The organism is Vagococcus salmoninarum (genome assembly GCF_003987495.1).
In the GTDB taxonomy this organism is placed as follows: domain Bacteria; phylum Bacillota; class Bacilli; order Lactobacillales; family Vagococcaceae; genus Vagococcus_D; species Vagococcus_D salmoninarum.
On the sequence record NZ_NGJU01000004.1, the window covers coordinates 57,672 to 115,342 of the forward strand.

The window sequence follows — 57,671 nt, forward strand, 5'->3', positions numbered from 1 at the left end:
GAATTTTTAGATTATTAGCTTGACCTTAACCTTACGTCACCCTTTATGCTATAGTTACTAATAAAGAAAGGATGAGTCAGATGACTTACACGATTAAGGAATTAGCCAATCTAGCTGGGGTCACACCGCGAACCTTAAGACATTATCATCAACTGGGATTACTATTACCCGCTTATCTTACTGAAGCAGGCTACCGGATTTATACTCAAGTAGAAATTGATAAACTCCAACATATTCTTTTTTACCGTGAATTAGCAGTCCCCCTTGAACAGATTAAAGACTTATTAACCGCACCGACCACTGACTCTTTGACTTTATTAGCAGAACACCGGCAAGCCTTGCTCAAAAAGCAAAAACATTTAACTCACTTAATTGCAACAATTGATCAAACGATTGCCAGTGAAAAAGGAGAAGAGACAATGACAAATGAAGAAAAATTCACAGCTTTCAAAACCGATTTAATTCAAAAAAATGACGCACAATACGGCCAAGTCACTCGGGAAGCCTATGGTGAAGAAGCCGTTAAGACTAGTCAAGCAGCCTTATTAAAGATGACTGAAAGTGACTATCAAAAGCTACAAAGTGAGGAGCAAACCTTACTGACCTTGTTAGCTACTAACTTGCAGCTAACAGTGCCTTCAGACGTTGCGGAAAAGATCTTTCAGTTACATAAAAACTGGGTCAGTCAACATTGGGGAAGCTACAATGCTAAGGCTTATCGCGGGTTAGGGCAGATGTACTTAGACAGTCCCGAATTCACCGCCTATTACGATGATAAAGCTGGCACTGGTGCAACCGTACTATTAAACACAATCATCCAATATTACGCTTAAAGTAAGAACAATTCTTTGTCAGACAGACATTTTTTCGCTATACTAAGAAGTGAGATTAGTCGAGAGGATGTTTTATCAATGATTGAAGTAAAGTATTTTGTGACAACTGGACCTGCCCAAGAAAATTGTTATTTAGTTTACAATGAGGAAAATCTATTAATCGTCGACCCTGGTAACGACGGCCCTTTAATTAAACAATATATCAAAGACTTAAATCGCAAACCTGTGGCGATTTTATTAACCCATACCCATTATGATCATATTGGTGCTGTTGAGGAGATTCGCCAAGCTTATAATATTCCTGTTTACGTTAGCCCTCACGAACAAGCTTGGTTAGGCGATCCCCAACTTAACTTGTCAGGCCTAGGTCGTCACGATGATATGGCTGATATTATTGTTAAGCCAGCTGAATTTGAATTTGAAATGACTGATTATACTTTAGGCGGAATGACTTTTACTGTTGTGCCTACGCCAGGTCATTCGATTGGTGGTGTCAGTTTTATTTTCCACAGCGATGAGTTTGTGATTACTGGTGACGCCCTCTTCGGTGGTAGTATTGGTCGAACTGATTTATTTACCGGTAATTTAGAGCAATTGCTAAGTGGTATTAGAACTCACTTATTTACTTTACCAGAAAATTACGTTGCTTATCCTGGCCACCGTGGCCCAACGACAATTGGTAAAGAAAAAGCCACGAATCCTTTCTTTAATTAAAGTAGGAGACTTGCTTAGTCCACTGATAATAGCTAAAAAGCCTCACTGAAAGAATTAGACTTTCAGTGAGGCTTTTCTTGATTCATTTATTTTTTCTTACTATGGCGTGGACGGTATCTTTTTTTAAAGCCAACCATTCCTAGACCTAGGACCATCATGCCTAATAATGAAGTACTTTTATTTAAAGTTTCTCCTGTTTGAGGCAACGTTGGTGGCGTTGGTTTTGGATCTGGTTTTGGATCTGGTTTTGGTGTTGGATCCGGCGTTGGATCTGGTTTCGGTTCTGGTTCTGGACTTTCATTAAGTACAGGTTTAACTGGTTCATTAGGTTTAGTTAAATCACCGGTCGTCCCTGGTGCTTCTGGTCCTTTACCAATTTCAACATCTTCAACATCACTTGGTCCCGTTGGTTGTTCCGGTTCTGGTAAATCAGTTTCCCAGTTTTCAACATCTTCTGGATCCGTAATCTCACTTTCCCCGACTTCTCCTGGCTCAGGTAATATTTCTGAAGGTTCATCCACATCACTGGGTCCTCCAACTTCACCTGGTCCAGTTGGGCCTTCTGGTTCAGGAACAACGGTTATATCATCATTTGGATCTAATGGTGTTTCGATCTCTCCTGGTCCTTCAACGCCACCAGGTTCTTCGATTGATGGTCTCTCATAATCAAGATGTTCAGGGGCAACTGGCCCTGTAACGGTTTCTGGTGCGGTTAAAGCATCTTCTAAGACTGGTAAATCAGGTTCTGATGGTAGTTGAACTTCACCGACACTTAATTCTGTTTTAACTGGCAACGCTGGTTCTTCTGGTAAGTCTTCGATTGTTGGAATTGTGACTTTACGAGCAAGAGGTTGATTCACATCAATTACGGCTGCTTTTAAGAACTCAATCTCATCGTATTCTACTTCTGGTTCGATGACGACACCTCCTGAGTAGCTCAAGATTGTAACTGTAATCTGTTTAGTATCAAAACGAGTTACCTTTTCAATAAACATATACTGATAGATCTGATCTTCTACAGTCACTATATTTGGTTCTCTAGCAGGATCATGATTTTCTTCTGCAATAGCCTCACTTAAGAGCGCTAACAGCGTTTCTTGAGACGTTTCTTCCTCAGTCAAAGCCGTTTCTTTATACTGATTGTACATTTTTAAATTTTTAGAAGCGATAAGCTCTACTTCTTCCATTAATGTTCCCATGACATAGTTGCCATCACTGTCTTTTTCAGTGTTTAAATCCAAGTCAATCATATTTGCTAGTTTTTTGGCGAAGGAGGTTAATGGATTTTTAGGTGCTTTCGGGTCTAGTGATAACTCTTCTAAGTCAAGTTCAGGATCTAATTCCTTAATTTCTTGTAATTTTTCATTAAAGGCTTTGATCTGTTCTTCCAGTAGAGCCTTTTCAGCTGTCGCTTGAGCATAAAGTTCTGATAAGACCTCAACGTGGTAAGCTTCAGTTGTTTCAAGAGCTCCTTCTATTCCATTAATGATTGTTGACACTTCTTCGGCACTTTTTTCGAAGAAATTGTGTCCATAATTTTCTGCTACAAAATCAATAGCAATTGCTTGATGCTTATTTACTTTTTCTGTTGCTTCAAAGGAAAACTCATTTAACAGAGTTGCAGATACTTTTAGCTGCTCATCTAAGTCTTTCGAAATTTCAACTAACTCATTGTATTTAATAGTCTTTTGGCGATTTTTTTCATAAGTCTGACTTGCTGTTTCAAACCATTCTTGACTTTTCGTAACGAACTCAGTGATTTCTGCTTCATAGTTTTCGTTGGTTGTTGCAAATTCTGGTGAGTTTACATGAGCGCTGCCACTAGTTTTAAACTCATCAAAGGCGCTGTGATACTCTTCCACTGCTTTAGTGATGTCTTCTTTAGCAGTTTTCGCTGCGGCAAATTTTGCTGGGAAATCGGCATCAAAGGCATCTTTCAATGGCGTATCTTCTAAACCTAAAACACTTTCATCAATTGGGTAGTCTTTCATAAAGGCTTCAAAATCGATGATTGCCTGTTGTTGACTAGCGATCACGGCTTCCGCTTTTTCGAAAGCCTCATTGACTTTATCAAAATCAGCTTTTACTTGAGCAGCCTCTTTTTCAGCTTCCTCAATTTCAGCTAATTCTTGATCGTGTTTTTCTTTTAGTTTTAGATACTCTTCCATAACAGCGTCGTAAGCAAACCCTACTTCTTGATACTTTTTCTCTGCTTCAGCAATTTCATTTTGAAGACTAGCGACATCTTTATTCGCCTCTTGCCATTTAATCGTCAGCTCAGTGTATTTTTTTAACGTCTCATCATAAGCTAGTTTAACTGTTTGATAAGCTGTTTCCATCTCTTGCCAATGACCATTGGCTTCCTCGTAGTCTGCTAATAAATCAAGATACTCTTGATTTATAATGACAAAGGCTTGATTGACTTCTTTATAAAGAGTTAAGGTTTGTTGATACTCTCCTTCTAATTCCTGGTAACGATCATCAGCTTCGTTTAATTTGCCACTTACAAGGTCATGTTCCTTTTTAACCTCTTCATAAGCGTCGTTAGTTTGCTCATATTCAACTAAAACAGAGGCTTTTTCAAGGTTTAAGGCTACTTGTTTTTCTTTTAAGGCTGCGACTTTTTCTTTTAGTTTCTCAGCCGAAGCAGCAACTTCTTTCGCTGCTTCTTTCGCTGCTTGGAACTTTTCTTCAATAATTAAAAACTCAGCTTTAACTTGATCGTATTCCCCTTGCACACTAGCTTTTTCAACAAGTAGCTCGTCACATAGTTTTTGTAAAGCAGCTTGTTCTGCTTTTAACGTGACAACTTCTTCTGATAATTTATCAAAAATAAGTTGTAGCTCGTCATGTTCCTCTTGAATCTCAGCTCGTTCTGCTTTTAGTAACTCCGCCTCCGCCTGGATTGGTGCATATTCAGCTCGCAACTTATCTGCTGCTTCTTTAGTAGTTAGATAATTATTGTGGGCTGATTCGTAACTTTTTTGTAACTCTTCATAACTTACTTTCGCTTTTTCAAGCTCTACTAGAACTAATTCATAGTGACCGGTCAATTCATTAAATTCTTTAGTTAATTTTTCATAAGTGACTTTGGCTTCTTCGTAACTTTGACGAGCTGTTTCATATTGTGCCAATAATGGTTGGTACTCTGCGTCCAACTTACCATAGTCCCCTTGAAGAACAGCTAAATCATCACGTAACGTTATGATTTCTGCTTGGGTTTCTTGATACTTAACAAGTAAATCTTCATAGGCTTTTTTCGTTTCTGTGTATTCTGCTAACACTTTTTTATACTCTTCAGTATCGGTTTGGCCATTAGCCTCAAATTCCGCCAGTTGTTTTTCATAATTAGTTAATTTTACATCATACTTATTTTTTTCTTCTTCATAATCACTAGCTTCAAGCTCTAAATCTGCTAGTTTTTCTTTGTAATCAACTAAACTCACTTGGTACTCTGCTAATTTTTTCTCATATGGCGCCTTAGCTGCTTCAAAATCAGCTACGATTTTTTGATGCTCGACAACACTTGCTTCGTGTTTTGTCAGTTCGGCTTGATAACTTGGAAGTTTTTCTTGGTATTCAGCTAAAAATGCTTGATAATCCGCAATTTGAGCTTTGGTTTCAGCAAGTTCGACTTGATAAGCTGCTTTCTGTTCTTCATACTTAGCTAATTCTTCATTATAAACCAGTATTTTTTGATCGAATTCTGCCAATTTAACATCATAATCAGCTAACTTTTCATCATAGGCTGTTAACTTAACTTCATACTCCGCTAATTGCTCCTCATAGTTTACTAAAGTTGGCTGATATTCCGCTAACTTTTCTTCAAACTCTGCTAACTTTGGATTATATTCCGCTAATTTTTGCATAAAAACAGTTAATTTTTCATTATAAGCTGCTAAAGTTCCTTCGTACTCCTGTTGAGCTTTTAAATACTCAACGACTGTTGTGTTTTCGTACTCTGCTAACTCTTCCTCAAATTTAGCTAGTTCTTCGTTGTATTTCTCTAATTCTTCGTTATAACTCAACACTTTACTATCATAACTCGCCAAAATTTCTTCATAAGCTACTTTGGCTAGTTGATAATCTGCCATCATGCCTTCGTATTTTTCCAACAACTCTTGATACTCAGCTGAATCTTCTTTAAACTCGGCTAATAGCACTTGATAACCTGCTAACATGCCTTCGTAATTTGTTAATTGACCTTGATAAATTTTGCGTTTATCTTGGAAATCGGCTAACTTTAGTTCGTAGTCTTTGACATACTCAAGGTACACATCAGAAGCTTCTAAGTGTTCTGCTAACTGGATTTGATAATCCGCTAAATCACCTTCGTAGTTTTCTTTTAAAAGAGTGTAGTCCGCCTGAACGCCTTCAACTGTTGTCAACTTGTCTTTCAAGTCATTTATTAACGTTTGGTATTCTTCTTGTAATTTTGTGTATTCAGCTAATTTTTCTTCATATTCCGCTAAATCAAATGCTTCAATTTCGGCTTTTTTAGCTGATAGCTCTGCTAGTCGTTGCTCCATGCCTTTTTCTTCTGCCGCAAAAGCCGGTAGAATAGGTAAGACACTACTCCCAATTGTCAGAGCTGCCATACTTCCTGTCAGCCATTTTTTTGGTTTTTTCCACGTGTGTTTTCGCCTATTTTTTCTGTCCATTTTATATCTCCTTTTTGAATATAAGTTTTCACAAAGAAACTTCTAATTTAAAATCATAATAACACAGGCTTGCCATTTTTGTCCATATTTGTTATTTAATTTCTTTCTTTTTTTCAAAAATCACATATTTTATGTTTCCGAAAATAATAAAAGTGTTCATTTAACTTGATTTAACGGTAAAAAAGAACAATAAAGACGGTTTAACGAAATAATCAATTTTATTTGAATGAAAAAGAATAAACTAACCACGTTATTTAATTATTGTTCTCACTTTTCAAAAAACAAACTTTTTTGTAAAAAGAAAGATAAATCACCATTTTTATAAAAGTAATAATAATCCCCCTCTTTTTCATTAATCCTTTTATTATGAATGATAATTTATTCAACAAAAAAACAACGAGCTAAGATGCCACTCGTTGTTTTTGATTGTAACTTCTTTGAGGTTAAATCTTAGCTTGTTTTTGATAATACCAACTACCAGCTAAACAAAATAAACCACAAATAACAATAAAACTCAGAACATACATAGGATTAGAGATAATCCCTCCTAAGACAATAATCAGACTGCCAACTATCCCGATAATTGGCGCTATTACACCTTTAAACCAACTTTTTATTTCTCCTTGTAATGTTAGCTTAATAATTTTTAGATACAGCAGTGGATAACAGATATAGCCAAAAACAATCGCAATTTCACTAATATCCCCACCAGCTAGGATGCCAGTCTTTTGAGTTAGATAATGAACTAGCATCCAAAATAAAGCCGAGCCATAAGACAACCAAAAAGAACCAAAGGACAACTGTTTTTTTTGATCTATTTTAGCAATTTTCTCCGAATAAGGCAGCATGCCTTTAGCTGCTAAGGCTTGAGGCATCCGTAAGTTGCCTAAAGTCACGCCGTTACAAACCCCTAGCACGGAGACTATTACAAACAAAGTAATGATTGTGCCACCTTGTTTGCCTAACAACCACTGACCAACAGCGTAGACTGATTGATCACCAGCTGCCAAGATGTATTCAGGCCCTAATATTTGATTCATGCCTAAAAAGTAAGTCACATAGACAATCAAGACTACTAAAGGACCAATTGTTAAGGCTAAGGGCATTGTCCGTTTAGGATTTTTTATTTCATTAGTGATACTAATAGCAATTGGCCAGCCATCATAAGAAAAGGCTACTGGTGCTAAGGCAGCTAGCCAGCCCCAACCGACATTCGTTTTTGGTACTGAAACCATTTCAGGTGGGATGCTGGGCACTTCTTTTGTCCAAAAGAAACCGACTAAGGCAATGCCAATCAAAGGTACTAACTTAACGTAGGTTGAAATGACTTGAAAACGGCCACCTAAAATTAATGATAGGTAGTTCATACCATAAATACCACTTAAGTAAGCCAAGCCGATTAAAATTTGCCATTCTAACGTATTAGGTAACCCTAAGATAATTAATGTGTAAATTCCCGCAGCCCAGGCAACGACGACATTAATCGTAGGATAGTATAAAAAGGTTTGAAACCAGCCAAAGCCATTGGCTGCTTTTGGTGAAATAAATTCTTCAAAATAACCGACTAAGCCACCACTTTTATTCGTTCTAACTGACAATTCTGTTAAGCTAATACTGCCAAAAATAATACTTAAAGCGCCAATTCCAAGAACTAAGACGCCTAACCAGACATTCCCACCGGTAAATTGTAAAATATTATCAGCTTTAAAAAATATGCCTGAGCCGATACAAATCCCGACAATCATCGTAATGGCTGTCATTAACCCATAGTGCTGCTCTTCTTTTTTCATCTAATTATCTTCCTTTTATATACATCATTATACTCTCTTAATCAACGATAAATTATATCACACTCTCTCAAAGAAAACCGTTTTATATTCGAATTTTAATCAAAAAAGACATTACTAATAAACTGGCTGTTTACTAGTAATGTCTGACTATTAGTTGCTTAGTAGTTTTTGTTAAAGCCTTCAATAATCGCTGCGGTCTCTTCGACTGCCTTATCATCAACTTTTACGACGTGGGCATTTAAGCGCTTAAACAAGTCTTCTGCATACAATACTTCTTCTTGAATTCGCTCAATATTAGCATACTTAGAATCGCCATTTAAACCTAAGCCGTTTAAACGTGATTGTCTAATTTTTAAAATACGTTCTGGATCAGCTGTTAAGCCAATAATTTTTTCTGCGGGAATGTCAAATAGTTCTTCTGGTAATGGCACTTCCGGAATTAATGGTAAGTTAGACACTTTGTAAGATTTGTTAGCTAAGTACATGCTTAAAGGTGTTTTTGAAGTTCTAGAGACTCCTAAAATCACAAAATCAGATTGTTTAAAGCCACGAGAATCTTTACCATCGTCATACTTAATCGCAAACTCAATGGCTGCTACGCGATTAAAGTATTCTTGGTTTAACTTATGTAAAGCACCTGGCTCCTCTTTAGCAATAATTCCCGTTTTCCCTTGAATTAACTGCGTTAAGGGTGTCATAAAGTCAACATAATCAAGGCCTGTTTTTTGAGAAAATTCGGTTAAAACAGCAACTAATTCTTGATTAACTAATGTCGCTACAACGACTGCTCGTTCGTTTAATGCATCAGCTAAAATTTTCTTTAAGTCCGCTTCATTATTAATAAATGGAAAACGGCGAATATCGGTAGCTTCAATATCTGGAAATTGGGCCATCACTGCGGAAATAACTTTTTGAGCAGTTTCGCCAACTGAATCTGATACAATAAATAAGTTTGCTTTTGTCATATTTTTCATTCCTCTTTATTCTTCTTTATTTTTTTCGACTTCATAACCTGCGGCAATAAAGTGACTTAATAATTTACTTTTAGAAATTTTTCCGATAACTTTTTTACTGTTTTCTGGATCAATGACTGGTAGTGAATCGACTTGTTGATGAATAATCAAGTAACCGGCATCAATAATTCGCTCCTTAGGGGTGACCGTCACGATATTTGGCATTCGTGTCATAATCATTCCAACGGGAACAGCACTAATATTTGGGTTATTGACGGTCGCTCTTAATAAATCTTTCCGTGAGACTAAGCCGACAAAATCGCCCTCTTCATCAATGACATAGAGACTACCCGTATCGTGCATAAACAAGTCAGTAATGCCATCTTGGATTGAAGTCGTTTGTTTAATAAAGACTGGTGGAACCATAATATCTTGTAACTTTAAATGAAACAATTCTTCGTACAGGAGTGGTTCAATTGTTTGTCCTGAATAGATGTAACCGACTTTTGGACGAGCATCTAGGATGCCAGTCATTGTCAACAAAGACAAATCATTACGTAAGGTCGGTTTCGTCAAGCCAAGTTGTTGCGCAATTTTATCTCCACTAATTGGTTCTTGACTCTTGACTATCTTGATAATTGTTTTTTGTCGTTCTGATAGCTCCATAGTTTATCCCTCATCTTATTGGTTAGTCAAATCCATTATATAAGACGTCTTAATTAAATACAATAGGTTTCAATTAACTTTATTTTTTTATTTTTGTGTTTCAATAGCAGCTTGAGCCACTGCTAAACGAGCAATTGGCACTCTGAAGGGCGAACAAGAGACATAATCAAGCCCTAATTTTTGGAAAAAGGCAATTGATTTAGGATCGCCACCGACTTCCCCACAGACCCCAATTTTGAAATCAGGCTTAACGTCACGCGCCGTTTCGACGGCAATTTTCATTAATTCGCCAACTCCTTCAACATCGACAGTTTGGAAAGGATCTGCTGGTAAGACATTCTCTTGTTGGTATTTAGTAATAAATTTACCGGCATCGTCTCGAGAATAGCCATAAGTCATTTGAGTCAGATCGTTCGTTCCAAAACTAAAGAACTCCGCTTCTTCCGCAAGTTGGTCGGCAATTAGACAGGCTCTTGGCAACTCAATCATCGTCCCGATGGTGTAATTCACAATCGTTTTTTCAGCTTTCATGACTTCTTGAATGACTTGGGTTAATAGCTCTTTTAAGAGAACTAATTCCTGTTTCAACCCAACTAATGGAATCATGATTTCCGGCGACACTTGGATGCCTTCTCGAGCTAATTGGCAGGCACTTTTGATGATGGCTGCGACTTGCATTTCATAAATTTCTGGGAAAGTCACGCCGAGACGACAGCCACGATGGCCTAGCATCGGATTTGTTTCATGTAATTCGTTGATTCGGCTTTGGAGACTCTCTAAGTCTTGACCTAATTCCGTCGCTAATGCGACTTCTTCTTTTAAACTATGAGGTAAAAATTCATGTAAGGGTGGATCTAACAACCGAATCACAATCTCTTTGGATTTAGTTTTCTTAAAGATTTGCGTGAAATCTTCTGTTTGCATATGAAGTAAGGCAGCTAAAGGATTTGCCCGTTTGCCTTGACTTTCAGCTAAGATTAAACGGCGCATTTCCCGTAAACGGGGGCCTTCGAAAAACATATGCTCGGTTCTAGCTAAACCGATCCCTACCGCTCCAAAATGGAAGGCTTGGGCAATGTCTTGAGGGGTTTCAGCATTGGCTCTGACTTTCATCGTTGCTAACTCATCAGCCCAAGTCATTAATTCTCTAAAGACTTCAGTTTCTTCATTTTTTTCAGTTGGTAACTCACCTAAGTAAACTTTTCCGTGACTGCCATCAACAGAGATCACATCCCCTGCTTGTAAAACCCCACCTTGGTAACGAACGGTTCTAACAGTTTCATTGATTTCTAAATCATTACAACCAGCCACACAACAAGTCCCCATTCCCCGGGCGACAACAGCAGCATGGGAAGTCATTCCGCCACGACTCGTGACGATTGCTTCACTAATACTCATAGCTTCCACATCTTCTGGCGACGTTTCTTGACGAACTAAGATGACTTTATGGCCTTTCGCTACTTGTGCTTTGGCTTCATTTGTATCAAAGACAATAATCCCCGTGGCGGCTCCAGGACTTGCCGGTAAACCAGAACCGACTTTTTCAGCTGATTTTAAACCGGCTAACGTAAAGACTGGGTGCAGTAATTGATCAATCATCTCTGGCTCAATCCGCATAATGCCTTCCGCTTTCGTTAAAACACCTTCAGTAACTAAATCATGGGCTACTTGGAAAGCCGAACGGGCAGTCCGCTTGCCATTACGAGTTTGTAAGAAGTAAAGTTTGCCTTCTTCAATTGTAAATTCAATGTCTTGCATGTCCCGATAATGTTCTTCTAGCAGCTTCGCTGTAGTAATAAATTCTTGATGAATCTCTGGCATAATTTCAGCTAGTTTAGCTAATGGTTCTGGGGTACGAATCCCTGCTACCACATCTTCCCCTTGGGCATTCACTAAAAACTCACCGAAAATCGCTTTATCGCCAGTCGCTGGATTACGTGTAAAAGCCACGCCGGTTCCACTATTTTCGCCACTATTGCCAAAGACCATCGTTTGAATGTTTACTGCTGTGCCTAAATTATGATCAATGTCATTTAAATTACGATAAACTTTCGCCCGGTGGTTGTTCCACGAACGAAAAACCGCTTCAATCGCTAAAAATAATTGGTCCATCGGTTCTTGAGGGAAGCTCTTATGAATGGTCTCCTCATAAATATCTTGATACGCTTTAACGACTTGTTGTAAGTCTTCTGCTGTTAATTCTGTGTCCGATTGGTAATCGTATTGATCTTTTAAATAATCTAAGTATTGTTCAAAGCGGTTTTTATCAATGCCGTAAACGACATCACCAAACATTTGTAATAGACGACGGTAACAATCGTAAGCAAACCGACGATCGCCAGTTTTTTCGGCTAAGACTTCCACCGTTTTATCATTTAAACCTAAGTTTAAAATCGTATCCATCATTCCTGGCATTGAAAAGACTGAACCACTGCGAACAGATAACAGTAAAGGATCTTGGTTGTCATTAAATTTCTTACCATGTTGTTCTTCCAGTTTGCCTAAGGCCGCCAAGATTTCTTGTTTCAAATCATTCCCTAGTTCTTCTTGATTTGCTAAATAAGACATACAAGCTCCTGTACTGATCGTAAAGCCTGGGGGAACTGGTAAACCTAAGTTAACCATCTCGGCTAAATTAGCGCCTTTGCCTCCTAAAATACTCTTCATTTCTGCATTACCTTCATAAAATTGAAAGACATTTTGATTCATTAACTATTTCCCACTTTCTAATAAGACGTATTATTGACTACACTTATAATATATAGTACGTCACATTGAAAAGCAATAGCACATTCACTTTTTTATTTTATTTCCCTTTTTTGAGTTTATTAACAATCAAGCTTTTTTATTCTAATAGTTCCTTATGTTATAATGAACTTGTACTAACTATGATAAAAGTGAGGGAATTGAATGTCAGAAAAAACAGTATTGTATATTGCCAGACATGGACAAACCTATTTTAATCGTTCACAGCGAGTTCAAGGTTGGTCTGATACACCATTAACACCTGAAGGAGCTCAAAATATTACTTATTTAGGTAAAGGCTTAAAAGACATCCCTTTTAAAAACGCCTACTCAAGTGATGCTGGTCGCGCCCGCGAAACGGCTCAATTAGTTTTAGCCGAGCATCATGATCAAGGGATCGCTCATCAAATCGAACCACGGATCAGAGAATGGGGATTTGGTAGTTACGAAGGAGAATTAGAAAGTAACTGGATGACAGAACTAGCTAAAATCGGTGGTTACGCCTCTGCTGCGGAACTCCGCTCCCAAGATATAGCTTTTGAAGACATGGCGAATGCTATTCACCAACTAGATAATGAAGGCTGGGCTGAGAACTACGAGATGCTTGTTTCCCGTATTATGGCTGGCTATCGTCAGATCGCTGAAGAAACAGCCGCACAAGGTGGCGGTAACGTCTTTGCCGTTTCCCATGGTTTAACGATTGCTTTATTTTTGTCTTTAATCGATAAAGATTTAAAACTTCGTGGCTTAGAAAATGGTAGCATCTCTAAAATTATTTTCGAAGATGGGCAATTTACGATCGCTGAAGCTAATAACATGAGCTATATGGACAATGGCCGCTAAGTTAAGTAGTACTAAAAACTTGTTACCCATAACAAATAAGCGACTTCCTCAGATTCTTTACAGAATTTGCAGTGAAGTCGCTTATTTTTATTGTCTATTAATAAAAGAAATGCTAATAAATTAATGTTAAGTCTAAAATAAACAACAAAAATTAATTCTATTACTTGCGAAAGTATCACTTTTCCTTTAAAGGCCATTTAGAACCTTTCGCTCCTCCTCTTTATGGTAAGCTCTCGCCTTTTTCAATATAACTAGTCTCCCCAATACTTTCTACCCTTAAAGCACCATCTTTGTAAATAACTTTTGAAACACTAGCATTAGGTAAATGACGATCTGTATTCTCTTCTGTTAGGTCAGATAATAAACTACTAATAGCCATACCATGAGAGACGACTAAAATATTTTCTTGATTCTTTTCTAGAGAAGTTTGGCCAATTTCTTTCAGCTCTTTTTGGAACCTTGCTCGAACAGCTTCATACCTTTCAAAAGTACCTGTTTCATCATTAGCTGCCATGGCATTTGTGATGGCTTCTAATCCAACTTCTTCAAGTTCTGGCATCAAAGCCTCACGATTTTTGAAACCTAATTTTTCAGCGGCTGGGTTCCACATTTCTTCATCTAATTCCCCCTCGAACTTACCAAAATTCATTTCTCTAAAATTAGCTTCTTCATTGATTTCTAAGTCAGTTTGTCCTTGGGCAGCCATAACAATTTTCGCCGTTTCTCTGGCTCGACCTGAGTCACTAGTATAGACGCTATCAAACTTAATATCTTTTAACCCTTTGCCTAAAAACTCCGCTACTTCAATCCCCTCTGCCGTTAAAGGCGTATCGGACCACCCTTGAACTTTACCCATAGTATTAAAAATAGTCTTGCCATGTCTGGTAACATAAAATGTGACTTCTGTAGTTTCTGTTGCTGGCTTAACAGCAGCTTTTTTCTCAGGCTGAGACGAGCAAGCCACTAGAAACAAACTACTTAAACCAATCACTATTAATTTTAAAACTTTTTTCATCTAAAAAATCTCCTTTTCTAGTAAACCATTTCTTAATAAGCTGTTAGCAATCCCATTTTCTTCAGCAATCGCCGTAATTTCATCGACTAACGCTTTTAGTTCTGGTGTGCCATTTGTCATGGCCACTTTATAATTCACAGCTTGGAACATGGCAATATCATTATTCCCATCACCGTAAGCCATTGTTTGGCCTTGGGGATGCTTTGTTAAAGCTAGCACTTTATTAATCGCTGTTTGCTTATTAATGCCTTTAACTGCAATTTCCCCACTTTGACTACCAAATTGCGGAACGGTGGTCCGGTACATTTGAAAGTCATCGCCGAAGGTCTCCGCCACTTCTATGAAAGGATGGCCATTACTAATAAAAGATATTTTATTCACATTCCCGTAATCAAGTTCTATTCCTTTAGTTTCTTTAAGTAAATCGTAAAACCAATCAAACTCCCTAATTGCTTCTTGGTAAGCTGGCGACTCTTCGACTAAGCCTGCCGTTACTTGATTAATAATCGACGGCACGCAATTCTCGCTACCAAAAAGACCATCATTTGATTCTAAGTAATAGCCAATATTATGTTGCTGAAAATAAGCAATAATTTCTAAGACGGCCAGTTTCGGTAAACGTAAATGTTCAACAACTTCACCAGCAATTTCGATATAGCCACCACCAGCTCCGATGATCCCTTGAAAACCAATCTCTAAAATACTCGGAATTAATTCCGGCTTGGAACGGCCTGTACAAATGTAAAAGTCATGGCCTTGGCTTTTGGCTTGTTGAATGGCTCTGTTGGCGGAAAGGGGAACTTCCCCGGCGGTATCACATAAAGTCCCATCAATGTCCATAAAGATTAATTGTTTCATCATCTGCTCTCCTTTTAAAAAAGCAAGCTAACTGAACTACCATTAGCTTGCCTCCTTGATTTATCCTTCTAAGTTTTCACCATTTGTGGCAATGACTTCTTTATACCAATAAAATGAATCTTTAGGTGTCCGTGCTAACGTTCCTTTACCTTCGTCGTCTTGGTCCACATAGATAAAGCCATAACGCTTAGTCATTTGGGATGTCCCGCAACTTACTAAATCAATACAGCCCCAAGTTGTGTACCCCATTAAGTCAACCCCATCTTTAATGGCTTCTTTCATTTGTTCAACGTGTTTTTTAATGTAGTCAATCCGGTAATCATCGTGGATTTGACCATCGGCTGTCATGACGTCTTTTGCCCCTAAGCCGTTTTCACAAACGAATAATGGCAACTCGTAACGGTCGTATAATTTCATTAACGAAATTCGCAAACCGATTGGATCGATTGGCCAATCCCATTGTGATAATTCTAAATGCTCATTTTTGATTGGACTATCAAATGAACCAGCTAATTTACTAGCATCGGGACGGGCTTCTGTGACGTGAGTCATGTAGTAACTAATCGCTACATAATCGACTACCCCCGCTTTCAGTATTTCTGCATCTCCTTCAGCCATTTCAATTGTGAGATTATTATCAGCAAAGTAACGGGTCATATAACTTGGGTATTCGCCCCGGGCTTGAACGTCTGGGTAAAACATATTTAATTGATTTGATTTTAAAGCTTGCAGTTGGTCTTCTGGTTTTGTCGTTTTCGCGTAAGATTCAATTTGGTTAATCATACACCCAATTTGAGCTTCTGGCATAATTTCATGAGCTAACTTAACAGCTATCGCACTAGCTAAAAATTGATGATGAGACGCTTGGTAAGTTGCTTGTAACACATTGTCAACTAAGTCAACGTGGGCCCCTGCCCCAGTATACAAACTATTTAAGTTCATGTTCATTTCATTAAATGTGATCCAATACTTAACTTTTTTAGCATACCGTTCAAAAATCGCTCGGGCATAGTTTTCAAATAACGGAATCAACTCACGACTAACCCAACCATTGTAACGACGTGTTAATTCGATTGGCATTTCATAGTGAGACATCGTAACTAAAGGTTCAATTCCATATTTAGCACACTCGTCAAAAACCTTATCGTAAAATGCTAAACCGGCTTCATTCGGTTCTGTTTCTAAACCTGTAGGGAAAATTCTAGCCCAAGAAATCGAAATTCTAAAGGTTTTAAAACCCATTTCAGCAAACAAAGCAATATCCTCGGCGTAACGATTATAAAAATCAATGCCCCAGCGTTTTGGAAATAAGTATTTTTCAGGGTTTTCAGTGTACTCAGCTAACTCTTGGGAGCTAACATTAAAAGTAAAGTTATCGACTGCCCCACTAGCATAAGGGTCTTTATAGGCTGCGAAGTCACTAGTTGACAGCCCTTTGCCACCTTGGTCAAAAGCCCCTTCAATTTGATTGGCAGCTGTTGCGCCACCCCATAAAAAGCCTTTTGGAAATCCTGTTTGTAAGTTGTTCATCATGATAAATTCCTCCTATAGTCTTCATTTATTTTAAAGTTGTCTGCCTCGGTAGGCAGACTAACTGTCTTACCTTAATTAATTAACATTAATAATTTACTTTCACCAGCTGTAGCGACTAAATTGGCAGTGTGAATCACATCTAAATACTGAGACGAGTTAGTTACAATGACTGGTGAAATCAGATTGATTCCAGCTTCTCGCAGACTTTCTAAATCAAATTCTAAGATAGCTTGACCTGGGGTTATGGCTTCCCCTTCAGTGACTAACAGTTTAAAGCCTTTACCGGCTAGCTCAACTGTTTCTAGTCCGATGTGAATCAATAACTCCACTCCCTCTTCAGATGTCAAACCGATGGCATGATTCGTTGGGGTTAGCATCGTCACATGACCGGCGAATGGGGCTTTAATCACCCCTTCTTGAGGCATAATCGCTACTCCTTGCCCGACAATCCCATTGGCAAAAGTCGCATCTGGGACACTTTCTAAAGGTAAAACATCGCCACTTAATGGACTTAAAATATCAATTGGCAAGTCTTGATTTCTTTGAGCTAAGTTAGTCTCCCCGGCTGAGGGCGACTCTTTTGGTCCCACTTCGTCGAAGGTCAGCATTAAAGTCAAAATGAAGGAGACACTGAAACTTAGGCCAATTCCTAAGACTGCTAACATAAAGTTATTCGTGCCTTTTTCAAGATAAGAAGGCAATGACATAATTCCCGGAACAGCGAAGGCAAAACTCTTAACTGTGAACAAGCCGAAGATGGCCCCACCGACAGCCCCACCAGCTAAACTTGCATAGAAAGGCTTTTTCAGTTTCATCGTCACGCCGTAAATCGCTGGTTCGGTAATTCCGAAGATAGCTGGAATCAACGTCGAGAGTGACAGTTGTTTCATTTTTTTATCTTTCGTTTTCACAAATACCCCTAAGACGGCTCCGGCTTGAGCTAAGTTAGCAACAAAGTTCATTGGTAATAACATGATGTCATAGCCAACTTTGCCGAAACTAGCAAAAGTTCCTGGGAAGAAAGCGTAGTGCATACCAGTAATGACAATTAAAGGCATTAATCCTCCCATTAACATTCCAGCTAAAGGCCCTGCAACAGCAAACATAGTGGCAAAGAAGCGTTCTAAGTAAACGCCGATGTAATTACCTAAAGGCGCGATGACCATTAGTAGAATCGGCGCTGTAATTAATAAAGTTAACAAGGGTGAAAAAATAATTTTTAATGATTTTGGAACTAATTGGTTGATGTATTTATGGACATAACTTAATAATAAGACACCTAAAATAATTGGTAAGACCGATGAGGCGTAGCTATTCATCGGAATACTCATGCCGAGAAATTTCAGATGACTGACTTCCCCACCTGCTGCATAATTCATAATCGTCGGATACATTAAAATTCCCGCTAAAGTCACCGCTAATGATTGATCGGTTTTAAAGCGTTTAGCTGCCGAAAAAGCAATTAGAAATGGCAGGAAATAGAATGGCGCATCAGAAATCATATTTAAAATTTCATAACTTGAACTTGTTTCCGATAACAGTTTCATAGCAACTAATAACGCCATGACTCCTTTTAGTAATCCCCCACCTGTAATCGCTGGTAACAAGGGTGTGAAAATCCCTGATATCGTGTCTAAAACGACTTCGATCGGGTTGCCTCGATTACTGCTTTCATTATTTTCCGTAAGTTTGCCATCTAGTAACTGACTGATTTCAGCATAAACACTAGTGACTTCATTGCCGATAATAATTTGAAATTGACCGCTTTGAAACTGGGCCCCTAAGACCCCTTCTAAGTTACGAATCCTTTCTAAATTAATACTCTCTTTGTTTTTAAAATTAAAACGTAGACGGGTAATACAATGCCAACTTTGATTAATGTTGCCGGCGCCCCCTAATTCTTCAATAATGGCTTGGGCTAGTTCTTTCTTATTCATGTTCAGTCCTCTTTTCTATGAATTTTTCTATCAAAAAAACCTAAACAAAAATCTGCAGACTTAATCATATAAATTAAGCTTTGCACATTTTTGTTTAGGTTAATGCCTAGTTTTAGTAACACACCACTACAAAATGTTATTTAGTTTTTATCCTCTTTAATAATTCGTTCAATATGAATCACTAAGTAAACAATTTCATCTTCTGAGACTTGCCAGCTATAATCTTTTTCAAGCATTTCTTTAATCATTAGGCCACAAGCATAGCTTTTAATGTAACGTTCCCGAATAATTGCTTTTAAGTCATTGTCCATTGCCACCGTTTTAGCTTCTGTTGATTCTTGACGGGCAATAAAATAGCGTAAGTGAGTGATAAACCGTGAGTAAGTCATCGTCGTTTTATCTAAAGTAACATCGAAAAGCCCTTGAATGATTTTAACAATGTCCTTAGTCAAAGTCGTCATACGAATCGTTTGATTCATTGACTGATTATCCGTTTGGGCATTCACAAAATGCAAGGCAATAAAAGATGCCTCAGTTTGGGGTAATTCCAGATTTAATTCTGTTTTAATCAAGTTTAAAGCTGCTTTACCAATTTCGTATTCCTGATAGTATAAATGGGGGATTTCCCACTGAAAGGGGGCATCAATATCAACTTCATGAGCTTTTCTTTCAACTGCAAACTTTAAATGATCGGCTAAAGTAAAAAACAAAGATGGGTTGATGGCCAAGTTTAAAGCTTGCTCGCCTAAGGTAATAATTTTTTCAGTGACACTTAATATTTCGGGTGGCAAACTTTCTAGTAATAAGCTAGCCTGACTATTTAAACCTGTTTGAAAAATTTTTGTCGCTTCTGCTAGATCAACTAGCTGACCTTTTTTTCGTTTAAAGCCAATGCCGGTCCCAAATGCCACTAGTTCGCTGCCTTCTTCAGTTACAGCTAAAATGATATTATTATTTAATGACTTGACTACGGTTAACATTGGGCTCCCTCCTCTAAAACCACATAAAAAAACACCAATATCGCTAATAACATTCATCCTGAAATGAAACGGGTTCCCCCTTTGTTATCGTTGACTTGGTGGTGCCTGATCGGATCAGTAACACTCCTGTATCTAACTTATACATCTACTTTAGCATTAAAAGAAAACGTTGTCAAACATTATTCTTAAGAGTAGTAAAGTTGTCAGCGATTGTTTAAGAGTTTCCCTTCTAGCAGCTGATGATCTCTTACGACGTGTTAACTTTGATACAACTGAGTTAACTCACCAATTTTTCTTTTCAATTCTTCTCGGACCTCGATAGGTTCTAAACACTCACACTTATTACCAAAACTTAGCACTACGTTGTAATAATAGTCAGTAGCAACGAAAGGAAAATCAACGAGATAGTAGTCATCCTTTTCTGCAGAAAAAGCCTCTAAGGAACAATAATCAAGGACCCGATCCATGACTGATTGATGGACTCGCAGTTTAATTGTCGTATGAATCGTCTCCCAAATCTCAGTAAAATCAAAGACCGGTTGTTCAAAGCTTCGCGGCTCAAAACTAGTTACCTCAACTGTTAAGTTGGACATACGTCCCAGTTTAAACAACCGAAAAGCTTGTCTTTGATGACAGTAACTGTAGCAATACCATTGATTACCTTTTAAGACAATTTGATAAGGCTCAACTTTCCGCTCCGTTTGCTGTCCTCGGGGATTAGTATAACTAAAAGCAATCAGCTGATTGTTTTTTAACGCTTTTTTGATGCTTTTTAGATCACTTTGAACATTGCGATCAGTTTGCCACTGACTTAAATCAATTTGAATTTGATTGGTTTTCAATGAAATATCAGCTTCCCGTTCCACTGGAATAAAACTTTTGACTTTGACAAGGGTATTAATCAACTCTTGACTCTCCACCATATTTGTAAGCCCTGAAAGGCCGATTAAAATAGTTGAAAGGTCGGTTGCGGAAAAAACATTGTTCGTAATTTTGTAGTTTTGCATAATTTCAAAGCCGCCACCAACTCCTGGTGTTGCATGAACCGGAATTCCAGCCAAATTAATCGCATCAATGTCCCGATAAATTGTCCGAAGAGAGACTTCAAACAATTCTGCAAGTTCTTGCGCGCTGATTCGCTTTTTATCTAATAGTATCGTAATAATACTGACAATCCTGCTTATTTTCATTGGCCACTTTCCTTTCATTCTTACTAATTGCCTTTATTTTAAATTGTTGACAGATAGTTGTCAACAATCCCTAAGTATACTAAAGAAGTAATTAATAATTATTGGAGGAATGATGATGAAAACAATTTATTTATACGTCCTTGAGACACTCGCTGACTGGGAAATCGGTTACTTGACTGCGGAGCTACATTCCAGACGCTTCTTTAAACAAGATGGGCCACAACTAACCTTGAAAACCGTCAATTACTCCCGAGAACCAATTACAACAATGGGTGGAATGACACTCACGCCTGACTGTTTAGTTAGCGAGATTCCCTTAAGTGAAACTGTTATGCTTATCTTACCGGGAGCGGACACTTGGAATCTCCCTGAACATGTTGCTATTCTTGAGAAAACAAAGGATTTACTAGCAGTTGGCGCCACAGTTGCCGGCATTTGTGGAGCCACAGTAGCTTTAGCTAATCATGGATTACTTGACGATGTCCTCCATACTAGTAACGGCCCAGGTTTCCTTGAAATGTTTTCACCGACTTATCTCGGACAAGACAACTATCGCAATCAACCCGTTGTCGTAGCTAACAATTTGATTACTGCTAATTCAACTGCTGGCTTGCTTTGGACTAAAGAAATCATTAAAGAACTAGCGGTTTTCCAACCAGCTACTTTAACGGCTTGGACTAATTATTTTTCCTCTGGCGATGCCAATTATTTTTATGAACTACTGGAAACTTTACCAGCTAGTCCGCAAGTTTAAAATCCCCTTAGCTACAGACCATTCAAAAAGGCTAGCAACTGGCGCTGTATTAGCCCTTTGCTAGCCTTTTTTGTAAGTCCTTTTGTTAGCTTTCAGCAAACTAAAAATGTTAGTTGCTCAAATTTAAGCCATAGTTATTTTTTCTTGTTTAAGACCGGCCTCAAAAATTCTTTCGATGAGTAATAAAACCTCTCGCACTTCCGGATTTTTAACAATTGGCTGGGCATCTTCACGAACCACTCGGTAAAAATTATCGTAAAAAGGTTCTAAATCAGTTGGTGCTGCAGGTAATGCTTTTCTTTCCGTCATCTCTTCTGAGGGCGGAGCCATCGTTTTAGTTAAGCCTTGGCCAGCTTGAATTGGGGTTGGTTCATATTTCTCCGTTGTTTCTCGTTGGAGGACTAACTCACCAGTTAAGTCCCAGTCATGAATAATCCCTGTTCCTCTGTAGCCTTTAACATACCAACGTGGCAACTTAATAAAGTTACTTGTACCAACTTCGATTTGAGCTCTAAACCCATTTTCAAAAATCAGTTGGCTGACAAAACCGTCATCAACTTCATCCCCTAACACATAGCTTAAATCGGCATAAACACTTTTCACTGGGCTATCAACCATGAATAGCAGCTGATCTAACAAATGAACGCCCCAGTCTAAAAGCATGCCGCCACCTTGAGCTTTCAAATGACGCCAGTCACCTGGTATGCCATTAGCTCCATGAACTCGGGATTCGATTTGGAAAAGTTCCCCTAGTTGTTGACTTTGATACAAGTCTCGCATAATTAAAAAATCTTCGTCCCAACGACGATTTTGATGAGTCATAAAGACTTTTTGATTTTTTTCTGCCACAGCCACAACGTCATCAAAGTCACTGACTGATAACATCACTGGTTTTTCGCAAACCACATGTTTACCAGCCTCTAAAGCGGCAATGGCTAATTTTTTATGAGAATCATTTGGTGTGGCGATTAAGACCCCTTCGACTGCCTTATCATTTAAGACTGATGCGAAAGTTGGATAGACTTTAAAGCCTTCATTTTGAGCTTCTGCCCTTTTCATCTCAGCAATATCATAAATACCATACGTTGTTAAATAGTCGTTTTTGCCAACTAAGTCCCGGGCATGATAACTACCCATGCCACCAAAACCAACAACTACCATCTTAATTTTTGTCATTTGACTTCCTCCTCTAGTGACTTAAGCCCACCACATATCTGTCGGCATCTCTTTAATCATAATACTTTCTAAATTAGTAACTGCTCGTTGGAAGCCTTCATCGATTGACATGATTGGGTCTTCATGTTCAATACTTAAAACATAATCGTAACCGTACATTCTTAAAGCACTAATCATGTCTGACCACTCTTGTAAACTGTGACCACAGCCTACTGATCTAAAGGTCCAAGCACGACTTTGAACATTGCCATAAGGTTGCATGTCAGTTAAACCATACATGTTAATGTTATCTTGATCTAAATACGTATCTTTGGCGTGGAAATGATGTATCGCCCCAGCTTTACCTAAGATTTTAATCGCTGCCACTGGGTCAATTCCTTGCCACCATAAATGTGAAGGGTCTAAGTTACAACCAATCGCCGGGCCTGTTGCTTCACGTAACTTCAACATCGTGTACGGCGTATGACATAAGAAGCCACCATGTAACTCGATTCCGATTTTAACATCGGCTGCTACAGCTACGTCATTGATTTCTCGCCAATAAGGGATTAATTTTTCTTCCCACTGGTACTCAAAACTATCATTATACTCTGTGGGCCAAGGTAAAACAGGCCAGTTAACTGCCGTATCTGTCGCATTCCCACCTGCCACACCTGAGAAACAGTTGACTACGGGGACATTCATCAGAGAAGCTAGCTCGATTGTTTTCCGTAGTAACTGATCGGCTTCTTGAGCGACTAAAGGGTCTGGTGAAATCGGGTTATGATGGCAACTAAAGGCACTAATCGCCAGACCTTTTGCCTTCAGCTTAGCTTGATAAGCTTCCCGGGCAGTTGGATTAGCTAGTAAGTCATCAATGTCACAATGGGCCTTACCTGGTGACCCCCCTGTACCGATTTCGACCATTTGCAAGCCTGCTTCTGCGACTTTCTCAAGCATTTCTTCAAAATTCAAGTTATTAAATAGTGGTGTAAAGACGCCTAATTTCATAATAATTGCTCCTTTTATTTTGCTTTTATTTGTTCTAACGCTTGGTGATTACCATATTTCGGATAAGGATTACTCGTTGGCTTTGCCCAATTGACGGCATTTTTCAAGACTTTTTGAATATCTTTATGATAGTACGTTGGGTACGTTTCATGACCAGGTTGGAAATAGAAAATCTTACCATTGCCCCGACGATACGTACAACCGCCACGAAAGACTTCCCCACCTTCATACCAATTAATAAAAATTAATTCATCTGGGGCTGGGATATCAAAGTGTTCGCCGTACATTTCTTCTTGTTCTAACTCAATGTATTCCCCAAGACCAGCCGTAATTGGGTGACTCGGATTGACGGACCAAATTCGACATTTTTCATTGGCTTCACGCCACTTCAAATCACAGCTTGTGCCCATTAATTTAATAAATATTTTTGACATATGGCCTGAGTGTAAAACGATCAAGCCCATGCCTTCAAGGACACGTTGATGAACTCGTTCAACAATCTCTTCAGCGACTTCATGATGGGCGACATGTCCCCACCACACTAACACATCCGTTGCTGCTAAGACTTCTGCTGTTAAGCCATGTTCTGGCTCATCTAATGTGGCCGTTCTAACATTAAAGTCCTCAGCTAAGACTTTTTTTAATTGGCCGTGAATCCCTTCAGGATAAACGGATTGAACGTCTTGATCGCTTAACTCATGACGGTATTCATTCCAAATAGTGACATTAATCATCTTTGTAAACCTCCTCTAATAGTTCCTTGATTGCTTTCAGATTTATCTCTGCACTAATTAGCGGCTGATGCTCTTGGAAAGCTTCTTGTTCAACGACAATCCAAGGCATCTTGCGGGCTTTCGCAAAGCTGAGATAACTCCTGATAGGTAACTGACCTTGACCAATTTCCGTACTTTGACTGCCAGTTTCAGTCATTAACAAGTCTTTAATATGTAATAATTCGATTTGTTCTTGGTGTTTTTGTAACCAAGGCAGTTCTGGAACACCGGCCTCAGCTAACCAATACGTATCAACTTCTAACCTCACTTCAGGGACAGTGGCGATTAGCTGTGCTAAAAGGTCAACTTCCGGAAAGGTAGTTAATTCATGGCTATGGTTATGATAGAGCAACTGTAACCCGGCTGCCTTAATCTTAGGTGCTAAGACTTTCAAAGTTTCAAAATATCCTTGCCAATCTGCTAAGCTTTCGCCTTGTAAATAAGGCACGACAATTCGCTGATTCCCTAAAGCTTGTTCGAAAGCTAAGGTTTCATCGAAGGTTTCAGTTAATTTTTGAAAACTGACATGGGAGCTAGAAACGACTAAATCTAGTTCCACTAATTTGGCTTTCAATGTTTCGGCGGAATAATCAAAGTAGTCGTAAAATTCAACCCCTTCATAACCGATGGCTTTAACTTTTTCTAAAGTCTTTAATAAATCTTTTTGACATTCTTCTTGGAGACTCCATAGTTGTAAAGAAATATTAGGTTTCATGCTTTTAGTCCTTTCCTATCGTTCCTCTTTAATTTAAATAGACAGGCTCTCCAGTTTTAGAAGACAAGTAAATTGCTTCTAAGATTTCTGTGACGACTAAAGCTTCAGCTGGCATTACCACAGGGTCACTATCTTCAAGAATCGCTTTGATCCATGATTGGGCTTCAACTAACGCCGGGTCATCACTAGCACCGTCATAAAAATCAACACCACCAGTTTCTAATTCGATTTTTTTCTCAAATAGTAAGCCGCGATCTTCCCCGTTAATTTCTAAGCCATTTTTCATGCCGGCTCCGCCTTTAGTGCCAGAAAGAGTCGTCGTTGCTTCACTAACATCTAACGTATTCAATGCCCAACTCGCTTCTAAGAAAATCGTCGCCCCGTTTTCCATTGTGACAAAACCAAAGGCCGAATCTTCCACAGTGAACTTCTCTGGGTCCCAAGGTCCCCAAGCGTTAGCCGCATTTTTAGTTTGGGATAATTTATGGTACGTGTTGCCCACAACGTATTTCGGTTTGTAGTTGTTCATCATCCATAAAGTTAAATCTAAAGCGTGAGTACCGATATCGATTAATGGTCCCCCACCCTGGGCCTCTTCATCTAAAAAGACGCCCCAAGTTGGCACAGCTCGGCGACGAATAGCATGGGCTTTACCTAAATAAATCTCGCCTAATTCACCGGCTTGACAAACTTCTTGTAAATATAAAGAATCTTTTCTAAAACGGTTTTGATAACCGATTGTTAATTTTTTACCAGTTTTTTCAGCAGCGGCAATCATTGCTCGGGCTTCCCCTGAGGTTTTGGCCATCGGCTTTTCACACATGACATGCTTATCCGCTTCTAGAGCGGCAATTGAAATCTCAGCATGTGAATTATTCGGTGTACACACATGGATCACATCGAGAGCTTGATCCGCTAAAAGTTCCCGATAATCTTGATAAACGGAGGCGTTTTCATTTCCGAAAGCTTTTTTAGCTGCTTCTGCTCTTTCTAAGACAACATCACAAAAAGCAACCATCTCAACTTCTTTGACTTGAGCTAATGCTGGCATATGTTTGCCATTAGCAATCCCACCACAACCAATAATTCCTATTTTTAACGTCATAAAAAATCCTCCTGAATGTTTTGTATTTGTTAACTCAACTATACAAAATATTCAAAAGGATTTCTTCCTTAGAGTTACCATTTAATTCCCGAATATTGACTTTTGATATTTTAAAGGAGAAATACCAACATTTTCTTTAAAGACGTGATGAAAGGTTTTGACACTATTAAAGCCTGCTCGTTCAGCAACTTCAATCATTGGTAATTCTTCTGTCCCTAAAATTGATTTTGCCATGTTAATTCGGTAATCTGTTAAAAAACCGACAAAGGTCGTACCAGTATTGGTCTTGAAAAAGCGGGTGAAATAATGAGGACTAAAGCCAATATCTTTAGCCACAGCTTCTAAAGTAATGCCTTGATTGTAATTACTTTCAATATAGGCAAAAATTTTATCCATTCGCTCTAAAGTTTCCTTGTTTTTCATCGAGTCATCTCGTAAGGCTTTTTTTTGATTATCTGATTTTTCAGGAACTTCCCGCATTAATAAGACAAGGATGCCTAGTAAATGTTGCTGAATGACGAAATCAAAGCCTGGTTTTTGAGTTTCTGACGCTTGATAAATTTTTTGTAAATAATTGCTCATCATTATTTCCGTGGCTTTTTGCCAGTTAACACTGACATTTTCCCGGCTATTAAAGATTGTCTGTAAGGATTCTTGACCTTTTTTAAGACCTAACTCTTCATTAAAGAGACTAAGATCAAACTGATAGACAAGTCTTTCACTTTCAGGACTAGCTAAGAAGTAATGGGTGGCGCCACTTTCAAAAAAGAGAATTTGTCCTTCATTCAGTGTCAACAATTCGTCATTGACACCGATTTTAATGCTGCCTTTGATGACATAAATAAACTCAATTTCTTTATGCCAATGGGGATAAACTAAGCCTTCGCCGTAGTCATTAAAACAGCGAAAAGGAAACTGTTTGTCTAGATCTGGTAATTCTAAGTAATTACTACTACTCACTTACTTCCCTCCTGCTTCTAACTCTTTATTTCCTTCTAGTATAACTTATTTTTGATTTCTTAGTTTATTATTAAGCTTTAAGAGATTCTTTGGTAATTTTCTCGATTTATAGGTATACTAAATTTGTATGTCGTTATACAAATACTCTTATTTTGAAAGGAATGACGGAATGGATTGGTATAATCTATTTAAAGCAGTCATCTTAGGGATTGTCGAAGGTGTGACTGAATGGCTCCCTATTAGTAGTACAGGTCACATCATCTTAGTCGATGAATTTTTAAACTTAAATGCCACTGCTGACTTTAAAGAAATGTTTAATGTAGTAATTCAATTAGGAGCAATTTTGGCAGTCTGTGTAATCTTCTTCCATAAATTAAATCCTTTTTCACCACAAAAAACTGACGTTGAGAAAAAAGATACTTGGTCTTTATGGTCAAAAGTTATTGTCGGGGCAATGCCTGCCGCAGTTGCCGGTTTGTTCTTAGACGATTGGTTTGAAGAACATTTCCACAGTTTCTTGCCAATTGCTATTATGTTAATTATTTACGGAGTTCTATTTATCGTCGTGGAAAATTACGTTAAAGATCAAACACCCCGCTGTTCAGACTTAAACAAATTTAACTACAAAGCCGCCTTAATTATTGGTGGTGCCCAAATTTTAGCCTTAATGCCAGGAACGTCTCGTTCTGGGGTCACGATTATTGCGGCCTTGTTAATCGGCTGTTCGCGTTATGTTGCCGCCGAATATTCTTTCTTCTTGAGTATTCCCATCATGTTCGGTGCAAGTGGCTTAAAAGTCCTTAAATTCCTCTTGAAGGGCAATCGCTTTACCTTAGAAGAAGTTCTCATTCTCCTAATCGGGTCAGTTGTGGCTTACTTCGTCTCAATCTTTGTCATTAAGTTCTTATTGAACTATATTCGTGGCAATGACTTTAAAGCCTTTGGTTGGTATCGCATTGTTTTAGGTGTGATCCTCATCGGTTATTGGCTAATTAAAATGTAAAGAAAAGAAGTAGTGACTTTCGTCACTGCTTCTTTATTTATAATCATTACAAAAATACTGATAATGAGAATCATTCTCTAAATTAACAATTCAAGCTATTAAATCATAAGTAATCTTATCAATAATGATTTAAATGACAAAAGATAAGAATTATCATTATCAGTTAGCTTGAATTGATTATCACTTAAGCTTTTTCTTTGCTATGCTTGAAATGAAAGAAACAAAGGAGATGGCAAAGATGAGTAAAATTAAACATGAACAAAAAGTAATCTTAGCAACAATCATCTGTGGCTTAATGTTGATTTTAGGTTGGTTACTTCAAAAAAATAATAATAGTTACTACCCACTAGTTTATGTCACCGGGATGGTCATTGGAGGTTTTTACCAAACAAAAGAAGGCTTAATCGAAACCTTTACTGAGAAACATTTAAGTGTCGACTTATTAATGGCCCTAGCTGCGATTGGCGCTTGTACGATTCAGTACTGGTTTGAAGGAATTATGCTAACCTTTATTTTTTCATTAAGTGGCTCCCTTGAAGAATACACGATGAATAAAAGCCAACAAGAAATTGCTAGCTTACTTAAAATGCAACCCGTGGATGGCTTGAAAATTTTAGCTGACGGTTCGACTAAAAAAGTCCCTGTAGCTGAATTAACGATTGGTGATCAGTTACTCGTCCCGAAAGGTGCTAACATTCCGATCGATGGATTAATTATGAAAGGTCATGCGATTTGCGATGAAGCCTCGATTACTGGTGAGTCTATTCCTGTTGAAAAAGGGCTAGGCCAAGAAGTCTTTGCCGGAACGATTAACTTAGGGAACGCCTTTGAAATCCAAGTCGCAAAAGAAAGTAAAGACACCTTGTTTAGTAAAATTATTACTTTAGTGGCTGAAGCTCAAAATACCCCTTCAAAAGCCGCTAGTTTTATTGATCGGATTGAAAATACCTACGTCAAAGTTGTCTTACTACTAGTGCCCTTAATGATTTTTATTCCTTACTTCTTCTTAGGTTGGAGTTGGAGTGAAAGTTTTTATCGCGGCATGGTCTTACTCGTTGTTGCCTCCCCTTGTGCTTTAGTGGCAGCAGCTACGCCGGCAACTTTAGCAGCCATTTCTTCTGGTGCTAGAAATGGTGTCCTTTTTAAAGGTGGCGTTTATTTAGAACATTTAGCTGAACTCAAAGCGATTAGTTTTGATAAAACCGGTACCTTAACTGCTGGTAAACCTGTTGTAACTGATGCTATTTTCGTAAATGAAGACTTAAAACAAACTGGTATTAATACTTTAGTTGCTATTGAACAAAGAAGTACCCATCCTTTAGCTAAAGCGATGACGACTTACTTTAAATCAGCTACAACTAGTTCCATGGCTGATTTAATTGTAGAAGATTTAACTGGTTCGGGAATGACTGGCCGAGAAAATAACCATCTTTGGAAAATCGGTAAAGCAGATTTCGCTGCTACCCAGGGACTAACTGAAGAAATAAAGGCTGGCGTCGACACTTTCCAAAAAGCCGGTAAAACAGTCATCTTTTTAGCCCGGGACACGGAAATTATCGGCTACTTTGCCCTCTTAGATGTGCCAACTCCGGCTGCTAAAGGGACGATTGATTATTTCCGGAGCCAAGGAATTCGCACGGTTATGATGACTGGTGATCACCAACAAACAGCCCAAGCAATCGGTCACTCACTTGGCGTGGATGATATTTACGCTAGCTGTACCCCAGAAGATAAAGCCCGCTTAATTAAAAACCAACAAGCTGACTATCAAGTCAATGCCATGGTTGGTGATGGGATTAACGATGCCCCAGCCTTAGCTAATGCCTCTATCGGTATTGCCATGGGGCAAGGGACAGATATCGCCATTGATGTAGCAGATGTTGTCTTAATGCGGAATGACCTTGAGAAACTACAAATGGCTCACGCATTAGCTAAAAAATTAAAAAGAATCATTACTCAAAATATTATCTTTTCCGTTTCTGTGATTTTATTGTTAATCATTTCTAACTTTATGAAAGTTGTTAGTTTACCAATTGGCGTCATCGGTCACGAAGGCAGTACGATTTTAGTCATTTTAAACGGCTTACGGATGTTAGCCCCACTTAAACTAAAATAGACTGGCTTTCATTAGCAAGATTTAAAAATAATGTAAACAAAAAAGACAGATTACTCTGTCTTTTTTTGCTAAAGTTCAACTAATTTGCCATTAGTAATTTTCAAAACTTTCGTATAGTCTGTTAAATCAAGCTCATCTACTTGATGACTGACTTCAATTAAGGTTTGGGATAAACTTAATAATAATTGCCGAATATTAGCGGCTGTTTTTCGATCTAAATTGCCATAAATTTCATCAGCAACTAAAATTGGTCGTTGACGGATTAAGGCTCGCCCGATTTCCAAACGACGATTTTGGCCTCCCGACAGGTGACTGCCCCCTTCACCTACGGGATAAGCTAGGCCTTTCTCCGCTACTATTTCTTGTAACCCAGCTTTATTCAGAGTTTCTTCTAAAAGGTCTTCTTTAAAGGCCTCACCTAAGGTTAAGTTAAATTCAATCGTTTCATCAAAGATTTGTGACTCTTGAGGAATCACACCTAAAGCCTGAAGGAGAGTCTTTTCCTCACTAAAGGTCTGATTACCAAAGGTCAATGACCCTTGACTAATTGGGACTCGTCCTTGGAGTGCTTTCAAAAACGTGGTTTTGCCACTTCCTGAAGGACCAATAATTAATAGTTTGTCTCCTTGGTTAATGCTTAAATTGATTTCTTCTAAAATTACTTCTTCCCCATGAAAAAGGCTGACTTCTTTAAATGTTATCGGAAATAATTGAGGTGCCCTGTAATTGACTGAGTCTTGAACTAGGGCTTCTTCTTGTTCATACTTAAGTAACTTTTCCCGAATTAATTTAGTCGTCGCTAACTTATTCAAGCATTGAACTCCGACAGTTAAGGGATTAGCTATCCGGTCACTAGCAATAAAAATTGCGATTAATTGGCTCGTCTCTAGCCAATTTTCCAAAACGAAATAGCCCCCTACTAATAGTGGAATCAAACTACAAATATAGGATAAAGCGTAGGCACCTGTATTGATTTTGACTTGTAAGGTCACTAATTTGACAAAGTTATTCTCACTTCTAGCTAATTTCACTTTTAGTTTGTCTATGAAATAAGCCAAACGGCCATAGTTTAAAATCGTCTCTGTCCCTTTGATCGTTTCTGTTAATTCCTTAGTATAGCCTTGGTTCCCTTCAGTCCATCTCGCTGTTGTGGCTTCTAAAGTCTGATTAGTCAGCTTCGGCAAGATTAGCGGTAACAAGGCAAAACTAGTAAAGAGGATACCTAGTAAGAAATTATTGGCTGCAACGTAAATTATTGCAACACTAGACAATAAGAATGTTTGCAACATTTGCATGCTAGCCATGACGTAGTTTTGTTCTAACAACTTTAAATCATTTTGAATAAATGACAAGGTTTCAGAACTTTTTATGACTTGCTGAGCTTGCTTTTCCTGGACAAAATGTTGATAAGCTAGGCTTTTAGCTTTAATTGCCACATTGCGACTTAGCTTCGCTAAACTCCCTTGATAAAAAACACCAATGACTCCTAAGATGATAAAACCTACAATTCCTGAAACAACGGCAACAATTAACTGTTGAAATGAAGCAACTTCTAAGCTGTCAATAATATACTTTAAAGTCAGAGGTAATAAAATCCCTTCAAATGACATGAGCACCAATCCTAAAATACTAAGGAACGTGTATTTTTGGCCGCCAAAGCGGGTAAGCATTTTCATAGAATACTCCTTTTCCCTAACCCTTTGTGACTTTCCCTCAAAAACTGATTATTCTCACTGGCAAAGGTAAAAAAAAGAGCAGACTTTCATCTACTCTGACTAGCAACTATTTAACGCCAACATCCTTAAGCAACAACTTTACACCATAATTAAAGCACCTTTTTTCAAACAGTGCAACGGAAATCCCTTGGATCATCCACCTTTTTATTTCTTAATTATTTTTAATCACTAAGCCTGCCAAAACGTTAACGGCCTTCTCTGACATATCAATGACTTCTTCAAAGCGACGGTAAAGTTCTTTCCATTTAATGACTTCTAAGACGTCTTTTTCTTTAGAGAACAATTCTTTGACTAAGGTATTATAGAGAACATTTCCTCGTCCCTCAACGGTATTAACATGAATGATCATTTCTTTTAATTTTTTAGAATGCTTAAATTTTGAGAATTCTTGGGTTACAACAGCTAGTCCCGTAGTTGCTTCAACGATACAACTGACAATTTCAGTAGTTTTTGGACGCATCTCACTAATTAAAAAGTTATCGAACTGATAAGTAATCGCATTGATGCCATCTAAAACATCGTCAATTTGCTCAGTAATTAACATGATATCTTCTCGGTCAATTGGAGTAATAAAAGAGCGATCCAGTTCTAACATGATTTCATGAACAATTTCGTCGCCTTCATTTTCTAAACGGTGAATAATTTGCCCTTCCGCAACAACTTGCTCCAAGTGATAATCTTCGACAATTTTCAATAACTCTTGCCCTGCCTCCGCAGTTTTATCAGCTAATGCCACTAAGGCAGCAAAGTAATCAAAGCCTTTTTTCTTTCTTGCCATTTTATTTCCTCCTCTGTCTTCCTCTTACTTAAAAAATTGCTAAAAATATTTTTGCCATAAAGAAGGCAATCACGCCACAACCTGGGAAAGTTAACACCCAGGCTAAAACCATCTCTTTAACGATTTTCCAATCGACACTAGATAGTCGTTTAGCGGCGCCTACTCCCATAATTGCCGTAGTTTTTGTATGAGTTGTCGAAACTGGAATTCCAAAAAGAGAAGCGCCTAATAAACAAATAGCCGCACTCAAATCCGCAGCGAAGCCTTGGTATTTTTCTAACTTGACCATATCCATGCCGACGGATTTAATAATTCGCATGCCACCAACTGACGTTCCAAACCCCATTGTTAATGAGCAGAGAGCCATGACCCAAATTGGAATTACAAAACCACCTGAGGCACCGGCTTCCACTAAACCGTTATAAGACAGCCCTAGCATAAAGACCCCCATAAATTTTTGCCCGTCTTGAGCACCATGGAGAAACGCCATGGCTGCCGCCCCAAAGCCTTGACCGTAAGTAAAGAATTTATTGGCTTTGCGACGTTCCACATGCCAGAAAAACTTTTCGATAAATTTAACGACAAAATAACCACCAAAGAAACCAGCTAAGGTCGATAAGACTAGTCCAAAGAGCACTTTTGACCATTCCCCCATATTAACAGCCCCAAGTCCCCCTAAAGCCATGGCAGAGCCAGTTAAGCCAGCGATTAAGGCGTGACTCTCACTTGTGGGGATGCCAAAGTACCAAGCAGCAACTGACCAAACGACAATTGCAAACAAAGAAGCAGCTAAAGCCACTTGAGCCGAGTTTTTCGCCCCTTCAAACGTTACGATATTACTGATTGTTTCAGCTACTTGGGAGTTAATCATCGTCATGACTAAAGCCCCAAAAAAGTTCATGACTACTGCCATGCGAATCGCTGTTTTCGGGGTTAGGACCCGGGTTGAAATCGCCGTGGCAATTGCATTCGGCGCATCGGTCCAACCATTGACAAAGATGACTCCCATTACTAAGATGATTGTTACAACTAGAGCAATACTCACTTATCGACACCTGCCTATTCTATTAGTATATTCTTCTATATGATAACATATTTTTTAGAAAGTAACCCCTGCATTGAGAATGTTTTCACTAACTTTTCCACAAAGATAACAATAGTTTTTTACTGATATCCGATAAAAATATTGCAAACTCAAAAATCATTATGTATAATGGATAATGTTGAATTACGTTTAGTTTAGGCTTAGCGTAAATCCAAAGTTATCGGAGGTGAAATACATGCCAAATATTGAATCTGCTATCAAACGCGTACGTACAAGTGCAAAAACGAATGAACTTAGTTCTGGACAAATGAGCTCAATGCGTACTGCTATTAAAAAATTCGAACAAGCTTTAGAAGCTGGTGCAGATAACTCTGCTGAGTTATACAAAGTTGCTTCACGCGCTATTGATATGGCTGAAACAAAAGGTCTTATCCATAGAAACAAAGCAAACCGTGACAAATCACGTTTGTACGCTAAATTAGCTAAATAATAAACAAAACCTTAGTAACTGCAAAGCTTACTAGGTTTTTTTATTAGCTTAAAACAAAAAACAGAACCTTAAAGGTTCTGTTTTTTTATTTTCGGCTTAATTGCCCGTGTTTTAAAATAAACAATTCAAAAATTAGTTCTTTATCTAATTGACCAGTTTTAATGCGATAGTCATTATCAACTAATTCTAAGAAAGTTGTTTTCAATTGTTTTAAATCGAAATTGCGGACTTGTTGCATGGCTAACTTAACCCGGTAAGGATGAATTTTCAAGACATCTACGAGATTACTTTGTTGGTAACCACTGCTCAACATAATTTTAACTTGAAGCAATAGGCGAAACTGACTAATTAAAATTGCGTTGATCTTAATCGTTTCTTCCCCTTGAAGTAACAAGTCACGGTATAGACTTAAGGCTTCATCCGCTTTCCCAGCCATAACATACGTCACCATATCAAAAATATTATGATCTAAAGATTTCGGGACTAAGTTTTCAATCATCGGCTTCTGAATCTTTTTAGTTTCTGACGCATAGAGTAAGATTTTAGTCATCTCTCCCATGATTTTCGACAAGTCCATATCAGTTAGCCTGACTAACAAATCAAAGGCCTCTGGCGTGATCTCATAGCCCTCATTTTGGATATACTGCTGGGTGTAGTTGCGAACTTCTTTTTCTCCCATACTTTTGACGTCTAACAAAGTGGAAACTTTTTTTAAGAGTTTGACGACTTTTTTTCGTTCGTCTAATTTTTCATAAGGGCAATAGAAGACTAAAATTGTCGACTCTGAAGGATTTTCTAAGTAAGCGACTAATTCTCCAATATTATGATCTAGTCCGCCTTGCCGTTTTTCCCCTGTTAAAAAATACGGGTTCTCGATATTGACTAAACGATAGTCACCAAAAAAAGGAATGGTACTCGCTTCTTCGACAGCTAAGGAAAGGGTCGTATCATTCATATCATAGGTGGCAAAGTTTAATTCATCGTCTTCATCTTGAATAACTCGTCGGCTAATATCTCTTTTAACTATGTCACTCAAGAATTGTTCCTGACCTAAAACTAAATATACCGGTTGTAACTTGCCGTTATTAATCGCCTTTAAGGCTGTTTGTAAGCTCATTTTTATCCCCACACTTTACTATTTTACCTTGATTGGTAAAACAATCTATTTACTCTTTCTATCCTATCATTAGTTCTACTTTTTTCCTAGTGGCTCGCTACTTAATTTTCTTGATACGAGACAAGGCTTGACTAAAATCCGTCCACGTAAAATAAACCATACCGTTTAAATCTGTTCGGTAAATCTCAGAGCCACTTTGGGCTAAACGCTCTAAGGCTTCTTGATACGGATGGTTGAAACGATTATTAGCGCCTGCTGAGATCACACTAATGGTCGGTTGGACTGCTGCTAAAAATTCCGTTGTCGATGAGGTCCGACTGCCATGATGACCGACACTTAATATATCCGCAGTTAAGTCGTGGTACATCATAAGTAACTCCCTTTCCCCAGCAACTTCTAAATCCCCTGTGGTTAGAATCACTTGCTCTTTAATCACTAAGCGTAAAACTAAAGAATCATCATTCTCACCAGTCCCTCTGCGACGGGGAAATAAATTTTGGATGACTAAGCCTGATCTTTGCCAAACTTCCCCGCCAGTTAATTCAGTCACTTGTATCCCTTCCGCTAATTCCTCTACAACTTTAGCAAAATTAGCTTGGTCTGTCGTTCCAAAGGGATAGGCGACTTCTTTAATCACAAATTCTTGACTTAAAGGCAACAAATCACCGTAATGATCTTCGTGTCCATGAGTAATAAAGACTTTTTCCAAAGTTTTTACTCCCCGACTTCTTAAAAATGGGAAAAGAGTGTAATCACCATTACTGACTTTTTCTGTTCCTTGCCGCCAAGCTGGCTGGTCAAAAGTAATTAAGCCCCCTGTATCGATTAAGTAATTACCCCGTTGAAAGGGCAGCTGAATAAAGAGGGCATCTCCTTGCCCCACATCGACAAAAGCTAACATGCCTTGGGGATTGAAATATTTGACTGTTAAAGGCAAACACATGAGGACCACTAACAACCACTGCCTTTGAGGCCTATCTTGGCTTCGGCGAATTAACCAAACTAGACTAAGCAAGACACAGCTGACAACTAAAACGACTGGAATCTCCCCAGTAATAAAACTGCCCCACTTAATTAAACTGCTGCGGTAAATTAGTTGATCTAAAGCAATTAACAGTTGTTCTAAAAGGAGAAACTTAATAGTTGGCAACAGCAGACTAAGTAACAAACAACTGAACAAGGTTGGTAACAAGAAGGAACTAAATACTGGAATTAATAAGAGGGTTAATACAATCGACAAGAAATGCCATTGTTGAAAATGATAAGTAATTAGCGGTAAGGCTAACAAAGATAGACTCAAGCTAATCTTGATTTTCTGACCGCTCTTGCCCTGGCCTGTTGGGAATTTCTTAGTTAATAATAATAAATAACCACTCAAACCAAAGGATAATTGAGCACCGCCATTAAACAATAAATAGGGATTTAAAAACAATAAAACAATGACTACAAGACTCCAGCAATCTAAGGCGCTCAATTTGTTCCCCCACTTCAAATTACAACTTTTGAGGACTAAATAGCCAACACTGCGACTTACCCCAATGCCTTCCCCAGTTAAAATGAAAATGACTAGTAAGGCACTTACTTCTAGCCAAAAATAAGTTTCCAGACTAACCCCACAACGTAAACAGATGTAGCGCCAACTACCAATAAAAAAGAAGACATGCATGCCTGATATGCTAAATAAATGTAAGATGCCAATTTTCAATAAGGCAGGTTGATTTTCCCGAAATAGGTCATCTCTCACACCTAAAAAGAGGCTATTTAAATAGGAGCTACTCCGCGGTAAAAAACGACGATTAATATAATGACTTACCATTTGCCGAATGTTTCGTAAACCTTTTAAAGGATTTAAAGTGGTGATTTTTTGAATCTCAAGCATAGTTGTGACTTCCCCTTGAAAGTAAATCTTTTTTTCTTTCAAAAAACCTTGATAGTCAAAACCATGTAAATTACGGGGCCCTTGTGGCCGCTTAACTAGAACCTCTCCCGTTAAATAAAACTCCCCGACTTGGGCTTGATACCACTCCTGTTCTCTTTCCTCAGAGACTTGATAAACTAAGAGATATTTTTCCTTACTCTGACTATCCCGAGCGATGACTTGCAGTCGATCCCCTTTCATTTGCCAGTCTTTCGTTGTTGTCCTAAATCTTTTGACTACCCCTTCCCTCTCTACTGGTCGACTGGCAACTTTTTGTTCTTGATGTAAATAATAGCTACTTAAGACTGCTCCGCAACCAAACAACAAAAAACAACTCACCAAAAGGATGAGTTGTTTAGTTCGATAGACTCGGATTATAAATAAACCCCAAAGAATTAGTAACAGACCCTGACTTTGGCTTAAAAAAAGACCGATAGTCAGAGCTAAGGTGATTCCTAAGAAAAGATAATAACCGGCTAAATCAGTTAACTGGCCTTGATTTGCCTTGGTTTTAGTTTGTGTCATCTCCAAATGTAATGTCAGTAAAATACTGTTTTGAAAGGGTCACTTGAGCAACTTCCGCCCCATTATTTTTAATTAAATTCATGGCATAGTCGTCATTGCGATAATCAGACAAATAATGAATTTTTTTGATGCCTGCTTGTAAAATCATTTTCGTGCACTGCAAACAAGGAAAATGGGTCACGTAAATTTCAGCATTTTCAGTAGGCACGCCAAACTTGGCACATTGCAAAATCGCATTCATCTCCGCATGAATTGTCCGCACACAATGATTATCGACAACGTAACAGCCTTCATCGATACAGTGAACATCGCCACTTACCGAGCCATTATAACCACCCGCAATAATTCGCTTATCCCTAACGATTGTTGCCCCTACTGCTAACCGTGAACAAGTACTACGTAAAGATAATAAGACACTTTGTGCCATAAAATATTGATCCCAAGGTATTCTTTCAAAGGTCACACTTCATCCATCCCTTCAGCTTACTTTATTTTATTCATTGTAATCGTTTAAGGGAGTCAAATGCAATCTTTTTTATTTTGTCTTTTACTAACTTCTCCTTTTTTTATTTTAATAAGTAATCCCGGGCTTTAGTCGCTCCACGGTTTTTTGCCCAAAACCGTTCACTTTACTTAAATCTTCAAGGCTTTGAAAAGAGCCATGCTCTTCTCGGTAAGCAATAATCGCCTCAGCTTTAACTGCCCCAATCCCCGGGAGTTGCTGAAGTTCTGTTCGGTCAGCTCGATTGATGTTTACTAGCCCTGGCTGACTGTCAACTTCTGGACTTTGTGTGCCAGTTAAAGGGGCTGGTATTTCTTCACCAACCTTAGGTACATAGATTACCATCTGATCAACTAATAACTGAGCAAAATTTAGTTGGTCGGCATCGGCATCAGCTACTAACCCACCAGCTAGTTCTAGTCCCTCAATCAGTCGCGTGCCACTAGTAATCTCATACATTCCTGGTTTATTGACTGCCCCTTTAATATCAACATAATATGTTTCAGAGCTGGCGACGACTAACTGAGAACTGTCACTAGTCTCTTCCACTAAAATCTGAACTTCATGGTTTTCCCAGTCATTAGGCTTCAATAATTGCAGTATCAATAAAGTTGTCACGCTTACTAGACCTAGAGTCAATCCTAAAATAAGCACCATACTCCGCTCTTCCAACCAATCTTTCATTTTATTTCACCTCTTCTTAATTAACTTACGCTAAAAGGAACCATTTCATTATTTTCTTTGCTATGATTAACATAAATTACTATTTCAAGGAAAAAAGATACTTTTTTAACTAATTTCGGGATTCGTGATAGGAAATCCTTTTAGCTAACGTATATTAGTGTGAAGATTGGAGTTGAAAGAAATGACAAATGATGAACAGAAGTTAATCGCTTTAATTACCGCTAAAGATTTTCGGGGCTTAGAAGAGTTGATTGAACTTTTCGGGGCAGACATTTTACGAACTATTCAGTACATTTTAAACCACCCGGCTGAAAAAAGTTATATTGAAGACGTTCAAAATAAGGTCTTTTATCAGCTTTGGGAAGAGTTACCGACTTACGATGCTACTAAAAGCAGTTTAAAAACCTTTATCACTATTATTACGAAGCACCTTGCTTTAGATCAAAAACGCCAAATTATTCGCAACTTGAACATTGAGCCCATGGAAAATCCCGAAGCAAATGAGAGTTTTGAAGAAACTTACTTTGAAAAAAGCAATTTTTTACAATTACTCTCTAGCCTCTCTCTTGAGGATCAATTAATCTTTTTAAAATTTTATTACTATCAAGACAGTGTTATCAACATTGCTAAAGATTTAGCTTTATCTAAGGAAATTATTTACAATCGCTTATCTCGCGGGCGAAAAGCTTTAAAAGAACAGTTAATTAACGAAAGGGGAGAATTATCATGATGAATCAACACAATACATTTAAAGATGCTGTTGCCGATTTAAATTATCCGCTAGGAACTGTCATCGCTAAAGAGAAGGAAGATTTAACTCCTCGCCAAAAAAAGACCTTATTAACCCAAACTAAAATGTACATTCAATTGCAAGAAATCATTAAAAAAATCACCCCAGAATTAGCCCCAGCAGAAGAAATCATTGGCTACATGCCTTTTACTAACGAGGCTAACTCCGGCATGGGGACTAGTGGAATCATGGGGATGACGTATGTCACAACCCCTGAAGCGAAAAACTATCGAGATAACTTTCTTGATTTACGGGGCAATCGCTTGATGATTTTCACACAAGAACGGATGATTTTTATGGTTATCATCGACTTTCTTGAAACTCAAAGCTTTTTCAGTCATCCTTATGAAAGCATTGATGGCATCCGTTTTGAAAAACATCAAGTGGGCTACTTTGACTGGGATAATCGTAAATTCTTGCCTAAACGGAAAAAATTAAACTGGTATACATTAGACTTCCAAGCCGGCAAAAATGTTTTCACCGAAATCTTACAAGAAAAAGAGGCCCAACAATTCGCTAGTTACTTGACTGATATTCCGAAATTAAAGGCTGTGACAACGGATAATCGGACTCATCGGAAAAACCTTTTTGACTATCTCTTCAGTAATACCCACTTAGCTTATAACTTATTTAACGGCTTCTTCATCCTTTTAATTGCTAGTTTGCTCATTTACTTCGCCTACCTTGTTTTAACTGGTAAAACTAATATTATTGAATGGATTAAAGAGATGAATAAGATTAATGCAGGAACAAGTTCATTGATGATAGTGTTAAAAAACTTAATTTCTTGATCAAAAAATCAGGTCTAGCTCATGAGCTAAACCTGATTTTTAATTGTTTTTAGTTTGATAAAAGTCATACAACCCTTGAATATTATTACTTGCTAGTAGATGTAAGCTTTGTTCAATCTCTTTTCGTGGCTAATCAAACCAGCGCATTTCTAACAACTGGTTTCGCTCCTCTTTTGAGAAACGTTGTTTAATCACTTTAGCTGGATTGCCACCAACTACTGTGTAATCAGGAACATCACTAAAAACGACTGATCCAGCTGCCACAATCGCCACATGACCAATCCTAACACCAGGCATAATTAAGGCATTCATTCCTAACCAAGCATCACTTTCAATCCGAGTATCCCCTTTTGGCTCGTAGGATTCAGAGATTGTTTCAGCAAACGGATAGACTGTGACCCAATCCCCTCGATGGTTATGGTTGCCCCCCATCAAAATAACGACACCACTAGCGATACAGACATAGTTCCCGACAATTAATCGATCTAAGTGCCAGCCTTGCTCAACTTCCGGATTAAAAAGGCGCCGTGATGCTTCGTCTCCCCACAAATAACGAACACAGCCATCTTCAAAACTAGTCTGACTGTAATAGCCTGAGTAATAAGAATACTCGCCAACAGTAATTAAGGGGTTCGTAACTAATTCTTTTAGATATTTCGTTTCTGACCAATGCTTAAATTCTTGCTTTGCCATTTTCCACACTCCTAAGTTTTATTTCTTGACTTAGAAGTGCCCTTGCCACGCGACAGCCTTAAACCTCAATAGACGTCTAATCATTTTTATCATCCTTTACATCTCTTTTACTCAAGAGTTTAACAAGTTTCCTGACTTTTTGTCAAATAAAAAAGAACTAACCTTAAAGGTCAGTTCTTTTATTATTTTTTAAAGCTCTTCTTCTTCGTCTTCATCGTCAACATAATCAAGATCATCTTCATCAACAATCGTTAATTCGTCTTCAACACCTTCAGGAACATCTTCCTCGTCAATGTCGTCAGCACCAATTTCCGATAAATCTTTATTATATTCAGCGATTTCTTCATCTTCTTCATCTTCTTCGTCATCGATATAGTCGTCTTCATCGTCGTCAACTAAATCAGCATCTTCAGGATCATCATCGTTATAATCAATTGCGTTTTCATCGTCCATATCTAAGAATGCATTAACTTTTTTACGCTTCTTACGACGTGGCTTGTCTTCGTCTTCATCGTCACCGATGTGAGAGACTTCTTCGTCAATTGAGTCGATTGGATACCATGAGCGCAAGCCCCAACGGTTTTCCCCTAAAGAAATAAAACTACCATCAAGATTTAAATCTGTATAAAATTGAGGTAATCTTTCACGAATATCACTATCCGCTTTACCTAAGTAATTTTGAATTTGGTTAACTAAGTCTGAAAACTCCATGACATCTCCATGTTGCTCTAAAATTGCGTAAGCAACTTCTAGCATTGATAATTCATCCTTGTTAATACCTTCAAAAGCTTTTATTTCCAAACGGCACACGTCCTTTCACAGTCTACTCCTTATCATACAATAAATTGGTCACAAAAAGCAATGAAAACTTACTTTTTAAAGGCAAATATTAGCCTTTAAGCCGTAAATTGCAGGCGTAAATGATAAACACCTAGCTTTTCTTCACCGGCAAACAAATCGTAATCAATCGAAATTTTACCAGAAGTTGGATTATCAGCTAAAGAGACACGTAAGTTATTAGTGAATGTGTAAATTTCCATTACTCCATAAGGCGTACGGTAATTCGTGTGATTTTTTTCTTGATAATTAAAAGTCAACCGGGTCCGTTGTTGGGCTGCTCGAATCAAATGAATACTCCCATCTGCTTCGATTTTAATCGTTACTGGCACTTCTTTTTCGCCATCAACACTAGGCTCGGCATATCTTAAATACAAAGTCGTTCCCATTTTTACTAATTGACCTGGGACATCAAAAAAATGTTCCTGTTTATCATCATTTTGAAAGACTTCTGTTTGTAACTGAATTTGAATCGGCGTTCCATTTTTCACCTGTCAAGACTCCTTTATCTTTCCATTTTAATTAATGCTTCGGCAATGTCACTATCAACAATCATGGCAGTGACACCCTGGCCTTTCAATAAAGACTGAATACTAACAGCTTTTTCCTGACCAGTTCCAATGACTAAGACTTCTTTAATCCTTGAAAGTTCTTCGACTTTCAAGCCAATCATTCGTTTAGTAATAATATTGTCAACTGTTTGACCATTTTTGTCAAATAAAGAAGCTACGCCATCGCCAACAATGTCTGAAGCAATGACTTGTCCTTGGCTAAAGTAGCCTAAGTTTTGCCAAGTTGAATGTTCTTGGGGATTCCCTACACCAATAATCGCTAAATCAACCTCTCGGGCTGCCCCTAAGGCATTTGCCACTAGTTGACTGGCGTTTAAAGCCTCTGCCAAGGCTTGGCTTTCTGCTAACGCGGGGGCGTAAAAGTAACTACAACGACTGCCTAACTTTTCAGCTAACCGAAAAACGAGATGATTCGTATCATAAAAGACATGCTCACTGGCTACTCCGCCAACTAAGGGCCGGACTACCATCTTTTCAGTAGTGACATAAGGCATTGCCTCAATTACAGCAGCAAGAGTCGTCCCCCAAGACAAACCAATCGATTGAATCCGAGGTAATTGTTCAACTAGCCAACTAGCACTTGCTTGAGCGACCCGCTGTTGCAAGGCATCAACGGATTCTTGGCGATCTTTTTTTACTGGAATTACAAGGACATCATTTAAGTGGTAGCGTTTTTGTAAAATCAGTGCCTGATCAACTCTCAAAGCATCCTCATCATTAATATGAATTTTAACGATTCCATCTGCTCGGGCAGTTTGCAAGAGTTTTGAAATAACTGGTCGGGAGACCCCAAGTTGTTTTGCGATTACGGCTTGGGTCAAGCCTTGATTATAATAAAGACTGACGACTTTTAAGAGTTTCCGGCGCTCTTCCGTTAACTTCATTTAATTGTCCTCCATCAGTTCCCGAGCAGCTTGAACTAGCTCCTCTACTTGGGGAATTGCTAATCGCTCTAACTCTACAGCCACAGGCATGGGAACTTCCACCCCACCTAAACGTTTTATCGGTTTCAACAACTGATAGAAGAGCTGACTTTCAGCAATCATAGCAGCTAATTCACTGGCAAAACTCCCTCGTTTGACAGCTTCTGTTACGATTAATAAGCGTTTCGTTTGGCTGACACTTTTGGTGATTGTCTCTAAATCTAATGGCACTAAAGTTCTCGGGTCAATGACCTCAACTGAGATTCCTTCTTCTAAAAGTAAGGCTCGGGCTGCCAAGGCTTTACTAACCATTATCCCTGTAGCAACGATCGTGATATCTCTGCCTTGAGCTTTGATGGCTGCTTGGCCTAAAGGAATCTGATAACTTTCTTCTGGCACTTCCTCAAGTAAGGGATAACACAATTTATGCTCATAAAAAATCACTGGGTTATTATCAGCAATAGCAGCTAAAAGTAACCCTTTCGCATCGTAAGCACTACTCGGTTGTACTACTTTGACCCCAGGAATATGAACAAGCCAACTTTCTAAACTTTGGGAATGTTGGGCACCTGCTCCTGTTCCTGAGCCAGCAGCTAAACGAATCACTAGAGGTACAGCAACTTGTCCGCCAGACATATAGCGCATTTTCGCCCCTTGATTAACTAATTGATCCATGCCAATCGTAATAAAATCGGAAAATTGAATTTCAACAATTGGTCGCATCCCAGTCATAGCTGAGCCGACAGCGGTCCCTAAAATCGCACTCTCAGAAATCGGTGTTGAACGAATTCGCCCTTTACCATATTTGGCTTCTAAGCCTTTCGTAGCGCCAAACCCGCCGCCGTAAATGCCAATATCTTCCCCCATTAGAAAGACTTTTTCATCAGCTGCTAAAGCACTATCTAACCCTTCATTAATACTTTCAAGATAAGTTAATCTTCTCATAATGATACTCCTCACTTGCGTAAACATCGGTCATTAAATCCGCAGCTGTTGGTCGTGGCTCACTTTTAACGACTTTGATCAGCTCTTCTATGATCTCTGCTTCTACTTGAATTAGCTCAGTAATTTCCGTAGCCGTGATAATTTTTGCTTGGCGTAAACGGGTCTCAAAATTCTTGATAGGGTCAAACTTTTCCGCCCACAACGTTTCCTCAGTTTGACTGCGATACGCCCGTTTATCTGATTTTGAATGACCCCTTTGGCGATAAGTTAAAGCTTCAATTAACGTCGGCCCCAAACCTTGGCGGGCATCTGCCACAGCCTTCTGCGTAACATCATAAACTGCTAAGACATCATTGCCATCAATGGTAATGCCTGGCATACCATAGCTTTGGCTACGAGTTGACAGCTCTTTAATTTTAACCATTTCTTGAATAGCGGAACTCATACCGTACTGATTGTTTTCAATCAAAAAAATAACTGGCAATTGCCAAATTGCCGCTAAGTTCAGCGCTTCGTGGAAACTGCCTTCATTAGTAGCCCCGTCACCGCTGTAACAAAGGACCACATCTTGGGTTCCTTGGAGCTGAGCTGATAAGGCGGCACCAGTAGCAATCGGGAAATTACCACCAACAATGCCATTTCCACCTAGATTGCCGACAGCTTGTTCAGCAATATGCATACTCCCCCCTTTGCCTTGATTTGTTCCCGTTTTACGGCCAAGAATTTCAGCATACATTTTTTGCATATTCGTGCCCTTGGCTAGAGCATGGCCGTGATTGCGATGGGTTGAGGTAATCCAATCGCCCTTACTTAACGCTAAAGCTGATCCAACTGCCGTTCCTTCTTGGCCAATGCATAAGTGCATCGTGCCATGAATTTCCCCAGCTGCGTATAATCTTTCTAAACTTTCTTCAAATAAACGAATCCGCCACATCTCTCTTAACAGTTGAATTAACTCATTTGCTGATAATTGACTGTCTCTAATCCCTTTGTCCCCAAGCATTTAGCAACCTCCCCTTACATTTGTTCGACTCTCGGTCATTTGTAAACATTTTAAGTCTTTTAGTAGTTGAAAGCAAGTAAAAAAACTCTAGGAATTGATGAAAGAATCATGATAGCACAGCATTATTGTCACACTTTATTTCTAAATCAGCTATAATGGTCTTAGATAGTAACCAATCCGATACTTACGATAGAAAGATGATGATCTCAATGACCCTTACACAAACTGTTTTTAATCAGGAAAGCATAACTTTCTTTGATCAAGGGCAAGTTGCCCAAACAGCTAATAATTTTACACCTTTTGCTTACACTGATCTCTTAACTCATTTGGTGACTGACAAACCTCAGTCCTTTATTCATTTTTGGGAGTTTGAAAAAACGGTTATTTTAGGCATGAAAGACACCCGTGTCCCTAACTTACCGACAGCTTTAAAAACTTTGAAAACCGCTAATTTTAACTACTTAGCCCGTAATTCTGGCGGCTTAGCCGTTGTCTCAGACAGAGGCATCTTAAACTTCTCAATTGTCTTTCCTAACTTAGCGGAAAATCCCATCGCCATTGAGGATGCTTACGAATTAATGACTGACGTGATTCAACGGGCCTTTGGGGACTTCTCCGTGACAATTACGGCGAAAGAAATTTCTAACTCATATTGCCCTGGCGACTACGATTTAAGTATTAAGGGCCAAAAATTTGCCGGAACTGCTCAACGTCGTATCCGTCAAGGGATTGCGGTTATGGTTTACTTAAGTGTCAACGGTGATCAACACGGTCGGGGAGAATTGATTCGTGATTTCTACCACGCCGGCTTAAAAGAAGACTTTGGCAATAATGGCTACCCACCAGTTGAGCCTGAAGCCATGGCAAATCTTAGTGACCTTCTAGGAGTTGACTTATCCGTAGCTGATGTTAAGGAACGAATTTTACAAGTCTTTCAAAAAGATTTTTCAGCTGATTTACGCCAATCTGACTTTCCTAGTTACTTAGAAACTGAAAACTTATTTCCTGAATTTGAACAACACTTAGCCAAAATGACTCGTCGCAACAGCGATATTATGGAAGTCGAGGTACTTTAACATGACTAAACTATACAAAGAACAACTATTACCGATTGAAAAAGTTTTTCGTGACCCAGTCCATGACTATATTCACATCCAACATCAAGTTATTCTTGATTTAATTAATTCGAAAGAATTCCAACGTCTACGACGAATCAAACAACTAGGAACGACTTCTTTTACTTTCCATGGCGGTGAACATAGTCGTTTTGGTCATTCTCTAGGAGTCTATGAAATTACTAGACGAATTTGTGATTTGTTTCAACGGAACTACTCAATTGAAACTGACCCTGAAAATGGTTGGGATGATCGTGAACGCCTCGTCGCCCTTTGCGCTGCTTTACTTCACGATGTCGGTCACGGCCCTTATTCCCATACCTTCGAGGGAATTTTCAATACTAATCACGAAGAAATTACTGTGAAAATCATCACTTCCCCAGAAACAGAAATTTTTCATATCTTAAACCGCGTGGAAGATGGTTTTCCTGAAAAAGTCGCTAGTGTGATTCGTAAAGACTATGCCAATCCTCAAGTAGTCCAAATGATTTCTAGTCAAATTGACGCTGACCGTATGGATTACTTACTACGTGATGCCTATTTTACTGGAACGGAGTATGGCACCTTTGATTTAACCCGGATTTTACGTGTCATTCGTCCTTACAAAGAAGGCATCGCCTTTTCAACTAATGGTATGCATGCCGTGGAAGACTATGTTGTCAGTCGCTACCAAATGTACATGCAAATCTATTTCCACCCAGTTTCTCGGGGAATGGAAGTTATTTTAGACCATCTCTTAAAACGGGGAACCTTTCTTTATCAAACCGATCCCAATTATTACGCTGGTCAATGTCGTTTATTAGCACCTTTCTTTGACAATACGTATACCTTAGACGATTACTTAAAACTTGATGATGGGGTTTTAAACACTTACTTCACCTTATGGACGGAAGATAAGGACCCAATTTTAAGTGACTTGGCTACTCGCTTTATGAACCGGAAGCCCTTAAAATCAGCCCGTTTCAATCCAGAGAAGGATCAAAAATTACTGGGAGAGCTCAAAGAAATCATTGAAAAAACTGGCTATAATTCAACTTACTATACCGCCGTCAATACGAGTTATGATTTGCCTTATGACTTTTACCGACCAGAACAAGCTAGCCATCGGACTCAGATTGAACTAATCGAAAAAGATGGTACCTTGATTGAACTTTCCCAAGCTAGTGACTTAGTAGCCGCTTTAGCTGGTCAAACCCATGGGGATGAGCGCTTTTTCTTCCCGAAAGAGATGCTAGCTACGGAAAGTCTGAACTTGTTTACTGAAAACTTAACTCAATTTACTAACTACATTCACAATGGGGAATTAATTTCTCCTAACTAACTGAAAAAGGAGCTTTTATTTTGTCTATTAAACTAATCGCTATTGATATTGATGGCACACTTATTGATTCAAATCACCAACTATCACCAGAGGTCAGTCGCGTCTTACAAGCCAAAAGTGCTGAAGGCGTTAAAATCGTCTTATGTTCTGGCAGACCGATTATCGGCATGACCCCATTTGTTGAAGAACTTGGACTAATGGCGGAAAAACAATATACGATTGGGTACAACGGTTCCCTTGTCCAACATAATGGGGATTTAGAAGTCTTAGTTAACCACACTTTAAACTACAGTGATTTCGAAAAAATAGAAGCACTCAGTCAAGAGATTCAAGTCAAGATGCACACCCTTGACTTAGAAAAAATTTATACTCCTAATAAGGAAATTAGCGAGTTTACGGTTTATGAATCTTATGCAACAGGGGTCCCTTTGACTTATTGCGCAACTGAAGACATGCCTCGAGACATGATTATTAGTAAAATGATGCTCTGTGAAAAACCTGAAATTTTAGCTGCAGCAATCAAAAAAATCCCTCAAAGCTTCTTTGAAGACTATCATCTCATTCATAGCATGCCCTTCTTCTTTGAAGTCTTGAATAAAGCGGCTAGTAAAGGGAATGCACTTCGGGACTTAACTAAGCTCTTAGGAATTAAACCTAGTGAAGTTATGGCGATTGGTGATAATGAAAATGACTTAGATATGTTAGAATTTGCTGGCATTGGTGTTGCTATGGGGAATGGTACACCGAACGTTAAAGCCATTGCTGACGTTATTACTAAATCAAATGACGAAAACGGTGTGGCCTATGCCGTAGAAACTTGGGCATAGAAAAAACCTTAGGAATTTTTTTCCTAAGGTTTTTGTTTTTTTAACCATTCTTCAACAGCCCATTTATGACTGCCGCGTTTAAGCTTAGTAATTGCTTCGGCTACTGGGAACCACTTGATTTGATTGAAGGCTTCTAAGGGCTCTCCTTTGACGCGCCAATTTTTAGCAGAGAAGAAATAACCTGGATGATAATAGTAAGTGTCCCGATGGCGAGAATAAAAGTATTCATCTCCTTGGCCAAGATAGTCGCCAATCTCAGCTTCAAAACCTAATTCTTCAAAAATCTCCCGGTGAACTGCTTCTTCTTTAGTTTCTTGTCCTTCGATTTCACCACCAGGTAAAAAATAGGCTCCGTTTGGTGCTTGCACTAAAATTATTTCTTCTGCTGAGGCATCAGCTATGACGATATATGCGCCGTAGCGGGGTACATAGTTAACCTCTTCTTTAACACCAAAGACTGGAATGTTTGTCATCTGCTTTAATTCCCTTCATTTTCTTTCTATTTTACGGTACTTTCAACTAACCTGCAATATAAATCATTTTTAAACAGCAAACTAGATTGCCTGGAAAGTTTTGTGCTAGAATAGATATGTAAGTATAATTCTGAAAGGATGATTACATCATGAAAATGGCACATACTTGTGTTCGTGTTAAGGATTTAGAAGCTTCCTTAGATTTTTATCAAAAAGCTTTTGACTTTGTCGAGTCACGTCGCCGTGATTTCCCGGAAAATAAGTTCACCTTAGTTTACTTAACTTTACCAGGTGATCCCTACGAGTTAGAACTGACCTACAATTACGACCACCCTGGTTACGACTTAGGTGATGGTTATGGTCATATTGCGATTTCCGTGCCTGATTTAGAAGGGCTTCACGCTAAACAAAAAGCAGCTGGCTTTAATGTCACTGACTTAAAAGCTTTACCTGGAGTACCACCTTCATATTTCTTCGTCGTTGATCCTGATGGCTATAAAATTGAAGTTATTCGTGAAAAGTAACAACATTAAAAACGGTTAGGGACAAATTGTCCCTAACTTTTTTTTATTCTTAAGCTCTTTTCCCACTTGACTCTTACACTATGTCAGGCTTTAAAGTATAATTAATTAATAAGGGAGGGATTAGATGTTCAAAATAGGCGATTTTTCACGATTGTCAACTATTAGTATTCGAATGTTACGTTATTTTGATCAAGTTGGCCTATTGAAACCCCTTCACGTCAATCCTACTAACGGTTATCGCTACTATGGCAGTGGACAATTAGCAGTGGCAAATACTATTAAACAGCTACAAAATTTCGGCTTTTCTTTAAGTCAGATTAACGAGTTATTAACTAATAAAACCTCTAAAAGTATGGCAGAGGCTTTAGACTCTCAACTAGACTTGATTGAAAAAAACTTGCGGAACTGCATACTCAAGCTACTTTAATCAAAAATGCTAAAATAACTTTAGCCCAAAAGGCTCCTCTTAAAAACTTTCACGTTGTCAAAAAAACATTGCCTAGTTACCCGATGATTAGTCTGACAAAAGTTATCGCAACTTATGAAGATGAAGAATTACTCTGGCAGGAATTTAGCCAGTTAGCAGATTTTAAATACATAACAACCCATTATCAAACGACTACTCGTAGCCTTTACCACGACTTAGAATATACTGGTTGTGAGATGACTGTTGAAGTTCAATTACTCATTAATAATTTAACTAAGGCGACTTTTAATTATGACCACAGCCTAGCCCTTGAAGTTGCTAGTGTGACTTTTAATGGTCCTTACGAACAAATGACTGAAGTCACACTGGCAATTGCCGCTTGGTTAGAAGCTTATGATTATCAATTAGCTGGCCCAATGTTTAATATTTATCATCGGAGTTTCTTTGAGACAACCGATCCTCACGACTTAATTACTGAAGCTTGTTTTCCCATCGCTCCATTAGTAACCAATCAGAAAGGATGATTAACATGGCTCGCCCACAAAATAAAACAGACTTACTACTACAAGGAACAGAAAATTATCAAAAATTAATAGACTTGATTACAAGCATGCCTCCGGACCTGCAAAGAGGAACCTTCCCTTTTGAAGATCGTGATAAAAATATTCGCGATGTCCTTTGTCACCTTCATGAATGGCACTTAATGATGGCCCAATGGTATACTGTTGGGATGGCTGGTGGCAAACCTGAGATGCCTGCTCCTGGCTATACTTGGCGGACAACTGGTCCACTGAACGACGTCATCTGGGAAAAGTATCAATCTTTAAGTTTTGAAGATAGTCTCCTAAAACTTGAGGAATCCCATCAACAAATTTCGAGCTTAATTGCCAGTCACAGCAACGAAGAACTGTTTACTAAAAAAGTCTATCCTTGGACAAATACAACTTCTCTTGGGGCATATTTTGTTTCCAGCACTAGTAGTCATTACGACTGGGCAATCAAAAAAATTAAAAAGTACCAACGTGAATTGAAAAAGCTTCAATAGCGCACACCTCCCACCTTTGGCTTTTCTAGTTTAATCTATCCCCTTTATCTGGTACAATAAGGTAGATAATACTTTTAAGAAAAGAGAAAGGACGGATTGATAATGACAGGTTTTGCTTCTAAACAAGCAGAAAAACATTATTACGAAACAGAAGCCACAGAACAGGAGTTTCTAGCATGGTATGCTGTCCAAGATTTACCGACTTACGATACCCCTTCGGTCACTATTGATAATGTTTTGCTTTGTTACAACCGTTCAGAAGATGAGTTAAAAATACTCTTAATCCAACGGAATACCCATCCATACCAATATTCATGGGCCCTACCAGGCGGCTTCGTCAATCGCAATGAAGCCACGGAAGATAGTTGTATCCGTGAAACGAAAGAAGAAACTGGCGTCGGCATTACGACTAATAACATTGAACAGCTCCATACTTTTAGTACTCCTAATCGAGACCCTCGTGGTTGGGTGATTACCGTAAGTTACTTAGCCTTTATTGGCGAAGAGTCACTTGTTGCTGGGGATGACGCTAAAGCCGCTAAATGGTTTACCGTTCACCGGGAAGGCAACTTATTAAAGCTGGAAAATGATGAACACGATGCCATCGTTTTAAACTTAGACACTGGTGACTCACTTGGTAGCGAAACTCTAGCCTTTGACCATGAGCGGATTATTTTAAAAGCCTTTCGTCGGGTATTGAATAAAATGTACCATGAGCCAAAAGTCTTACAAGTTCTTGGTAAAGAGTTCTCAATTACCGAAGCTCGGAAAGTTTTCGCTAAGTTTTTAGGGACTGACTATAAGACAATTGACCACTCCAACTTTAAAAAAGCTATGCTTGATTATTTTATTGAAGTTGCGGAACGGCCAACTGGAATCGGTCGCCCATCAAAAATTTACCAATTAAAAGAAATGATCGAGTAATTCCTGATAGCAAAAAACCTCATTAACTGCCTTCTCTTTAGGGAAGGCAGTTAACGAGGTTTTTTATTTATCGTCAGCAGCTTTTTTCTTGATTTGTTTACTTCTTAATTGACCACAGGCAGCATCAATATCTGTTCCTTGTTCTTTTCGAATGACACAGTTAACCCCTTTGCTTTTTAAAACTTCATAAAAGGCTAAAACGTCTTCTTTTGAACTACGACTATACTGATCGTGCTCACTAACAGGGTTATAAGGAATTAAGTTAACATAAGTCAGTTTCTTTTTGTTGCTTAATAACTCCGCTAATTGGCGAGCATGTTCTGGTCGGTCGTTAACATTCGATAACATAATGTATTCAAAAGTAATTCGACGGTTAGTTTTCTCTAAGTATTCATCAACTGCTAACATCAGCTTTTCAACTGGGTTGTTACGGTTAATTCGCATAATTGAGGTTCTAACTTCATTATTTGGGGCATGTAATGAAATCGCTAAGTTAACTTGCATGTCAAAGTCAGCGAATTCTTTAATTTTATGAATCAAACCACTAGTTGAGACAGTCATATGACGAGCGCCAATGCCTAAGCCTTTGCCATCATTAACGATATGTAAGAACTGCATAACATTGTCGTAGTTATCAAAAGGTTCACCGATTCCCATCACAACGATGTGACTCACTCGTTCACCAAGTTCCCGAGCATCTAAGAAAAACTGAACTTGCATAATTTGTGCCACAATTTCACCAGCTGTTAAATCACGCTGTTTTTTTAATAAACCACTGGCGCAGAAAGTACAACCAATGTTACAGCCAACTTGAGTCGTGACACAGACAGATAGGCCGTATTCTTGGCGCATCATAACCGTTTCGATCATGTTCTTGTCGGATAACTCAAACAAATATTTAATTGTCCCATCTGCCGATTCTTGAACAACGACTTGATTTAAAGGACTCATATCAAAGGCCTCTGTTAATAAATCAATGGTATTCTTTGCTAAATTAGTCATTTCCTTAAATGTTTGTACTCTTTTAATATATAACCAATCCCAAACTTGACTGGCACGGAATTTCTGTTCCCCTTGTTCTTCAAACCAGGTTTGTAAATCACCCATTGTTAAACCATAAATTGATTGTTTCAGCACGCTACTTCCTCATTTCTCATATCTGACTTGCTTTAAATACTATAGCTTAAATAAAAAGCCATTGCAATACGTTGTCAATTATTTTGCTTGATTCTTATAAAATGATGCTTTTCGAAATACTAAGTTTAATAATACTTAAGTTACTGATAAAAAGTTACTTATTTTTTAGTTATCGTTTAATAAATTTGCTATAATACTTAAGAGGTGATGTGTATGAATGTGTTAGTAGCGAGTATTTTGATGATTGTTCTTGTTATTATATCAAATATAATTAGTCATTATTTAGTATCTATTCCAACTGCTTTAATCGAAATTGTTGTTGGACTAATCATTGCGTTAAGTTTCGATATTCAAATAAATTTAGAAGCCGATTGGTTTATGTTACTCTTTGTTGCCCCACTTTTATTTAATGATGGGAAAGTTTTCCCTAAAAATGAACTGTGGGAACTTCGAGCGCCGATTTTTGCTTATGCGATTTGGCTTGTTCTTTTAACAACAGTTGTTGGTGGTTTCTTTATCCACTGGTTAATTCCAAGTATGCCTTTAGCTTTAGCAATGGCTTTAGTAGCAGTCTTATCGCCAACTGATCCAATTGCTGTTCACGGGATTGCCGAACAAATCAAACTACCGAAAAAAATTCTTAGCCTCATTAGTGGGGAAAGTTTGATTAATGACGCCAGTGGCTTAATTGCCTTTAAGTATGCCTTAGCTGCCTTTATGACTGGTCATTTCTCTTTGACTCAAGCAACTGGGAACTTTCTTTACATGGCTTTAGTCGGTGGTTTAATCGGGATTGTCTTTATTTCTTTCATCCACTTTTTACGACTATTTTTAGTCCAACAAGGTATCCAAGATGTAGTCTTACATACGGCTATTCAAATCATTACGCCTTTTGTCATCTATATTGTGGCTGATGAATTAGCACATGCTTCTGGGGTAATCGCTGTCGTAGCAGCCGGCGTGCTCTCAATAAATCAAGCGCCGATTTTCCGGAGTCAACATTCGGAAGTCCGCTTAGTGACTAATAAAATGTGGGATATTCTTGTTTATTTATTAAATGGGTTAGTCTTTATTTTACTAGGAATTGAGTTACCGATTGCTATGAGGGAAACAATTGAAGATCCAAGCATTCACAACGGCACGCTTTTATTTTACATTGTTACGATTTGGGTCTTTTTACTTTGTATTCGGGTCGGTTGGTCTTACATGTATATGTGGTTAACTTACTTGCGCAAAGACAACGGCAAAAACGACTATCCTTCTTTCAACACAGCTTTAATGACCGGAATTACCGGGGTTCGTGGGGCTGTCACGATGGCTTCGATCATGTCGATGCCCTTACTCTTACCTAACGGTGGGGTCTTCGTTGAACGGCCTTTAATTGTCACCTTAGCCTGTGGTGTCGTTTTAACTAGTCTCTTAGTCGCAACGATTACTTTGCCTTTTCTAACGAAACAACGGAAACGTTTTTCTTTAGTCGGTGATGATTCCGTAGTTAACGCTGATTTCGCTAATAAACAATTAGTCGGTGCGCTTGATTCCCAATTAACAGAATTAGAAGCCCGTCAAATTATGGTTAAACATGCGATTTTAACGTTGAAACAAGAAACACTTAATAAAGAAGACCATTTAATTCTTTCTGATTTAATTCAAGAATTTGAATCCCGTTTACGTCACTTATACCGTGAACTAAACGATGATGAAACTAATCGCTTGTACTCACAATTGGAAAGTAAGATTCAAAAAATTGCCATTGCTGGTGAACTTAAAGGAGTCGAGCGAGTTGTGGCTAGTGGTGAAGTTTCAGAACGTTTCGCACGTAACTACATTAAAATGGTTGCGACGAAAAAAGAAGCCTTCGAACCTGGCTTTATCAATTCCGTTAAACGGATGCTCTTTGTTTTACGCCGTCAAGGCAATCTAGTTTTTTGGCGTTTTAAATCGAAACAACAGCAAGAGCAAATGTTGTTAGGTGAAACATCGATTATTAAACTTGAAACTCAAAGTACTAAAGGAGCCATTGAAGCCTTAAAAGCTTATAAAAAAGAGTTGCTCCAAGATAGCTCTTGTCCGGACTTACACAAACATATTTTAAGTCAAAAATTATATGAATATCTCCATAAATTACAACGTATTAAACACTTTAGCAAACAAACGAAACGAGATTATCAAAAATTAATTCAAGAATATTATATGAAAGCCTTAGATGCTGAGCGTGAAACCGTCCAAGACTTATTCCAAAACGGCCAAATCACATTAACAATGGCAAATCATTTAAGACAGTCTTTGAATTATTATGAAAGTTCTTTGCTGCAAAGTGAAAGTACTCACTAAAAAAGTTCTAGCTGCCCCTTTATGGGCTGCTAGAACTTTTTTTTATGTAAATCCAGTAAAAATCTGCTCCTGATAAATCAATTCCGTTAAGTTTAAAAAGTCTTTTAACTCTGTTAAGACACCTAAAATTTCTGCTGTATATCTTTCTCGATTCTCTGGCTTAAAAAAGACAAAACCTTTGATAATCAATTGACTTAACTGGCGCTCATTTTTTAAATCCACCGTCCCAATCAGCTCCCCAGCGATTAAGATTGGCATCGCAAAATAACCATAGCGCCGATTTTCAGCTTTAATATAACTTTCCAATTTAAAATCAATCCCAAACAACTTAGCCGTCCGTTCACGATCTCTAATTAAGTTATCAAAAGGTGACAGTAATTTTGGTGGCAAAGTCGGAAATTCAGCTAAATTAGTCACTAGTTCTTGATCACTGACTAATAAATAATGCTCCCCATAATTTTCGACACTGATTTTTTGAATGTCACCTGCTGTTAACATCTCAGCAAGTATTACCTTAGTTAACCCTTTTTTTAGATTAAAGTAATGGCTAGCTTCCCCTTCAGTAATAATACCTAAATTATTAAAAGTCATTAAAATCAATTGTTGATACATCTGATATTCTAAGACTTGCGGACTTAACTCAGACCGGATTCCCTTTCCAAGATGCAGACGTTTATTAAACTTTTCATCCCGTTGACCTTCAATTAAGCCAGCTCGCCACAGCTTGTCGATTAAACGGTCTTTTGGTGACTGCTGCCACGTTTCTTGCTGTTTATTTTTAATAAATGCTCTTTTTAAGATTGGTTGAACTTCCGCTAGTTCTGCTAGTAGGGTCTGACTTTCAGCCACCGTCGAACTTGCCATTAAAGCTTCGTAAGCTTTGCCTTGGAATAAAGGGACAAGTTCAGTATCTTTCAAATGTAAGGTTAAAGCAAAACTATATAATTCGACAGCTTGATCTTGATGATACAGTTCTAACAAGTCCCCTAATTGATAGTTTTTTAGCCGTGCCCAACAAACCAGCTCTTGGCTCCGGGCAACAACGCTCATTGAATCTAGTTGGATGAATCCCAGGTTGGTGAGTACTGATTGGACGTTTGCCCTATTCTCACGGCAAAAACTTGAAAATTGTTTATGTAGTTGAACTTGTCTAATTGTATCAATATTAATCATCTGTCAAAACTCCTTCTTTAATTCTAACAAGGTCTCTTTACTCTCTATTAATAAAAATGACTATGTTAGATAAATCAGTGACAGTGCTTTGTCGTTATTTAGATAGTCAGTACGCCTTTTCTGATGTTTAATATCAAAGGTAAACTAAATAATAAGACTCCCCCCCCAACACTGTACACAAATACTTAACCTCAATCATGTCCCAACTAATAAAATTAGCAGCTATGATTGCTCCTAAGGGATAGCCAGCAGCACTCAATGAACCCATTAATGTGAAAACACTACCTTGTTGTTCCTTTGGTATAACTAGTTGAAAAATAGTTCGACTATAAATCAATGCTGGCGCTGAGACAAGCCCCATCAGGAAGAAGATAAGACCGAACATTGATATATGGTTAATTAACCCAATACAACAATATAAAATTGAGTTAAGACAAATTGATAAAAAAACTAGCGTCATCATATTATTTTTAAAAGGTAGCAGGCCAATTAAAAAGGAACTGCAAACAATTCCGCCTGACAATAAAACTGACATAATTGAATAGGAAATAAGACCACTCAAATAAGTTTCAGATATAATTGGACTTAAAACAGGTAAAGTCCCCCATAATAATAAATTCCACAGAAAGAAAATGATGATTAACGCCCTCATTTGTTTATTTTTTAAAGTAAATGACAAACCTTTTTTGATTTCCAAAACCCATCTTTTAAA

Annotated in this window: 52 protein-coding genes (1 of these 52 only partly in view); 18 read left to right on the forward strand and 34 right to left on the reverse strand. The window is 38.3% G+C overall.

Annotation, left to right across the window (positions count from 1 at the left end):
- The first annotated feature begins 80 nt into the window (after positions 1 to 80).
- Both CBF35_RS03645 and CBF35_RS03650 read left to right on the forward strand, forming a co-directional pair.
- Entirely contained in the window at positions 81 to 833 is a 753-nt protein-coding gene (locus CBF35_RS03645) for a MerR family transcriptional regulator (protein ID WP_170174703.1), read from the forward strand.
- A 78-nt stretch (positions 834 to 911) separates the two neighbouring features.
- Positions 912 to 1,547 carry an MBL fold metallo-hydrolase gene (locus CBF35_RS03650; protein WP_126778632.1) on the forward strand — a complete coding sequence of 212 codons (636 nt, stop codon included), beginning with the start codon at positions 912 to 914 and terminating at the stop codon, positions 1,545 to 1,547.
- 86 nt (positions 1,548 to 1,633) lie between these two features.
- On the opposite strand, the gene CBF35_RS03655 is transcribed toward CBF35_RS03650, so the two are convergent.
- From CBF35_RS03655 to ppdK, 5 genes are all read right to left on the reverse strand, one after another.
- Positions 1,634 to 6,208: an LPXTG cell wall anchor domain-containing protein gene (locus CBF35_RS03655; protein ID WP_126778633.1), complete on the reverse strand. Its 4,575-nt coding sequence runs from the start codon at positions 6,206 to 6,208 to the stop codon at positions 1,634 to 1,636.
- Between the two features lie 443 nt (positions 6,209 to 6,651).
- Positions 6,652 to 7,998, reverse strand: a complete 1,347-nt coding sequence (locus tag CBF35_RS03660) for an APC family permease (RefSeq protein ID WP_126778634.1) — start codon at positions 7,996 to 7,998, stop codon at positions 6,652 to 6,654.
- Positions 7,999 to 8,156: 158 nt separating this feature from the next.
- The gene (locus tag CBF35_RS03665) at positions 8,157 to 8,963 is read right to left on the reverse strand and encodes a pyruvate, water dikinase regulatory protein (protein WP_407290313.1); all 807 of its coding nucleotides are present in this window, start codon (positions 8,961 to 8,963) and stop codon (positions 8,157 to 8,159) included.
- Positions 8,964 to 8,978: 15 nt separating this feature from the next.
- On the reverse strand, positions 8,979 to 9,617 hold the full coding sequence (locus CBF35_RS03670) for a helix-turn-helix transcriptional regulator (protein WP_126778636.1): 639 nt from the start codon (positions 9,615 to 9,617) through the stop codon (positions 8,979 to 8,981).
- A gap of 87 nt (positions 9,618 to 9,704) precedes the next feature.
- Positions 9,705 to 12,326, reverse strand: a complete 2,622-nt coding sequence (gene ppdK, locus CBF35_RS03675) for a pyruvate, phosphate dikinase (RefSeq protein WP_126778637.1) — start codon at positions 12,324 to 12,326, stop codon at positions 9,705 to 9,707.
- A gap of 201 nt (positions 12,327 to 12,527) precedes the next feature.
- On the opposite strand from ppdK, the gene CBF35_RS03680 reads away from it, so the two are divergent.
- Complete coding sequence (locus tag CBF35_RS03680; protein ID WP_126778638.1) at positions 12,528 to 13,205, forward strand: histidine phosphatase family protein; 678 nt, start codon at positions 12,528 to 12,530, stop codon at positions 13,203 to 13,205.
- A gap of 220 nt (positions 13,206 to 13,425) precedes the next feature.
- Here the strand turns inward: CBF35_RS03680 and CBF35_RS03685 are convergent, their stop codons facing one another.
- The 6 genes from CBF35_RS03685 to CBF35_RS03710 all read right to left on the reverse strand — a co-directional run bounded on the left by CBF35_RS03685 (position 13,426) and on the right by CBF35_RS03710 (position 20,718).
- Positions 13,426 to 14,220, reverse strand: a complete 795-nt coding sequence (locus CBF35_RS03685; protein ID WP_126778639.1) for a histidine phosphatase family protein — start codon at positions 14,218 to 14,220, stop codon at positions 13,426 to 13,428.
- The gene (locus CBF35_RS03690; RefSeq protein ID WP_126778640.1) at positions 14,221 to 15,078 is read right to left on the reverse strand and encodes a Cof-type HAD-IIB family hydrolase; all 858 of its coding nucleotides are present in this window, start codon (positions 15,076 to 15,078) and stop codon (positions 14,221 to 14,223) included.
- A 60-nt stretch (positions 15,079 to 15,138) separates the two neighbouring features.
- On the reverse strand, positions 15,139 to 16,608 hold the full coding sequence (locus tag CBF35_RS03695) for a glycoside hydrolase family 1 protein (RefSeq protein ID WP_126778722.1): 1,470 nt from the start codon (positions 16,606 to 16,608) through the stop codon (positions 15,139 to 15,141).
- 74 nt (positions 16,609 to 16,682) lie between these two features.
- A complete protein-coding gene (locus CBF35_RS03700; RefSeq protein WP_126778641.1) occupies positions 16,683 to 18,548 on the reverse strand; it encodes a beta-glucoside-specific PTS transporter subunit IIABC in 1,866 nt (621 codons plus the stop codon).
- Between the two features lie 140 nt (positions 18,549 to 18,688).
- Positions 18,689 to 19,528: a PRD domain-containing protein gene (locus tag CBF35_RS03705; protein ID WP_126778642.1), complete on the reverse strand. Its 840-nt coding sequence runs from the start codon at positions 19,526 to 19,528 to the stop codon at positions 18,689 to 18,691.
- 257 nt (positions 19,529 to 19,785) lie between these two features.
- A complete protein-coding gene (locus tag CBF35_RS03710; protein WP_126778643.1) occupies positions 19,786 to 20,718 on the reverse strand; it encodes a helix-turn-helix transcriptional regulator in 933 nt (310 codons plus the stop codon).
- Positions 20,719 to 20,833: 115 nt separating this feature from the next.
- Here CBF35_RS03710 and CBF35_RS03715 point away from each other — a divergent pair, with 115 nt between their 5' ends.
- Positions 20,834 to 21,472, forward strand: a complete 639-nt coding sequence (locus CBF35_RS03715; RefSeq protein WP_126778644.1) for a type 1 glutamine amidotransferase family protein — start codon at positions 20,834 to 20,836, stop codon at positions 21,470 to 21,472.
- Positions 21,473 to 21,595: 123 nt separating this feature from the next.
- Here the strand turns inward: CBF35_RS03715 and CBF35_RS03720 are convergent, their stop codons facing one another.
- From CBF35_RS03720 to CBF35_RS03745, 6 genes are all read right to left on the reverse strand, one after another.
- On the reverse strand, positions 21,596 to 22,648 hold the full coding sequence (locus CBF35_RS03720) for a Gfo/Idh/MocA family oxidoreductase (RefSeq protein ID WP_126778645.1): 1,053 nt from the start codon (positions 22,646 to 22,648) through the stop codon (positions 21,596 to 21,598).
- Between the two features lie 21 nt (positions 22,649 to 22,669).
- Positions 22,670 to 23,638: a sugar phosphate isomerase/epimerase family protein gene (locus CBF35_RS03725; RefSeq protein WP_126778646.1), complete on the reverse strand. Its 969-nt coding sequence runs from the start codon at positions 23,636 to 23,638 to the stop codon at positions 22,670 to 22,672.
- Between the two features lie 14 nt (positions 23,639 to 23,652).
- A complete protein-coding gene (locus CBF35_RS03730) occupies positions 23,653 to 24,372 on the reverse strand; it encodes a ThuA domain-containing protein (RefSeq protein WP_126778647.1) in 720 nt (239 codons plus the stop codon).
- Positions 24,365 to 25,126, reverse strand: coding sequence for a sugar phosphate isomerase/epimerase family protein (locus tag CBF35_RS03735; RefSeq protein WP_126778648.1), 762 nt, complete (start codon positions 25,124 to 25,126; stop codon positions 24,365 to 24,367). The genes CBF35_RS03730 and CBF35_RS03735 overlap by 8 nt, the downstream gene beginning before the upstream one ends.
- 28 nt (positions 25,127 to 25,154) lie before the next feature.
- Positions 25,155 to 26,231, reverse strand: a complete 1,077-nt coding sequence (locus CBF35_RS03740) for a Gfo/Idh/MocA family protein (protein ID WP_126778649.1) — start codon at positions 26,229 to 26,231, stop codon at positions 25,155 to 25,157.
- An 81-nt stretch (positions 26,232 to 26,312) separates the two neighbouring features.
- Positions 26,313 to 27,191 (reverse strand): AraC family transcriptional regulator, encoded by an 879-nt coding sequence (locus CBF35_RS03745; protein WP_126778650.1) that lies wholly within the window; start codon positions 27,189 to 27,191, stop codon positions 26,313 to 26,315.
- Between the two features lie 169 nt (positions 27,192 to 27,360).
- Between CBF35_RS03745 and CBF35_RS03750 the strand changes: the two genes are divergently transcribed.
- Together CBF35_RS03750 and CBF35_RS03755 are read left to right on the forward strand one after the other, a co-directional pair.
- Positions 27,361 to 28,194 (forward strand): undecaprenyl-diphosphate phosphatase, encoded by an 834-nt coding sequence (locus CBF35_RS03750; RefSeq protein ID WP_126778651.1) that lies wholly within the window; start codon positions 27,361 to 27,363, stop codon positions 28,192 to 28,194.
- A gap of 238 nt (positions 28,195 to 28,432) precedes the next feature.
- A complete protein-coding gene (locus tag CBF35_RS03755; RefSeq protein WP_170174704.1) occupies positions 28,433 to 30,310 on the forward strand; it encodes a heavy metal translocating P-type ATPase in 1,878 nt (625 codons plus the stop codon).
- Between the two features lie 68 nt (positions 30,311 to 30,378).
- On the opposite strand, the gene CBF35_RS03760 is transcribed toward CBF35_RS03755, so the two are convergent.
- The 3 genes from CBF35_RS03760 to CBF35_RS03770 all read right to left on the reverse strand — a co-directional run bounded on the left by CBF35_RS03760 (position 30,379) and on the right by CBF35_RS03770 (position 33,833).
- Positions 30,379 to 31,986: an ATP-binding cassette domain-containing protein gene (locus tag CBF35_RS03760; protein WP_126778652.1), complete on the reverse strand. Its 1,608-nt coding sequence runs from the start codon at positions 31,984 to 31,986 to the stop codon at positions 30,379 to 30,381.
- Positions 31,987 to 32,197: 211 nt separating this feature from the next.
- Entirely contained in the window at positions 32,198 to 32,824 is a 627-nt protein-coding gene (locus CBF35_RS03765) for a DUF47 domain-containing protein (RefSeq protein WP_126778653.1), read from the reverse strand.
- Between the two features lie 28 nt (positions 32,825 to 32,852).
- Positions 32,853 to 33,833 (reverse strand): inorganic phosphate transporter, encoded by a 981-nt coding sequence (locus CBF35_RS03770; RefSeq protein WP_126778724.1) that lies wholly within the window; start codon positions 33,831 to 33,833, stop codon positions 32,853 to 32,855.
- 271 nt (positions 33,834 to 34,104) lie between these two features.
- Here CBF35_RS03770 and rpsT point away from each other — a divergent pair, with 271 nt between their 5' ends.
- Complete coding sequence (gene rpsT / locus CBF35_RS03775; RefSeq protein WP_126778654.1) at positions 34,105 to 34,359, forward strand: 30S ribosomal protein S20; 255 nt, start codon at positions 34,105 to 34,107, stop codon at positions 34,357 to 34,359.
- A gap of 85 nt (positions 34,360 to 34,444) precedes the next feature.
- Here the strand turns inward: rpsT and holA are convergent, their stop codons facing one another.
- From holA to CBF35_RS03795, 4 genes are all read right to left on the reverse strand, one after another.
- On the reverse strand, positions 34,445 to 35,476 hold the full coding sequence (gene holA, locus CBF35_RS03780; RefSeq protein WP_126778655.1) for a DNA polymerase III subunit delta: 1,032 nt from the start codon (positions 35,474 to 35,476) through the stop codon (positions 34,445 to 34,447).
- Positions 35,477 to 35,573: 97 nt separating this feature from the next.
- Positions 35,574 to 37,919 (reverse strand): DNA internalization-related competence protein ComEC/Rec2, encoded by a 2,346-nt coding sequence (locus tag CBF35_RS03785; RefSeq protein WP_126778656.1) that lies wholly within the window; start codon positions 37,917 to 37,919, stop codon positions 35,574 to 35,576.
- Positions 37,906 to 38,382 (reverse strand): ComE operon protein 2, encoded by a 477-nt coding sequence (locus CBF35_RS03790; protein ID WP_126778657.1) that lies wholly within the window; start codon positions 38,380 to 38,382, stop codon positions 37,906 to 37,908. The genes CBF35_RS03785 and CBF35_RS03790 overlap by 14 nt, the downstream gene beginning before the upstream one ends.
- A gap of 108 nt (positions 38,383 to 38,490) precedes the next feature.
- Positions 38,491 to 39,105, reverse strand: coding sequence for a helix-hairpin-helix domain-containing protein (locus tag CBF35_RS03795; RefSeq protein WP_126778658.1), 615 nt, complete (start codon positions 39,103 to 39,105; stop codon positions 38,491 to 38,493).
- Between the two features lie 181 nt (positions 39,106 to 39,286).
- On the opposite strand from CBF35_RS03795, the gene CBF35_RS03800 reads away from it, so the two are divergent.
- Both CBF35_RS03800 and CBF35_RS03805 read left to right on the forward strand, forming a co-directional pair.
- Positions 39,287 to 39,835, forward strand: a complete 549-nt coding sequence (locus CBF35_RS03800) for a sigma-70 family RNA polymerase sigma factor (RefSeq protein ID WP_126778659.1) — start codon at positions 39,287 to 39,289, stop codon at positions 39,833 to 39,835.
- Positions 39,832 to 40,686, forward strand: a complete 855-nt coding sequence (locus CBF35_RS03805; RefSeq protein ID WP_126778660.1) for a hypothetical protein — start codon at positions 39,832 to 39,834, stop codon at positions 40,684 to 40,686. The genes CBF35_RS03800 and CBF35_RS03805 overlap by 4 nt, the downstream gene beginning before the upstream one ends.
- Before the next feature lie 129 nt (positions 40,687 to 40,815).
- Here the strand turns inward: CBF35_RS03805 and CBF35_RS03810 are convergent, their stop codons facing one another.
- The 6 genes from CBF35_RS03810 to CBF35_RS03835 form a co-directional block, all read right to left on the reverse strand.
- Positions 40,816 to 41,379, reverse strand: a complete 564-nt coding sequence (locus tag CBF35_RS03810; protein ID WP_244922557.1) for a CatB-related O-acetyltransferase — start codon at positions 41,377 to 41,379, stop codon at positions 40,816 to 40,818.
- Positions 41,380 to 41,568: 189 nt separating this feature from the next.
- Positions 41,569 to 42,180 (reverse strand): DNA-directed RNA polymerase subunit delta, encoded by a 612-nt coding sequence (gene rpoE, locus CBF35_RS03815; protein WP_126778661.1) that lies wholly within the window; start codon positions 42,178 to 42,180, stop codon positions 41,569 to 41,571.
- A 95-nt stretch (positions 42,181 to 42,275) separates the two neighbouring features.
- Complete coding sequence (locus CBF35_RS03820) at positions 42,276 to 42,707, reverse strand: YwiB family protein (protein WP_126778662.1); 432 nt, start codon at positions 42,705 to 42,707, stop codon at positions 42,276 to 42,278.
- A gap of 14 nt (positions 42,708 to 42,721) precedes the next feature.
- Positions 42,722 to 43,672, reverse strand: a complete 951-nt coding sequence (locus CBF35_RS03825; protein WP_126778663.1) for a sugar-binding transcriptional regulator — start codon at positions 43,670 to 43,672, stop codon at positions 42,722 to 42,724.
- The gene (locus CBF35_RS03830; RefSeq protein WP_126778664.1) at positions 43,673 to 44,656 is read right to left on the reverse strand and encodes an alpha-ketoacid dehydrogenase subunit beta; all 984 of its coding nucleotides are present in this window, start codon (positions 44,654 to 44,656) and stop codon (positions 43,673 to 43,675) included. It lies immediately after the preceding gene.
- Positions 44,634 to 45,659, reverse strand: coding sequence for a thiamine pyrophosphate-dependent dehydrogenase E1 component subunit alpha (locus CBF35_RS03835; protein WP_126778665.1), 1,026 nt, complete (start codon positions 45,657 to 45,659; stop codon positions 44,634 to 44,636). The genes CBF35_RS03830 and CBF35_RS03835 overlap by 23 nt, the downstream gene beginning before the upstream one ends.
- Before the next feature lie 209 nt (positions 45,660 to 45,868).
- Between CBF35_RS03835 and CBF35_RS03840 the strand changes: the two genes are divergently transcribed.
- From CBF35_RS03840 to yidA, 3 genes are read left to right on the forward strand one after another with little or no spacing between them, the layout of a single operon-like run.
- Entirely contained in the window at positions 45,869 to 46,735 is an 867-nt protein-coding gene (locus CBF35_RS03840) for a lipoate--protein ligase family protein (RefSeq protein WP_170174706.1), read from the forward strand.
- Between the two features lies 1 nt (position 46,736).
- Positions 46,737 to 48,095, forward strand: a complete 1,359-nt coding sequence (locus CBF35_RS03845) for an HD domain-containing protein (RefSeq protein ID WP_126778667.1) — start codon at positions 46,737 to 46,739, stop codon at positions 48,093 to 48,095.
- Positions 48,096 to 48,115: 20 nt separating this feature from the next.
- The gene (gene yidA, locus CBF35_RS03850) at positions 48,116 to 48,922 is read left to right on the forward strand and encodes a sugar-phosphatase (RefSeq protein WP_126778668.1); all 807 of its coding nucleotides are present in this window, start codon (positions 48,116 to 48,118) and stop codon (positions 48,920 to 48,922) included.
- Between the two features lie 23 nt (positions 48,923 to 48,945).
- Here the strand turns inward: yidA and CBF35_RS03855 are convergent, their stop codons facing one another.
- On the reverse strand, positions 48,946 to 49,395 hold the full coding sequence (locus CBF35_RS03855) for an NUDIX hydrolase (protein ID WP_126778669.1): 450 nt from the start codon (positions 49,393 to 49,395) through the stop codon (positions 48,946 to 48,948).
- A 149-nt stretch (positions 49,396 to 49,544) separates the two neighbouring features.
- Here CBF35_RS03855 and gloA point away from each other — a divergent pair, with 149 nt between their 5' ends.
- From gloA to CBF35_RS03880, 5 genes are all read left to right on the forward strand, one after another.
- The gene (gene gloA, locus CBF35_RS03860) at positions 49,545 to 49,919 is read left to right on the forward strand and encodes a lactoylglutathione lyase (RefSeq protein ID WP_126778670.1); all 375 of its coding nucleotides are present in this window, start codon (positions 49,545 to 49,547) and stop codon (positions 49,917 to 49,919) included.
- Between the two features lie 124 nt (positions 49,920 to 50,043).
- Positions 50,044 to 50,346 carry a MerR family transcriptional regulator gene (locus CBF35_RS03865; protein WP_126778671.1) on the forward strand — a complete coding sequence of 101 codons (303 nt, stop codon included), beginning with the start codon at positions 50,044 to 50,046 and terminating at the stop codon, positions 50,344 to 50,346.
- A gap of 68 nt (positions 50,347 to 50,414) precedes the next feature.
- Positions 50,415 to 50,870, forward strand: coding sequence for a GyrI-like domain-containing protein (locus CBF35_RS03870; RefSeq protein WP_342352311.1), 456 nt, complete (start codon positions 50,415 to 50,417; stop codon positions 50,868 to 50,870).
- A gap of 5 nt (positions 50,871 to 50,875) precedes the next feature.
- Complete coding sequence (locus CBF35_RS03875; protein ID WP_126778673.1) at positions 50,876 to 51,391, forward strand: ClbS/DfsB family four-helix bundle protein; 516 nt, start codon at positions 50,876 to 50,878, stop codon at positions 51,389 to 51,391.
- A 102-nt stretch (positions 51,392 to 51,493) separates the two neighbouring features.
- Complete coding sequence (locus CBF35_RS03880) at positions 51,494 to 52,315, forward strand: NUDIX domain-containing protein (protein WP_126778674.1); 822 nt, start codon at positions 51,494 to 51,496, stop codon at positions 52,313 to 52,315.
- Positions 52,316 to 52,378: 63 nt separating this feature from the next.
- Here CBF35_RS03880 and rlmN read toward each other — a convergent pair whose 3' ends face one another.
- Positions 52,379 to 53,452: a dual-specificity RNA methyltransferase RlmN gene (gene rlmN / locus CBF35_RS03885; protein WP_126778675.1), complete on the reverse strand. Its 1,074-nt coding sequence runs from the start codon at positions 53,450 to 53,452 to the stop codon at positions 52,379 to 52,381.
- 213 nt (positions 53,453 to 53,665) lie between these two features.
- On the opposite strand from rlmN, the gene CBF35_RS03890 reads away from it, so the two are divergent.
- Positions 53,666 to 55,786 carry a cation:proton antiporter gene (locus CBF35_RS03890; RefSeq protein WP_170174707.1) on the forward strand — a complete coding sequence of 707 codons (2,121 nt, stop codon included), beginning with the start codon at positions 53,666 to 53,668 and terminating at the stop codon, positions 55,784 to 55,786.
- 42 nt (positions 55,787 to 55,828) lie between these two features.
- Here CBF35_RS03890 and CBF35_RS03895 read toward each other — a convergent pair whose 3' ends face one another.
- Together CBF35_RS03895 and CBF35_RS03900 are read right to left on the reverse strand one after the other, a co-directional pair.
- Positions 55,829 to 56,959 carry a DNA glycosylase AlkZ-like family protein gene (locus tag CBF35_RS03895; RefSeq protein ID WP_126778677.1) on the reverse strand — a complete coding sequence of 377 codons (1,131 nt, stop codon included), beginning with the start codon at positions 56,957 to 56,959 and terminating at the stop codon, positions 55,829 to 55,831.
- Positions 56,960 to 57,092: 133 nt separating this feature from the next.
- Positions 57,093 to 57,671, reverse strand: the 3' portion of a protein-coding gene (locus tag CBF35_RS03900) for an MFS transporter (RefSeq protein WP_126778678.1). 627 nt of this gene lie beyond the right edge of the window; only the last 579 of its 1,206 coding nucleotides appear in the window; its start codon lies beyond the right edge, outside the window; it ends in the stop codon at positions 57,093 to 57,095.

Coding starts and splice junctions, on each gene's coding strand:
- CBF35_RS03645 (WP_170174703.1), top strand. CDS start 81: ATGACTTACACGATTAAGGAATTAGCCAATCTAGCTGGGGTCACACCG.
- CBF35_RS03650 (WP_126778632.1), top strand. CDS start 912: ATGATTGAAGTAAAGTATTTTGTGACAACTGGACCTGCCCAAGAAAAT.
- CBF35_RS03655 (WP_126778633.1), bottom strand. CDS start 6,208: ATGGACAGAAAAAATAGGCGAAAACACACGTGGAAAAAACCAAAAAAA.
- CBF35_RS03660 (WP_126778634.1), bottom strand. CDS start 7,998: ATGAAAAAAGAAGAGCAGCACTATGGGTTAATGACAGCCATTACGATG.
- CBF35_RS03665 (WP_407290313.1), bottom strand. CDS start 8,963: ATGACAAAAGCAAACTTATTTATTGTATCAGATTCAGTTGGCGAAACT.
- CBF35_RS03670 (WP_126778636.1), bottom strand. CDS start 9,617: ATGGAGCTATCAGAACGACAAAAAACAATTATCAAGATAGTCAAGAGT.
- ppdK (WP_126778637.1), bottom strand. CDS start 12,326: ATGAATCAAAATGTCTTTCAATTTTATGAAGGTAATGCAGAAATGAAG.
- CBF35_RS03680 (WP_126778638.1), top strand. CDS start 12,528: ATGTCAGAAAAAACAGTATTGTATATTGCCAGACATGGACAAACCTAT.
- CBF35_RS03685 (WP_126778639.1), bottom strand. CDS start 14,220: ATGAAAAAAGTTTTAAAATTAATAGTGATTGGTTTAAGTAGTTTGTTT.
- CBF35_RS03690 (WP_126778640.1), bottom strand. CDS start 15,078: ATGAAACAATTAATCTTTATGGACATTGATGGGACTTTATGTGATACC.
- CBF35_RS03695 (WP_126778722.1), bottom strand. CDS start 16,608: ATGAACAACTTACAAACAGGATTTCCAAAAGGCTTTTTATGGGGTGGC.
- CBF35_RS03700 (WP_126778641.1), bottom strand. CDS start 18,548: ATGAATAAGAAAGAACTAGCCCAAGCCATTATTGAAGAATTAGGGGGC.
- CBF35_RS03705 (WP_126778642.1), bottom strand. CDS start 19,528: ATGTTAACCGTAGTCAAGTCATTAAATAATAATATCATTTTAGCTGTA.
- CBF35_RS03710 (WP_126778643.1), bottom strand. CDS start 20,718: ATGAAAATAAGCAGGATTGTCAGTATTATTACGATACTATTAGATAAA.
- CBF35_RS03715 (WP_126778644.1), top strand. CDS start 20,834: ATGAAAACAATTTATTTATACGTCCTTGAGACACTCGCTGACTGGGAA.
- CBF35_RS03720 (WP_126778645.1), bottom strand. CDS start 22,648: ATGACAAAAATTAAGATGGTAGTTGTTGGTTTTGGTGGCATGGGTAGT.
- CBF35_RS03725 (WP_126778646.1), bottom strand. CDS start 23,638: ATGAAATTAGGCGTCTTTACACCACTATTTAATAACTTGAATTTTGAA.
- CBF35_RS03730 (WP_126778647.1), bottom strand. CDS start 24,372: ATGATTAATGTCACTATTTGGAATGAATACCGTCATGAGTTAAGCGAT.
- CBF35_RS03735 (WP_126778648.1), bottom strand. CDS start 25,126: ATGAAACCTAATATTTCTTTACAACTATGGAGTCTCCAAGAAGAATGT.
- CBF35_RS03740 (WP_126778649.1), bottom strand. CDS start 26,231: ATGACGTTAAAAATAGGAATTATTGGTTGTGGTGGGATTGCTAATGGC.
- CBF35_RS03750 (WP_126778651.1), top strand. CDS start 27,361: ATGGATTGGTATAATCTATTTAAAGCAGTCATCTTAGGGATTGTCGAA.
- CBF35_RS03755 (WP_170174704.1), top strand. CDS start 28,433: ATGAGTAAAATTAAACATGAACAAAAAGTAATCTTAGCAACAATCATC.
- CBF35_RS03760 (WP_126778652.1), bottom strand. CDS start 31,986: ATGAAAATGCTTACCCGCTTTGGCGGCCAAAAATACACGTTCCTTAGT.
- CBF35_RS03765 (WP_126778653.1), bottom strand. CDS start 32,824: ATGGCAAGAAAGAAAAAAGGCTTTGATTACTTTGCTGCCTTAGTGGCA.
- CBF35_RS03770 (WP_126778724.1), bottom strand. CDS start 33,833: ATGGGAGTCATCTTTGTCAATGGTTGGACCGATGCGCCGAATGCAATT.
- rpsT (WP_126778654.1), top strand. CDS start 34,105: ATGCCAAATATTGAATCTGCTATCAAACGCGTACGTACAAGTGCAAAA.
- holA (WP_126778655.1), bottom strand. CDS start 35,476: ATGAGCTTACAAACAGCCTTAAAGGCGATTAATAACGGCAAGTTACAA.
- CBF35_RS03785 (WP_126778656.1), bottom strand. CDS start 37,919: ATGACACAAACTAAAACCAAGGCAAATCAAGGCCAGTTAACTGATTTA.
- CBF35_RS03795 (WP_126778658.1), bottom strand. CDS start 39,105: ATGAAAGATTGGTTGGAAGAGCGGAGTATGGTGCTTATTTTAGGATTG.
- CBF35_RS03800 (WP_126778659.1), top strand. CDS start 39,287: ATGACAAATGATGAACAGAAGTTAATCGCTTTAATTACCGCTAAAGAT.
- CBF35_RS03805 (WP_126778660.1), top strand. CDS start 39,832: ATGATGAATCAACACAATACATTTAAAGATGCTGTTGCCGATTTAAAT.
- CBF35_RS03810 (WP_244922557.1), bottom strand. CDS start 41,379: ATGGCAAAGCAAGAATTTAAGCATTGGTCAGAAACGAAATATCTAAAA.
- CBF35_RS03825 (WP_126778663.1), bottom strand. CDS start 43,672: ATGAAGTTAACGGAAGAGCGCCGGAAACTCTTAAAAGTCGTCAGTCTT.
- CBF35_RS03830 (WP_126778664.1), bottom strand. CDS start 44,656: ATGAGAAGATTAACTTATCTTGAAAGTATTAATGAAGGGTTAGATAGT.
- CBF35_RS03835 (WP_126778665.1), bottom strand. CDS start 45,659: ATGCTTGGGGACAAAGGGATTAGAGACAGTCAATTATCAGCAAATGAG.
- CBF35_RS03840 (WP_170174706.1), top strand. CDS start 45,869: ATGACCCTTACACAAACTGTTTTTAATCAGGAAAGCATAACTTTCTTT.
- CBF35_RS03845 (WP_126778667.1), top strand. CDS start 46,737: ATGACTAAACTATACAAAGAACAACTATTACCGATTGAAAAAGTTTTT.
- CBF35_RS03855 (WP_126778669.1), bottom strand. CDS start 49,395: ATGACAAACATTCCAGTCTTTGGTGTTAAAGAAGAGGTTAACTATGTA.
- gloA (WP_126778670.1), top strand. CDS start 49,545: ATGAAAATGGCACATACTTGTGTTCGTGTTAAGGATTTAGAAGCTTCC.
- CBF35_RS03865 (WP_126778671.1), top strand. CDS start 50,044: ATGTTCAAAATAGGCGATTTTTCACGATTGTCAACTATTAGTATTCGA.
- CBF35_RS03875 (WP_126778673.1), top strand. CDS start 50,876: ATGGCTCGCCCACAAAATAAAACAGACTTACTACTACAAGGAACAGAA.
- CBF35_RS03880 (WP_126778674.1), top strand. CDS start 51,494: ATGACAGGTTTTGCTTCTAAACAAGCAGAAAAACATTATTACGAAACA.
- CBF35_RS03890 (WP_170174707.1), top strand. CDS start 53,666: ATGAATGTGTTAGTAGCGAGTATTTTGATGATTGTTCTTGTTATTATA.
- CBF35_RS03895 (WP_126778677.1), bottom strand. CDS start 56,959: ATGATTAATATTGATACAATTAGACAAGTTCAACTACATAAACAATTT.